The 55,113-nt window shown below is 59.7% G+C and carries 65 protein-coding genes and 2 tRNA genes (2 of these 67 only partly in view); 20 read left to right on the forward strand and 47 right to left on the reverse strand.

Features of this window, described 5'->3' with window-relative positions; translation table 11 throughout:
• The 7 genes from CAK95_RS24225 to CAK95_RS24255 form a co-directional block, all read right to left on the reverse strand.
• Positions 1–436: the 5' portion of a phosphatase PAP2 family protein gene (locus CAK95_RS24225; protein ID WP_086090245.1), read on the reverse strand. Its footprint begins 392 nt before the window's first position; the window shows 436 of its 828 coding nt (coding positions 1–436); the start codon lies at positions 434–436; the stop codon falls past the left edge of the window.
• 138 nt (positions 437–574) lie between these two features.
• Positions 575–910, reverse strand: coding sequence for a lipid-A-disaccharide synthase N-terminal domain-containing protein (locus CAK95_RS24230; protein WP_086090246.1), 336 nt, complete (start codon positions 908–910; stop codon positions 575–577).
• The gene (locus CAK95_RS24235) at positions 852–1,667 is read right to left on the reverse strand and encodes a glycosyltransferase family 2 protein (RefSeq protein ID WP_245303509.1); all 816 of its coding nucleotides are present in this window, start codon (positions 1,665–1,667) and stop codon (positions 852–854) included. The genes CAK95_RS24230 and CAK95_RS24235 overlap by 59 nt, the downstream gene beginning before the upstream one ends.
• Positions 1,664–2,566 carry a phosphatase PAP2 family protein gene (locus CAK95_RS24240; RefSeq protein WP_157699725.1) on the reverse strand — a complete coding sequence of 301 codons (903 nt, stop codon included), beginning with the start codon at positions 2,564–2,566 and terminating at the stop codon, positions 1,664–1,666. Before CAK95_RS24240 ends, CAK95_RS24235 begins: the two co-directional genes overlap by 4 nt.
• A gap of 123 nt (positions 2,567–2,689) precedes the next feature.
• On the reverse strand, positions 2,690–4,408 hold the full coding sequence (locus CAK95_RS24245; RefSeq protein ID WP_086091634.1) for an ArnT family glycosyltransferase: 1,719 nt from the start codon (positions 4,406–4,408) through the stop codon (positions 2,690–2,692).
• A 179-nt stretch (positions 4,409–4,587) separates the two neighbouring features.
• The gene (gene pbpC / locus CAK95_RS24250) at positions 4,588–6,651 is read right to left on the reverse strand and encodes a penicillin-binding protein 1C (protein ID WP_086090248.1); all 2,064 of its coding nucleotides are present in this window, start codon (positions 6,649–6,651) and stop codon (positions 4,588–4,590) included.
• Positions 6,648–11,879 carry an alpha-2-macroglobulin family protein gene (locus CAK95_RS24255; protein ID WP_086090249.1) on the reverse strand — a complete coding sequence of 1,744 codons (5,232 nt, stop codon included), beginning with the start codon at positions 11,877–11,879 and terminating at the stop codon, positions 6,648–6,650. The genes pbpC and CAK95_RS24255 overlap by 4 nt, the downstream gene beginning before the upstream one ends.
• Before the next feature lie 425 nt (positions 11,880–12,304).
• On the opposite strand from CAK95_RS24255, the gene CAK95_RS24260 reads away from it, so the two are divergent.
• Together CAK95_RS24260 and CAK95_RS24265 are read left to right on the forward strand one after the other, a co-directional pair.
• Positions 12,305–12,381 (forward strand) — tRNA-Arg (locus CAK95_RS24260).
• 55 nt (positions 12,382–12,436) lie between these two features.
• Entirely contained in the window at positions 12,437–12,775 is a 339-nt protein-coding gene (locus CAK95_RS24265; RefSeq protein WP_086090250.1) for a hypothetical protein, read from the forward strand.
• A gap of 21 nt (positions 12,776–12,796) precedes the next feature.
• On the opposite strand, the gene CAK95_RS24270 is transcribed toward CAK95_RS24265, so the two are convergent.
• On the reverse strand, positions 12,797–13,216 hold the full coding sequence (locus tag CAK95_RS24270; RefSeq protein ID WP_183044178.1) for a hypothetical protein: 420 nt from the start codon (positions 13,214–13,216) through the stop codon (positions 12,797–12,799).
• Positions 13,217–13,368: 152 nt separating this feature from the next.
• Between CAK95_RS24270 and CAK95_RS24275 the strand changes: the two genes are divergently transcribed.
• Together CAK95_RS24275 and CAK95_RS24285 are read left to right on the forward strand one after the other, a co-directional pair.
• Positions 13,369–14,598: an EAL domain-containing response regulator gene (locus tag CAK95_RS24275; RefSeq protein ID WP_198343759.1), complete on the forward strand. Its 1,230-nt coding sequence runs from the start codon at positions 13,369–13,371 to the stop codon at positions 14,596–14,598.
• A 614-nt stretch (positions 14,599–15,212) separates the two neighbouring features.
• On the forward strand, positions 15,213–15,821 hold the full coding sequence (locus CAK95_RS24285; protein WP_086090253.1) for a glutathione S-transferase family protein: 609 nt from the start codon (positions 15,213–15,215) through the stop codon (positions 15,819–15,821).
• 4 nt (positions 15,822–15,825) lie between these two features.
• Here CAK95_RS24285 and CAK95_RS24290 read toward each other — a convergent pair whose 3' ends face one another.
• Positions 15,826–16,131, reverse strand: coding sequence for an ETC complex I subunit (locus CAK95_RS24290; protein ID WP_086091635.1), 306 nt, complete (start codon positions 16,129–16,131; stop codon positions 15,826–15,828).
• Between the two features lie 204 nt (positions 16,132–16,335).
• Here CAK95_RS24290 and CAK95_RS30235 point away from each other — a divergent pair, with 204 nt between their 5' ends.
• A complete protein-coding gene (locus CAK95_RS30235) occupies positions 16,336–16,461 on the forward strand; it encodes a hypothetical protein (protein ID WP_280949832.1) in 126 nt (41 codons plus the stop codon).
• Between the two features lie 4 nt (positions 16,462–16,465).
• On the opposite strand, the gene CAK95_RS24295 is transcribed toward CAK95_RS30235, so the two are convergent.
• Positions 16,466–17,041 carry a DUF2239 family protein gene (locus tag CAK95_RS24295; RefSeq protein WP_086090254.1) on the reverse strand — a complete coding sequence of 192 codons (576 nt, stop codon included), beginning with the start codon at positions 17,039–17,041 and terminating at the stop codon, positions 16,466–16,468.
• 214 nt (positions 17,042–17,255) lie between these two features.
• Here CAK95_RS24295 and CAK95_RS24300 point away from each other — a divergent pair.
• From CAK95_RS24300 to CAK95_RS24360, 14 genes are all read left to right on the forward strand, one after another.
• A tRNA-Pro gene (locus CAK95_RS24300) sits at positions 17,256–17,332 on the forward strand.
• 200 nt (positions 17,333–17,532) lie between these two features.
• Positions 17,533–18,651, forward strand: coding sequence for a tyrosine-type recombinase/integrase (locus tag CAK95_RS24305; protein ID WP_086090255.1), 1,119 nt, complete (start codon positions 17,533–17,535; stop codon positions 18,649–18,651).
• A 2-nt stretch (positions 18,652–18,653) separates the two neighbouring features.
• Positions 18,654–18,905 (forward strand): hypothetical protein, encoded by a 252-nt coding sequence (locus CAK95_RS24310; protein WP_086090256.1) that lies wholly within the window; start codon positions 18,654–18,656, stop codon positions 18,903–18,905.
• 19 nt (positions 18,906–18,924) lie between these two features.
• Entirely contained in the window at positions 18,925–19,329 is a 405-nt protein-coding gene (locus CAK95_RS24315) for a hypothetical protein (protein ID WP_147413520.1), read from the forward strand.
• The gene (locus tag CAK95_RS24320) at positions 19,329–20,459 is read left to right on the forward strand and encodes a DNA-methyltransferase (protein ID WP_086090258.1); all 1,131 of its coding nucleotides are present in this window, start codon (positions 19,329–19,331) and stop codon (positions 20,457–20,459) included. Before CAK95_RS24315 ends, CAK95_RS24320 begins: the two co-directional genes overlap by 1 nt.
• Positions 20,460–20,496: 37 nt before the next feature.
• Positions 20,497–20,715: a hypothetical protein gene (locus tag CAK95_RS24325; RefSeq protein ID WP_120265363.1), complete on the forward strand. Its 219-nt coding sequence runs from the start codon at positions 20,497–20,499 to the stop codon at positions 20,713–20,715.
• Positions 20,716–20,731: 16 nt separating this feature from the next.
• Positions 20,732–20,929, forward strand: a complete 198-nt coding sequence (locus CAK95_RS24330; RefSeq protein ID WP_086090260.1) for a hypothetical protein — start codon at positions 20,732–20,734, stop codon at positions 20,927–20,929.
• A gap of 313 nt (positions 20,930–21,242) precedes the next feature.
• Complete coding sequence (locus CAK95_RS24335; protein WP_210190726.1) at positions 21,243–21,968, forward strand: HNH endonuclease; 726 nt, start codon at positions 21,243–21,245, stop codon at positions 21,966–21,968.
• A 32-nt stretch (positions 21,969–22,000) separates the two neighbouring features.
• On the forward strand, positions 22,001–22,285 hold the full coding sequence (locus tag CAK95_RS24340) for a hypothetical protein (protein WP_086090262.1): 285 nt from the start codon (positions 22,001–22,003) through the stop codon (positions 22,283–22,285).
• A gap of 24 nt (positions 22,286–22,309) precedes the next feature.
• The gene (locus tag CAK95_RS29380) at positions 22,310–22,480 is read left to right on the forward strand and encodes a hypothetical protein (RefSeq protein WP_157699728.1); all 171 of its coding nucleotides are present in this window, start codon (positions 22,310–22,312) and stop codon (positions 22,478–22,480) included.
• Positions 22,481–22,515: 35 nt separating this feature from the next.
• Complete coding sequence (locus tag CAK95_RS24345) at positions 22,516–22,737, forward strand: hypothetical protein (protein WP_086090263.1); 222 nt, start codon at positions 22,516–22,518, stop codon at positions 22,735–22,737.
• A gap of 194 nt (positions 22,738–22,931) precedes the next feature.
• Positions 22,932–23,189, forward strand: a complete 258-nt coding sequence (locus tag CAK95_RS24350; RefSeq protein WP_086090264.1) for a hypothetical protein — start codon at positions 22,932–22,934, stop codon at positions 23,187–23,189.
• A 1-nt stretch (position 23,190) separates the two neighbouring features.
• Positions 23,191–23,385 carry a hypothetical protein gene (locus CAK95_RS24355; RefSeq protein WP_086090265.1) on the forward strand — a complete coding sequence of 65 codons (195 nt, stop codon included), beginning with the start codon at positions 23,191–23,193 and terminating at the stop codon, positions 23,383–23,385.
• Positions 23,386–23,398: 13 nt separating this feature from the next.
• On the forward strand, positions 23,399–23,599 hold the full coding sequence (locus tag CAK95_RS24360; RefSeq protein WP_086090266.1) for a hypothetical protein: 201 nt from the start codon (positions 23,399–23,401) through the stop codon (positions 23,597–23,599).
• Between the two features lie 59 nt (positions 23,600–23,658).
• On the opposite strand, the gene CAK95_RS24365 is transcribed toward CAK95_RS24360, so the two are convergent.
• The 6 genes from CAK95_RS24365 to CAK95_RS24390 form a co-directional block, all read right to left on the reverse strand.
• Positions 23,659–24,042 (reverse strand): hypothetical protein, encoded by a 384-nt coding sequence (locus tag CAK95_RS24365; protein WP_086090267.1) that lies wholly within the window; start codon positions 24,040–24,042, stop codon positions 23,659–23,661.
• Positions 24,043–24,225: 183 nt separating this feature from the next.
• A complete protein-coding gene (locus tag CAK95_RS24370) occupies positions 24,226–24,612 on the reverse strand; it encodes a hypothetical protein (protein WP_086090268.1) in 387 nt (128 codons plus the stop codon).
• A 246-nt stretch (positions 24,613–24,858) separates the two neighbouring features.
• Positions 24,859–25,266 (reverse strand): hypothetical protein, encoded by a 408-nt coding sequence (locus tag CAK95_RS24375; RefSeq protein ID WP_086090269.1) that lies wholly within the window; start codon positions 25,264–25,266, stop codon positions 24,859–24,861.
• Positions 25,266–25,943, reverse strand: coding sequence for a M15 family metallopeptidase (locus CAK95_RS24380; RefSeq protein WP_086090270.1), 678 nt, complete (start codon positions 25,941–25,943; stop codon positions 25,266–25,268). Before CAK95_RS24380 ends, CAK95_RS24375 begins: the two co-directional genes overlap by 1 nt.
• Positions 25,944–25,970: 27 nt before the next feature.
• The gene (locus CAK95_RS24385; protein ID WP_086090271.1) at positions 25,971–26,192 is read right to left on the reverse strand and encodes a hypothetical protein; all 222 of its coding nucleotides are present in this window, start codon (positions 26,190–26,192) and stop codon (positions 25,971–25,973) included.
• On the reverse strand, positions 26,189–26,587 hold the full coding sequence (locus tag CAK95_RS24390) for a hypothetical protein (protein WP_120265364.1): 399 nt from the start codon (positions 26,585–26,587) through the stop codon (positions 26,189–26,191). Before CAK95_RS24390 ends, CAK95_RS24385 begins: the two co-directional genes overlap by 4 nt.
• A 267-nt stretch (positions 26,588–26,854) precedes the next feature.
• Here CAK95_RS24390 and CAK95_RS24395 point away from each other — a divergent pair, with 267 nt between their 5' ends.
• Positions 26,855–29,086, forward strand: a complete 2,232-nt coding sequence (locus CAK95_RS24395; protein WP_147413522.1) for an asparagine synthetase B family protein — start codon at positions 26,855–26,857, stop codon at positions 29,084–29,086.
• 38 nt (positions 29,087–29,124) lie between these two features.
• On the opposite strand, the gene CAK95_RS24400 is transcribed toward CAK95_RS24395, so the two are convergent.
• The 31 genes from CAK95_RS24400 to CAK95_RS24550 form a co-directional block, all read right to left on the reverse strand.
• Positions 29,125–31,470 carry a carboxypeptidase-like regulatory domain-containing protein gene (locus CAK95_RS24400; RefSeq protein WP_086090274.1) on the reverse strand — a complete coding sequence of 782 codons (2,346 nt, stop codon included), beginning with the start codon at positions 31,468–31,470 and terminating at the stop codon, positions 29,125–29,127.
• Between the two features lie 85 nt (positions 31,471–31,555).
• Positions 31,556–33,883 carry a hypothetical protein gene (locus CAK95_RS29660; RefSeq protein WP_086090275.1) on the reverse strand — a complete coding sequence of 776 codons (2,328 nt, stop codon included), beginning with the start codon at positions 33,881–33,883 and terminating at the stop codon, positions 31,556–31,558.
• A complete protein-coding gene (locus CAK95_RS24410; protein ID WP_086090276.1) occupies positions 33,884–34,690 on the reverse strand; it encodes a hypothetical protein in 807 nt (268 codons plus the stop codon).
• 9 nt (positions 34,691–34,699) lie between these two features.
• On the reverse strand, positions 34,700–36,721 hold the full coding sequence (locus CAK95_RS24415; protein ID WP_147413524.1) for a phage tail tape measure protein: 2,022 nt from the start codon (positions 36,719–36,721) through the stop codon (positions 34,700–34,702).
• A 12-nt stretch (positions 36,722–36,733) separates the two neighbouring features.
• Positions 36,734–36,940, reverse strand: coding sequence for a hypothetical protein (locus CAK95_RS24420; protein WP_086090278.1), 207 nt, complete (start codon positions 36,938–36,940; stop codon positions 36,734–36,736).
• 65 nt (positions 36,941–37,005) lie between these two features.
• On the reverse strand, positions 37,006–37,374 hold the full coding sequence (locus CAK95_RS24425) for a hypothetical protein (protein WP_086090279.1): 369 nt from the start codon (positions 37,372–37,374) through the stop codon (positions 37,006–37,008).
• 10 nt (positions 37,375–37,384) lie between these two features.
• Positions 37,385–38,077 (reverse strand): phage tail tube protein, encoded by a 693-nt coding sequence (locus CAK95_RS24430; RefSeq protein ID WP_086090280.1) that lies wholly within the window; start codon positions 38,075–38,077, stop codon positions 37,385–37,387.
• 70 nt (positions 38,078–38,147) lie between these two features.
• Positions 38,148–38,612 carry an HK97-gp10 family putative phage morphogenesis protein gene (locus CAK95_RS24435; RefSeq protein WP_245303510.1) on the reverse strand — a complete coding sequence of 155 codons (465 nt, stop codon included), beginning with the start codon at positions 38,610–38,612 and terminating at the stop codon, positions 38,148–38,150.
• Entirely contained in the window at positions 38,612–39,028 is a 417-nt protein-coding gene (gene gp17 / locus CAK95_RS24440; protein WP_086090282.1) for a tail completion protein gp17, read from the reverse strand. Before gp17 ends, CAK95_RS24435 begins: the two co-directional genes overlap by 1 nt.
• Positions 39,028–39,405 carry a head-tail adaptor protein gene (locus tag CAK95_RS24445; protein WP_086090283.1) on the reverse strand — a complete coding sequence of 126 codons (378 nt, stop codon included), beginning with the start codon at positions 39,403–39,405 and terminating at the stop codon, positions 39,028–39,030. The genes gp17 and CAK95_RS24445 overlap by 1 nt, the downstream gene beginning before the upstream one ends.
• Positions 39,405–40,007 (reverse strand): head-tail connector protein, encoded by a 603-nt coding sequence (locus CAK95_RS24450; RefSeq protein ID WP_157699729.1) that lies wholly within the window; start codon positions 40,005–40,007, stop codon positions 39,405–39,407. Before CAK95_RS24450 ends, CAK95_RS24445 begins: the two co-directional genes overlap by 1 nt.
• A gap of 60 nt (positions 40,008–40,067) precedes the next feature.
• Positions 40,068–40,499, reverse strand: a complete 432-nt coding sequence (locus CAK95_RS24455; protein WP_086090285.1) for a hypothetical protein — start codon at positions 40,497–40,499, stop codon at positions 40,068–40,070.
• A gap of 77 nt (positions 40,500–40,576) precedes the next feature.
• Positions 40,577–41,902 carry a phage major capsid protein gene (locus tag CAK95_RS24460; protein ID WP_086090286.1) on the reverse strand — a complete coding sequence of 442 codons (1,326 nt, stop codon included), beginning with the start codon at positions 41,900–41,902 and terminating at the stop codon, positions 40,577–40,579.
• A gap of 9 nt (positions 41,903–41,911) precedes the next feature.
• On the reverse strand, positions 41,912–42,763 hold the full coding sequence (locus CAK95_RS24465; RefSeq protein ID WP_086090287.1) for a head maturation protease, ClpP-related: 852 nt from the start codon (positions 42,761–42,763) through the stop codon (positions 41,912–41,914).
• The gene (locus tag CAK95_RS24470) at positions 42,741–44,015 is read right to left on the reverse strand and encodes a phage portal protein (RefSeq protein ID WP_086090288.1); all 1,275 of its coding nucleotides are present in this window, start codon (positions 44,013–44,015) and stop codon (positions 42,741–42,743) included. Before CAK95_RS24470 ends, CAK95_RS24465 begins: the two co-directional genes overlap by 23 nt.
• A 9-nt stretch (positions 44,016–44,024) precedes the next feature.
• Entirely contained in the window at positions 44,025–45,770 is a 1,746-nt protein-coding gene (locus CAK95_RS24475; RefSeq protein WP_086090289.1) for a terminase large subunit, read from the reverse strand.
• 6 nt (positions 45,771–45,776) lie between these two features.
• Positions 45,777–46,349 (reverse strand): phage terminase small subunit P27 family, encoded by a 573-nt coding sequence (locus CAK95_RS24480; protein ID WP_086090290.1) that lies wholly within the window; start codon positions 46,347–46,349, stop codon positions 45,777–45,779.
• Positions 46,350–47,177: 828 nt separating this feature from the next.
• Positions 47,178–47,855, reverse strand: coding sequence for a transcription termination/antitermination protein NusG (nusG, locus tag CAK95_RS24490; protein ID WP_086090291.1), 678 nt, complete (start codon positions 47,853–47,855; stop codon positions 47,178–47,180).
• Positions 47,856–47,873: 18 nt separating this feature from the next.
• The gene (locus CAK95_RS24495) at positions 47,874–48,797 is read right to left on the reverse strand and encodes a hypothetical protein (RefSeq protein ID WP_147413528.1); all 924 of its coding nucleotides are present in this window, start codon (positions 48,795–48,797) and stop codon (positions 47,874–47,876) included.
• Between the two features lie 394 nt (positions 48,798–49,191).
• On the reverse strand, positions 49,192–49,464 hold the full coding sequence (locus tag CAK95_RS24500) for a hypothetical protein (protein WP_086090293.1): 273 nt from the start codon (positions 49,462–49,464) through the stop codon (positions 49,192–49,194).
• Positions 49,465–49,473: 9 nt separating this feature from the next.
• Complete coding sequence (locus tag CAK95_RS24505; protein ID WP_086090294.1) at positions 49,474–49,971, reverse strand: endonuclease domain-containing protein; 498 nt, start codon at positions 49,969–49,971, stop codon at positions 49,474–49,476.
• Positions 49,968–50,444 carry a hypothetical protein gene (locus CAK95_RS24510; RefSeq protein ID WP_086090295.1) on the reverse strand — a complete coding sequence of 159 codons (477 nt, stop codon included), beginning with the start codon at positions 50,442–50,444 and terminating at the stop codon, positions 49,968–49,970. Before CAK95_RS24510 ends, CAK95_RS24505 begins: the two co-directional genes overlap by 4 nt.
• Positions 50,441–50,830 carry an ASCH domain-containing protein gene (locus CAK95_RS24515; RefSeq protein WP_086090296.1) on the reverse strand — a complete coding sequence of 130 codons (390 nt, stop codon included), beginning with the start codon at positions 50,828–50,830 and terminating at the stop codon, positions 50,441–50,443. The genes CAK95_RS24510 and CAK95_RS24515 overlap by 4 nt, the downstream gene beginning before the upstream one ends.
• The gene (locus CAK95_RS24520) at positions 50,827–51,906 is read right to left on the reverse strand and encodes an MT-A70 family methyltransferase (RefSeq protein WP_245303511.1); all 1,080 of its coding nucleotides are present in this window, start codon (positions 51,904–51,906) and stop codon (positions 50,827–50,829) included. The genes CAK95_RS24515 and CAK95_RS24520 overlap by 4 nt, the downstream gene beginning before the upstream one ends.
• A 162-nt stretch (positions 51,907–52,068) precedes the next feature.
• Complete coding sequence (gene dnaN, locus CAK95_RS24525) at positions 52,069–53,127, reverse strand: DNA polymerase III subunit beta (protein WP_157699730.1); 1,059 nt, start codon at positions 53,125–53,127, stop codon at positions 52,069–52,071.
• Positions 53,128–53,162: 35 nt separating this feature from the next.
• Positions 53,163–53,567 carry a hypothetical protein gene (locus CAK95_RS24530; RefSeq protein ID WP_086090298.1) on the reverse strand — a complete coding sequence of 135 codons (405 nt, stop codon included), beginning with the start codon at positions 53,565–53,567 and terminating at the stop codon, positions 53,163–53,165.
• Positions 53,564–53,752, reverse strand: coding sequence for a hypothetical protein (locus CAK95_RS24535; protein WP_086090299.1), 189 nt, complete (start codon positions 53,750–53,752; stop codon positions 53,564–53,566). Before CAK95_RS24535 ends, CAK95_RS24530 begins: the two co-directional genes overlap by 4 nt.
• Positions 53,752–54,231, reverse strand: a complete 480-nt coding sequence (locus CAK95_RS24540; protein ID WP_086090300.1) for a hypothetical protein — start codon at positions 54,229–54,231, stop codon at positions 53,752–53,754. Before CAK95_RS24540 ends, CAK95_RS24535 begins: the two co-directional genes overlap by 1 nt.
• Positions 54,228–54,749, reverse strand: coding sequence for a MazG-like family protein (locus CAK95_RS24545; RefSeq protein ID WP_086090301.1), 522 nt, complete (start codon positions 54,747–54,749; stop codon positions 54,228–54,230). The genes CAK95_RS24540 and CAK95_RS24545 overlap by 4 nt, the downstream gene beginning before the upstream one ends.
• The gene (locus CAK95_RS30240) at positions 54,746–54,871 is read right to left on the reverse strand and encodes a hypothetical protein (protein ID WP_280949833.1); all 126 of its coding nucleotides are present in this window, start codon (positions 54,869–54,871) and stop codon (positions 54,746–54,748) included. Before CAK95_RS30240 ends, CAK95_RS24545 begins: the two co-directional genes overlap by 4 nt.
• A 91-nt stretch (positions 54,872–54,962) precedes the next feature.
• A protein-coding gene (locus CAK95_RS24550; RefSeq protein ID WP_086090302.1) for a hypothetical protein crosses the window boundary here: on the reverse strand, positions 54,963–55,113 show its 3' portion. It continues 68 nt past the right edge of the window; 151 of the gene's 219 nt are visible here — the last part of the coding sequence; its start codon lies off the right edge, out of view; its stop codon occupies positions 54,963–54,965.

Here is a 55,113-nt window from a genome sequence, read left to right on the forward strand (position 1 = left end):
ACGAGCAATTTTGTGAGCAGTTGCCGCGCGGATCCCACCACGGCTTAAACGCGTGCTTGCCGCCGAATTCAACCACGTGGCCGGGCCGCGGCCGCGACCAATGCTCCTTGAAGATCGCATTGGCCATAAGGGCCGGGCCGGCGAAATAGACGAGAACCAGGAGACACGCCGCGCGCGCGGGCACAAGCATCGGCGCCGTACTGGATGACATCCGGATGATCAGCGCAGAACCGGCCAATCCCAAGATGATGATGACCAGCGCAAGATTGAAAATGCGCAACGCGTTGACGGCGATGCTTTCCAAGCCGCTCAAAGCTTGAGCATCAGGGCCATAGAACGCCGCCGAAATCCGCAGATCGAGTGAGGGATCAACTGCAAAAACAAGTCCGGCAATCACACCAACAATTAATGTAAGCCACAACCCAGCCCCCGCCATTCACCGCCCCCCAAACTTTCGTTGGGACGCTAGGAATAGCGCGTGAAACGGACATGACGCTTATGCTGCAGGAACGCGAAAATAGAAAAAAATTTCCATGTTGTGGAAAGTCATTGTGCGACAATCACAGGACATGCCTCAGATCGCGCTCGCCGGCTCGCGTTTTGTCTCGCGCAGGATCAGATAGAGATTGCGCAAATACACGAACAGCCCGAGCGCCTGACCGGCGATGAAGACCGGATCCTTTCTGTACAATGCATAGATCAGCAGCAGCGCGCCGCCGCCGATTGAAAAGAACCAGAATGCAACGGGTATGACGCTGCGCCCTGCCCGTTCCGAGGCGATCCATTGCACCACGAAACGCGCAGTGAAGAAAAACTGCGCCATGAATCCGAGCAGCACCCACCAGTCAAGATTATTGACGAACACGTCCTGCAGGTAGGTCCCGATCGCACGCGACAGATCGACCAGCATCGCCTTTCAGCTCCCGTATTGTTGGAATCGCCTTGCGCCGGCGGATCAGCCACCAGACGCCGGCAAGATCGAGAAGCCCGACCCACAGGCGATTCCACATCCCATATTTCGACACGCCATGACGGCGATCGCGATCGATGACGTCGACATGGGCGATCTCGTAGCCTTCGCGGCGCACCAGCGCCGGCAGGAAGCGATGCAGGCTGTCGAACACCGGCAACATCAGGAACAGCGCGCGCGGGAAAGCCTTCAGCCCGCATCCCGTATCCGTCGTACCATCGCGAAGGATTGCCGCGCGCACACCATTGGCGATCCGTGACTGTATCTTCTTGAACAGCGTCGCCTTGCGGCCGAGCCGCCGTCCGGCGACAAGACCAAGCCGCGGCATGCCATCTGCGAGAGCCTGCGCCATCTCAAGGATAAAGCGCGGATCGTTCTGCCCATCACCGTCGAGCGTCACGATGATCGTGCCGCGCGCCGCGCGAACGCCGCTCACCACCGCGATCGATTGGCCGCTTTTGATGTCGTGCGCGATTGGCCGCAATTCCGGATAGAGATTGCCAAGCCGGTCGAGCTCAGCCTGCGTCGCATCTGTCGAAGCATCATCGACATAGACGATTTCGAATGCGCTTTTCCCGCGCAGAGCCGACACGATTTCGGCAGTCAGTTCGGCAAGATTATCGGCCTCGTTGTGTACCGGCACGACCACTGAAATATCGAGGTCGTTCTCAACCGTTGCCAGACGAAGCCGGGTCACGATCGTGCCCTCGCGTCTGCTTCGGGAAAGCCGGAAACGGTTGACTTGGTCGCGGGCCGCCTCCAGAGGCGCATCAAAACACCGGCGAAATCGCGCAACTGCGGACCGGGTTTTGCGTAAACATGCCCTGTCGCATCGACAGCAAAGACCCACCGGCGGGCGGCGAAATAATTGCGGATCGCGAGCGCTCCGAGCGTGCCGATGGCAGCGCCGACCAGGACGTCGGTCGGATGATGCACGACGATGATCAGGCGCGTTGTCGCAATGGCCACGGCAAAGGTCCAGAGCAGCGGCCGCAGCCGTGGCCACAATGCACCGAATGCAATCGCGATCGCAAAGGCATTGGTCGCATGCCCGGACGGCATGCTGCCATAGACATATTCGGGATACGCCATCGTGCCGAACAGCAATTCGCGGAAGTAGGCAAACGGCACATAGAGAAAAACGTCGTCCTGTCCCAGCGCAAAGGGTCGCGCACGACCGATCAGCGGCTTGAGAATAGCGGCCAGCAGGCCTGGCAACGCGACCGCAACCAACAAAAATGTCAGTCGCATTGAGACTGCAGACAGCGTGAGCCGGTCGAAACGGCTCACCGTCCGCGCGCCTGCGAGGAGGCAAACAAGCAGAAGCCCGGCAATCGGCCACAGCAGCCAGCCGGATTTCCCGTACCAACTGATCTGTCCGGAAAGATTCACCAGCCAGCGCGGCAAGTGGCGCGCCTCGCTGACGCTCCAGGCATCAAAGGAGAATTTCACCGCGACGATGCAAACGATGAAAGCTATCAGCGAGGTCAGCAACGTCGTCCGTGTCGGCCAAACGCAGCCATATTCGAATGCGCGCCGTGGCTTCTGCAGGGCCGCTGCAAGCAACGAAGTCAGAATGGCCTTGCCCTGATACACGCTGTGCTCCAATCAGAATAACTGGAACAGCATTGTTGAGTGACAGGGACGTGACGGTCTCCACCGCCCTAAAGCATGGCGCCGAAACGTCTGACGCGTTTTTCGAAATGCGTCATCTGGACGTCACAAATTCCCCAACGACTTGTAGATCGTCAGAGTGATGCGGCCGCCACTACCGAGATTATAGCCTTTGAATTGCGACACCTTGGTATAGCGAAGTCCGATCGCCTCGGCCCGTCGTGCGAAGGTGCGATCCAGCGAGGATTCAATCACGGCAAAGCGGCATTTGTGATCTTGCAGGAAATCGGCGGCCCCAGCAGCGCCGGTCAGCAGAGTATCCGTGCCGGCAAGGAAGACGAGACTAGGCTCCCGATAGCCTGCGGCGGCAACCTTGGGATCGGAACATTCCGCCGTGCGCACGGCTTGTGCGATTGCGACACTGGGGAACAACATGGCCAGCGACGGCAGCACCGACCAATAGACCGCGATCGCAAGCAGCACGGAGGTCACGGCCGCGCGCAGCATCGAGCGCTCCGGCCCGTCGACGAAATAAAGCCACCACGCACGAAAGCCGAACACCATTGCTGCGCCAAGGAACGGCCAGGCCGGCCAACCGGGATAGCCCTCATAGCGCAGCAGCAGCACCAGCGACCCAACAAAGAAAAGGACCGGAATCGCGAACCACCAGAAGGTGCCGTATTCCATCCATTTCTGACGTGACAGGGCCTGCTGATCGATCGCCATGGCAAGCAGGATCGCGATCGCTGGATAAAGCGGCAACACGTAATGCGGCAGCTTGGTGATGACGAGTTCAAACACAATCCAGGCCGGTACCAGCCAGGCCAGCAAGAACTTGACCGGCGTCTCCCACTTCTCGCGCCACACCCACGGCGTTGCCATGCCGGCCAGGATCGACGCCGGCCAGAAGGTGATGAAGAACAGAACGACGTAATAGCCGGGCGGCGCGCCATGCGATTCCTGACCGCTGACCACTTTGGCCAACAAATCGCGCCCTACAGAATCCGACAAGAATGTCCCGCCGGATCGGCCAATGATGGCGATGAACCAAGGCAGCACCAGAAGAAGGAAGATCGGAAGGCCGATCAACGGCCGCAGCCTCGTCAACCACCCAGCCGAACGATCGATAATCGCCAGCGTTACGACCGGCAAACCGATGAAGAGCAGGATCAGCGGTCCCTTCAACAGCACGCCGGCAGCCAACGCTGCCCAGAACACGATCGGCCATATTAGACCGGCGCTCTTCTCCCGCTCGGCCGGCGGCTCCAGATAGGTGTGCGCCAGCACGCCGATACACAGCAGCACCGTCAGCAGCAGCATCGCATCAGTCTTGGCGAGACGAGCTTCGACCCCGAGCAGGATCGATGACGCCATCATCACGGCGGCGAGGATAGCGACGCGCCGGTTGGCGAAAGCCAGCGCAATCCAGAATGTCGCGATGACCGCCCCAACCGCTCCAATGAGCGAGGGAATGCGATAGACATAAATGCGGGTCTGCATATCGCGGGTGGTGACTGCATCCGCAATCTTCAGAGCGGCCGCCTGCAGCCAGTAGATGCCGACCGGCTTTTGGTAGCGCACCTCGTTCTGGAAACGGATATCGACATATTCACCGGAGGCGACCATCTGCTTGGTCGCCTGCGCGAAACGGGCTTCGTCGCGATCGATCGGCGGGACTTTCGAATAGCCCGGCAAGAAGGCGATCAGCGCGAACGCAAGCAGAATCCAGATCGCACGCCGGTTGCTCTCGGCCGCGTAATCCAGAATCCCCGAAAGTCCCCGCCGCCAGGCTTCGCCTGGTCTACCGCTTACGAAGTCGCTCATGCCCCAACCGCTTTCAAATCGCGCGGGACCATAGAGCATGAGGCCGAAAAGTGCGAAGCGGTTTTCGGCAGACATCATGCTCTAACGTATTAGAATCGATCACGTTTTATGATCTTGGATCGCGTCGATCCAGAATCATCGTGATCTAGGGAAAAACCGGACGTGCGCAAAGGAAAGGGCTACTGCAACCGCACCAACACGCTGTCGGCTGCGCCTTTTCCGTCAACAACCGTCAGCCGGACGAAACCCGGCCCGTCCGGATGGAAGAAGACGGTCCGGCCGCCCGAAATCCGCTGCTGCGGGACGCCATTAACAAGGATCGTCAACGGTTCGGCGCCACCCGAGATTTTCAGGGCGACCGGCTCAGGTCTGCTGCCATTCGAGGCGAGTTCAAGCCGGGCGCCGTGAGGCGGAAACATGATGCGGACCTGCTCGCGTTTGCGTCCCATCGTCCCGTCGGGGCTGAAGCGCTGCAGCGGTAACGGCAGTTTGCCATTGGCCGCGAAGATCGCGCCCTTTGGCGCCGGCGGCAGCAGCGCTGGCAGGTCGCCGAGACGCGCAAAGGCATCGAACAGGATCGGGGCGGCAGCCGTACGGCCGAGAATGCCAGGCACTGGCACGCCATCCGGCCGGCCAACCCACACGCCGATGGTGCGCCGTCCATCGAAACCCACCGCCCAGGCATCGCGATAGCCATAGGAGGTGCCGGTCTTGAAGGCGATGCGATTGCGGGCGGCATTCTCCGGCGGCGGCGTGCCGAGGAGGACATTGCTGACATACCAGGCTGCGACCGGATCGAGCAGGCGCCGCGGCGGCCGCGCCAGCGCAACGTCCGCCTTACGCTCGACCAGAGGGATGGTCGACCCCTGCCGCGCGAGGCCGGTATAGAGCATGGTGAGATCGGAGAGCGTCACGCCAACACCACCAAGGCCCATGGCGAGACCCGGCACCTCGCCCTTCGGCAAGGTCAATTGGCCACCAGCCTGTGTCAGCCGCGCCGTGAGCCGCGAGGCTCCGACACGATCGAGCAAGGCCACCGCCGGGACATTGAGCGACAATTGCAGCGCCTTGCGAACCGGCAACGTGCCCTGAAAAGTCAGATCGAAATTCTCCGGCGCGTAATTGCCATAGCGCACCGGCTTGTCGTCGATCAGCGTATCGGGATGGACGACACCGTCTTCAAACGCGAGACCGTAGATGAACGGCTTCAACGCAGAACCCGGCGAGCGCAAGCCTTGCGTCATGTCCACCTGCCCGGCCCGATGCAAATCGAAGTAATCCGCCGATGCCACCCGCGCGAGGATTTCACCGCTCGCGTGATCGACCACCAGAATGGCGATCGATACGTCGGCACCGAATGTCGGCGCACGCTCGCGCGCCAATATTTCAAGCGCCTGTTGCATGCGTGCGTCGATAGTCAGTTCGTGCCGCTTCTGCTGCGGCAAAGAGAGGACGACCTGATCGGCCGCATGTGGCGCCAGCGCGGGCATCGACTTGCGAGAGGTCGGTACGGGGTCCTTTTTTGCCTGAGCGATTTCGTCTGCCGGAATGCCGACGTCATCGGCGATGCGATCCAGCACCCGGTCGCGCGCATGTTGTGCCCGCTCCGGCGAGCGATCCGGCCGCCGCGCTTCCGGCGATTGCGGCAAGGCGACGAGCAACGCCGCTTCGGCACGCGACAAGCGTTTCGGCTCCTTGTCGAAATAAGCCAGCGAGGCGGAGCGAATGCCTTCGAGATTGCCGCCATAGGGCGCAAGTGACAGATATAGCGAAAGAATTTCGTCCTTGCTGAACTTGCGCTCGAGCTCGATGGCGCGGACCATCTGCTTCAGCTTGGCCAGCAGCGTGCGCTCTTTGCGCGGCTCGAGCAGACGCGCGACCTGCATCGATAAAGTCGAGGCGCCGGAGACGATTTCCCCATGCACAACAAGCTGCCAGGCCGCGCGCGCCATCGCCAGCGGATCGACGCCGTAATGCTCGTAGAAACGCTTATCCTCGTACGCGATCAGCATGGCGAGGAAGCGCGGATCGACATCCTCGGCGCGTGCTTTCAGCCGCCATCGTCCATCCTCGGTCGCATAGGCGCGCAGCAGCCGCCCCTCGCGGTCGAGCACCTCAGTCGAATAATCGATGGACGCCGTGTTCACGAGCGGCGGCAGCGTCGCCGCCCATATCGCGAAGGCCAGCATGGCGCAGGTCAGCGCCGTGCTGGCGATCGCCAATATGAGCCGGCCATATCTCATTTCGCGGCCGACACCGTGAGCGTACCGGTACCCGTGCGCCCGAAGCGGTCAGGACGATACATGTCCTCGACATAGGCCTGCGGATGCACATAGGTGCCGGGCGATACCGCGCGCACCACGTAAGCCACCGTGAAGATCCCCGGATCCTCCTTCTTTCGGTTGAAGGCCGCGGTGAAGCGATCATCGCGGAATTCGGCATGGGCCGGTTGCTGCGCCAGCTGGATCCAGTTCAACGTCCCGGTCTCGCCGGACGAGACGAGACGCGGATTGTCGATCTCGAACCCGGCCGGCAGATAATCGGCAATGATGATCCGCCCGAATTGCGGCTGCTGCTCGGTGATCTTCAGCACCACGGCGTAGCGGTCATTCTGCTTCGCCTTGCTGATATCGGCCGCCTCGCCATCAAGCGTGAAGTAATTGCGCTCGATCTTGAAGCCGCGTTCGGCCGCAGGGTCCGGCACCAGCGGCGAACCGCTCACCGAGACGACGGCCTGCAACGGTTCCTCGCCGGTATTGGCAACCTGTAGAGGCGTCGTCTGCAGCGCCGCCGCATTGACGCTGCGATAGAGTGCGCCTTTGCGGGCCTCGCCATTCACTGTCATCGATACGCCGGCTGTATCCTTGGCAATGGCGCGCGCGGCCAGCACCAGCCAGGCATTTTCCTGCGTCGAGGTGTAAGGCGAGAGCGCCCTCGCCGCCTCGACGCGGGAGACCGCACCGGTCACGGTCGGACGCGGCGCATTGCCTTCCGACGCGAGCGTCACCAGTGCCGCGGCATCACGCAACGCCGAACCGTAATCGACGCGGCCGAATTCAAGCTTCGGCTGCGGCGAAATGCTGTCGAGCGCCGCCTGGTAGACGCGGTCGGCCCGTGTCTTGTCACCCAGCAAGCCGAGCGCCGCGGCGATCTGTGCCTTGGCAATCGGGGTCGCGACATCCTTCAGCTTGGTATCGGCGATGTAGCGAAGGTCGCCGAGCGGCGCCGTGCCATTGCGCGCGAGAACATACAACGCATAGGCCAATTCGCGGCCGCCATCTTTGGATGGCTCAGGTGCGATCGCGATGTTGTTGCGCAGACGATCGAGTGCCAGTTTGAACGCCGTGTCCGGCACCGCGAAACCGCGCTCGCGCGCTCTGGTCAAAAAGTCGGTGACATAGGCGTCGAGCCAGGGATCGTCACCGCCGACCGACCACAAACCGAATGCACCGTTGCTGCCCTGGCGGCCAAGCAACCGCTCGATCGAGTCACGGATGCGCTGGTCGGCATCGGTATCGAGCGCCAGCCGCGATGAAGCGGCCAGATCGTTGACATAAAGCAGCGGCAGCGCCCGGCTGGTGATCTGCTCGGAACAGCCGAACGGATAACGGTCAAGCGCTTGCAAGATTGCGGCCGCGTCGAGCGCGGTCGACGCACCGACCGACAGCGCGACGCTGCCGGTCCCCGGCACAAGGTCGGCGAACAGATCATCGGACAGCGTGATGCTCTCGCCCCTGGCGATCTGACGCACCGTGCGGCGCGTCGCCACCTGCGTCGCCGGACGCACATTGAGCAGATAGTCGCGCGCCAAGGTGAAACCGTTCGGCCCGGCGACACTGACATTGACCGTCGCGACACCTGCGCCACCGGCGACAAGTGGCAGGGTGACGGACTGGCGCTGTTTGGCGCGCAAGGCCAGCGTCTGCGTGGCATGCTCGCTGACATTGGCCGGACCGTCGGTCTTCACAGACAGCACATAATCGCCCGCCTGCCCTTCGACATTGTCGAGATCAATATTGAGCGTCGACTTGTCGCCGGTATTGAGGAAGCGCGGCAGCGTCGCCGTCACCACCACCGGATCGCGGATGATGACGTCGCCGGTCGCCTTGCCGACGCGGTCACGGCTCCACGCCACGCCCATGACGCGGGCGGTGCCGGCAAAGGCCGGAACGTCGAACTCCACCTCCGCTGTTCCGTTCGGTGCCACCTGAACGATACCGGAATAAAGCGCGAGTGGCTTCTGCACCGGAGGCGAGCCTTCGAGCGCACCGCCGCCATCGTCACCGCCGGTGCGGATCGCACCGCGCGTCCCCTGCATGCCGTCGATCAGCTGACCGTAAAGGTCGCGCATCTCCGCGCTCAGGCGGCGCTGGCCCAGGAAGTATTCATCGGGTGCCGGCGGCTTGTAGTTGGTGAGATTGAGAATGCCGACATCGACCGCGGCGACGACAATACGCGCCTCCTCACCCGGATTGAGCCCCGACAGTTTCACCGGCACCCGCAATATCGAATTCGGCCGGATCACCTGCGGCAGCGACATGTCCATGCCGAGCGTGCGCGCGGCCTTGTCGATGCCGAACCATTGCACGCCGATGGCACGGCCGGGCATGCGCTTGGCCGTCGCGTCGAGCGGACGCCGCAGCGTCGCAACCATGTAGGCGCCATTGCCCCAGTCGCGGCCGACCGGCACCTTCAACTGGTTGAGGCCGGCTTTCACATCGGCATTGACGGTCGCCAGCATGCGATCGCCAACGACGTTCAACGTCACACGGCCATCGCTGCGCGCGGTGACGGCGACATTCATCGTCTCGCCGGCACGGTATTCCAGCTTGTCGAGCGCGATCTCCAGAAGATCCGGTGTGTCGGCGCCGGCTTCGGCATAGAAGCCTGCATCGAACGATACTGTCGTCACCGGGACGTTCTTGTCGTCGGTCGAGACTTCGAGGCGATAGCGGCCCCACGTCACAGGCAGCGAGAGGCGCGCAGGCTGGCCATCGGCCACGTCGATCCGGCCATCAGAGATGCGGCGGGTCGATTTCACTGCCTCGTAATTCCAGTAGCCGTTCTGCCGATACCATTGATAACGGCTGTCGACTTTCAGCAGTTCGTAACGCAGACCGGTCTTGGCGAGGCGCTTGCCTTCCGGGTCCACCAGCACGACATCGAAATTCGCGTTATCGCGCTCGCCCAGCGAGCGGCCGGAGAACAGCGGCTTGACGCCGATCATGTCGCTCGCCGGTGTCACCGGCAGCGTCAGCTTGCGTTCGACAGCGCGGCCCCCGGATTCAGCCAGGCGGACATTGATCTGCGCTTGCAGGAGGCGTTCGGTCGTCGGCAGCTCGTCAATGGTCGCTTCGAAGGTGGCTTTGCCGTTGTCGTCGGTCTGCGGCAACCCGCCCAGAGGCTCCTGCTGCGTGTTCACCTCTTCGCGCGTGTCACCGAACTGATAGCCCGGAAAGCCCGGACGCTCCTTCGCGGCACTGACGATGATTTCGCCTTCAAGACCGAGATGGGCCGCCGGTGCCCCATAGAGGAAACGGCCATTGAGCGTGATCTCAGCCGGTGCGTCCGGCGAAATCTTGCCGGCGGGTGCAGCCAGATCGAACTCAAGGCGATCCGGCACATAGTCTTCGACCATGAACGCCGCTTCACCGACAGCCGGGCGTTTCGGATCGGTAAAGGCCTTCACGCGCCAGGTGCCGGTCGACGCCGTTGTGGCGATCGGCAGATCGAGCGAGCGTCCGCCGATACCCTGATCGGGCAATGTCACGCGGCGATATTCGACACCATCCGGCCGCTCGACCACGAGCGTGACCGGCACGCCGCCTGCCGCGGCGGCGCGGGCATCGCGCAGCAATGCGGTAATATGCACGGTCTCGCCGGTGCGATAGACGCCGCGCTCGGTATAGACAAAGGCATCGAGCCCTTCGGGCGCCTTGCGGCCAGCGACACCACGATCCGACAGATCGAAGGCTGGCGATTTCAGACTGAGAAAGGCGTAATCCGCCTTGTCGCTGGCGACGATCAAAGCCGGCGACAGACCGCCCTCGCCGCGCGTCAGATTGGCTTCGAAATACGCCTGACCATTGGCATCGGTGCGCTTCACCGCCAGCACTTCGTTGCTGCGCGACATCAGCCGCACTTCGATCTGGCCGATCGGTGCGGTCGAGGCAAGCGAGTTCAGCGAGACATGAATGCCGTCATTGCCCGAGAACGCCGACAGGCCGAGATCGGAGACGATGAACCATTGCGTGGCGAGCGACGAGAAGTCCTCGCCCGGCGCGGCATCCGTCGGTTCCGCCACCATCACATAGACGCCCGGTTTCAGTTCGCCGAGCGCCTGATCGATCGGGAATGCTGTCGTCACTTCGGCGTTCAGCGGCGATTCAAGCGCAAGCTCGCCGGTCCAGACCTGCATGCCCTTCTCATCGCGCAATTGCTCGGCGTCGTAGCGTGACAAGGAGCGCTGGAAGTCGCTGCCAAGCACCGTATCGATCAGGTTGCGGTCGCCGACCCGGTAGATGTCGACCTTCGCCGCCTTGCTGTTGACGCTGACCAGGGGAATGCCCTGCTGGCCGGTACGCGGCAGCACATAGGATTTGCCGGTGAAGCGCACGAGCGGCTTGCGGTCGCGGACATAGACGGTGAAGTCGGCGGCGCGTGCGAGCGGCTCATCGACGCTCGACGGCAGGCCGGCGCGCAGTGTTACGGTATAGCGTTCGCCGTGCTTCAGCCCTTCGACGCAAAGCTGCTTCTCGTCGGCGGTGAGCGCCGGCTTGTCGATACCCGGCACGGACACGAATGGCGCAAAATCGGTGCGCTTGCCCGGCAGCGTTTCGGAGAACTGGAAGCACGCGCGCGGGGACGCGGCGTCGGCGTCAACCGTGTAATCGAGCAGCCGGAAGCCATGCTCCTCACGCAGCTTCTCGTACTGGGCGCGAATATCCGCCACCTCGCGCAGATCGAGCGAGAATTTCAGCGCATCGAGCGCCGGCCGCCACACGCGGCGATCGGCAAAGGACCGGCCGATGATCTGCAACGCTTCGGCCTGCACGGCCTGATCATCCGAGCGCTCATAGGCGATGTAGCCGGCGGTCGCCGCGCGTTCGAGCAGCAGCACACGCTCGCGATCATTGACGGGACGGATCTGCGCGACGCTGCGGGCAAGACGCAGCCAGCTTGTGGCATCGTCCGAATCGACAGACACGATCTGACCCAGCAATTGCAGGCCGGTCCGGAAATCGTTCTTCTTGAAGGCGTCTTCCATCTCACGGCGAAGCTCGGCCGCGGGCTTGGTCACCTGCCCTGCATCATTCCTGATTTGCACCTCAAGCCGGTTGGCCGCCAGTTCGAGGTCGTCGCGTTTGAAGGCCCTTTCGCCATCCTGCGCCACGGCTGAGGTCATAACGGACGGGATGCAGACGAAAGCGAACAGCGCGGCAAAAAGGCCGGCGCGGGCGAGCACAAACATGGGCGAATTCCTCCTTCCCGGACGGCGAGTATAAGCCGGCGGGTGTCGTTCAGTCGGTGATAAAGGTGTCGGACTCGTGACGCAAAAGCTGGACTTTCCCGCACCCGCCGATCACATCCGCGGCATTCCGACCTGGAGCCTTTCCCGGCTTTGATGAAATCAAAGCCGGGGCTCTAACTTTTTGTTTTGGCGCGTTTTCTCCACGCGAACCGGTGCCCACGTCGCTCGAAAACGCTCTAAGCTCGCCTGGGAGGGGGATATTGGTCGCACCAAGCCCGGCCAGGGTTCAAAAACCTCTATTCAAAAAACCGCCGTCCTGCATTATCCCCTTGTCTCGGCTGGTTAATCGGTCTGTGCCAATCTCGAACTGGCGTGCCGGACCAAGCACCGCTATGTGTCTGCATCCAAGGTCTTGTTGCCACCAAGGCCCCGTAGCTCAGTTGGATAGAGCAGCCGCCTTCTAAGCGGCAGGTCGCTGGTTCGAATCCAGCCGGGGTCGCCATGCCTCCGATTCGGACTATCTTTAAGGCTGGGTGGCAAGCCAAAGGATCGTTGTCATGAACATTCGCACCGCCTGCCTGTCCGTTGTCGCGGCGGCCACGGTCGGCCTACTCTCTGCCGGCCCTTCGGCGGCCGGATCGCACACCGGCATTCAGATTCATGAGATGTCGGCGGCCCAGCAGCAACAGCACAAGCGACAGGTCAGACGCTACGCCAAGCCGCCCGCCGCGTCATCCTACGCCTATCGTCCGCCTGTTTATCCTGCGCCGCGCTATGGCCGCACGGCCGATCCGTCGATTGCGCCGAACGGGCTGCCCTATCAGCGGCCGAACTACTGGGGCGACTGCGTGATCGATGACGGCTATGGACGCTGGTCGGCCTGCTCGAGCCGCTGAGGCAGCGCGCATGGCGGCGCGTTACGGCGTGTCATTCATGTCATTGATGGTGACGATCTCGTAGCGGAGATTGTCCCCCTCACCGCTTTGCCGCAGCCACATATTGTGGCTGCCATCGCCCACCATCACGCCCTGCCAATTCTCGAAGACCTTGTCAGGCTCCTGCGCAAGAATCGCCGCGCGGAGTTTGTCGCTGACGATGGTCGCGTAGTTCCGCACGAAATCGGATCTGTTGCGAATGATCGTCGCGATGCGTCCGTGATGCCGCAGCGGATACTGGATGTGATCTGCGAGCCATGTGCGGTTGTCCGCGCGGACAGCCTTCTGCAATTCGCGCACGAACGCAAATTTCGGCGCGCCCTCCGATTGCGCCTGCGCGCTGCTCGCAAACAAGCAAAGCAGCAACGAAAGAGTTGCGGCATTCCGGACAATTTTATGCATCAAGGCATCTTTCGGCGGCTGGACGGTGTCGCAAAGGCTCATCCTTTCAGGAGACCATATTTGCAGGGCTTTGGCGTAAAAACGCGCAACTGAAGATTAATGCCTTCGCCATTAGATGCAGCTTACATCGCGGTAATCTAGAATCAGAATTCATGTCGGCTTCGTCTTCCACACAAGTCTCGCAAGGTTCGGAAAGTGTGGTGGATGTACGCACGGCCCTGTGCCTCATCTGCGATGAAGAATCGAGTATCCGTCATTACCTGTCGCTGATCATGCAGGGCGCCGGCGTCGATGCACAGGAATTCGCAGATGGCTCTGCGATGCGGCACGTCATCAGCGAGAAAACCGTCGATCTCGTTGTCCTCGATATTCCGATGGATGTCTCGGATCCCGTGGCAACCATCAATGCGCTGGCCCAGAACGGCTTCAAAGGCGCAGTCCAATTGATCAGCGCCCGCGGCACGGCGATGATGGAACAAGTCCGGCAAGTCGGCGAACGGGCCGGCCTTCGCCTGTTACCGCCACTGAAAAAGCCGCTGGCGATCGCGACGGTCCAGAAAATCGTGAAGGACCTGAAAATCGGTCTGCCACCAGCCGTTGCGGCCCGCATCCGCCTTGACGAAGCCCTGGCGAATCACTGGATCGAGTTCTGGCACCAGCCGAAAATCGACCTGCGACGCAAGCGGCTTGCCGGCGTCGAGGCGTTTCCGCGCGTGCGTCATCCGCAATACGGCGTGTTGATGCCCGAAACATTCATGCCCGGCGCACAATCACCCGAAATCGCCAAACTCGCCGAATTCGCGATCGTCAGCGCCATCAGCACGCAGCAGCAATTCTCGACGCTCGGACTGCACTTGCCGGTCTCGATCAATGTCGATGCCGCGATATTGTCGGCGCTTCCCGTGGTCGATATCGTTCGCAGTGTTTGTACCGATATCGACGCTTGGCCGGGTTTGGTCATCGACATTCCCGAAGTTCAGATCGCCTCGGACATCGGGCTGGCCGTCGCGCTCGCGCAAAAGTTTTCGGCGATCAAGATCAAACTGGCGATCGACGATGTCGGACGCGCGCACGCCAAGCTTGCAAAAGCGGAAGCCGCGCCATTCGCCGAATACAAGCTGGATGCCATGTTCGTCGCCAATTGCGCCGACGACAAGATCAACACGCCGATCTGCAAAAACGTGATCGGACTTGCAAAGCGCTTCGGCGGCAGCGTTGTCGGCAACGGCTTGGCCAAAGCGGCCGACAGCCTTGCCCTGCAAAGCATGGGCGGCCAATTCGGCCAGGGACCTTTGCTCGGTCAGCCCATGTCAAAAGAGCGATTCGCGTCGCTGCTGCGCCAACGCGGCGCGACCGAGGAGCGCAGCCAAAGCGCCGCCTGAGCTGGAGCGTTTTCGAGCGGAGTGGATACCGTTCGATGAAGACTGGATGCGCAAACCGGCGAGAGGTCGGCAGGCCCGGTATTATGGCGCAAACGCCACAAGCCTTACTTGCCGCTGCAGAATCGCGGCGTAGCTCATTGGTAGAGTTGGCGGTCGGTAACCGTCAGTTAGTTGGTTCGATTCCAATCGTCCCCGGTTCTGTTCTTACCGGCTATCCATATTGTAGACGTTGTCGGGAATGCTAACGTCACGGGCCTTTATCCGCCAGCGGCGCCTGTATTCGTGGAGTGTCCACGGCGTCTTGGTCGACTCGCAGAATATAATTGGCTTCTCTTCGGGAAACTTGCTTCGGCATGAAGTTGGTTGAGAGTGTGAAGGGCCTGCTTTGAGGCGATTTCGGCTCTGGGCATGCCACATAGGATGATGCCACATAGGATGACAAAGTGTGTGACTCACACACGCTTGTGGCGTTTGCGCCATAATACCGGGCAGGCCTCTATTCTCTCATTCCGTGAAAGGCGGCTTCTCTCAAGCGAGGAATTCTCACCTCCGATGTCGATCACTATCATTCCGCAGTGAGAACATCGATCGTTTCGAGAACGGAAAAGAATTTCATGCAGCTCTACCATCTCCCGCTGTCGGGGCATTCGCATCGCGTCCGACTGTTTCTTTCGATCATCGGCGCCGACCATAAGTTGATCGAGGTCGCACCCGAGGCGATCCGCGAGCCGGAATTTCTCAAGATAAATCGGTTCGCACAGGTTCCGGTCCTTGTCGACGGCGATGTCATTATCGCTGATTCCAACGCGATCCTGATCTATCTTGCGAAGAAGTTCGGCAAGACCGACTGGCTGCCGGAGGACGCGGCCGGCGCGGCAGCGGTCCAGAAATGGCTTTCGGTGGCTGCGAATGAGATTGCGAACGGGCCCTGCGCGGCCCGCTTGATCACCGTCTTCAAAGCACCGTTGAATGCCGAACAGGTCATACTGACCGCGCATAAGGTGCTGAAGAATGTCGACGACGCGCTTATCGGACGGGACTGGATCGCGCTCGATCGCCCAACGATCGCCGACGTCGCGCTCTACAGTTACATCGCGCGTGCGCCAGAAGGCAATGTCGATACGGCTCGCTACGAGCAGATCCGGTCATGGCTGTCCCGCGTCGAAGCGCTGCCAGGCTTCTTCCCGTTCGTCGAGACCGCGGCCGGCCTGAACGCGAAGTAGTGGGCTAGTGAGTCCACTGCCCGCGGCGCTGAAACGCGAAATTATCCGCATAAGCCATCGTGCGCCTTACCGGCTCCTGCGGTTCGGATACCTGATAAGGGATGCCATGGCGCTCGCAATAGGCGACCGCCTCTTCCCGCGTCGCAAAGCGCAGGCGCACCTGGCTCTTCATATCGGTCGATGAGGTCCAGCCCATCAGCGGCTCGACCACACGCGGCGCCTCGGGCTCGAAATCGAGCACCCACAGCTTGGTCTTGGCCGTACCCGATTGCATGGCGGTTCGCGCCGGCTTGTAGATGCGTGCGGTCATGGCGGTCTCATGGTCCTCGATACGGGACTGGTACCCGATTTTGGCAAAGCGCTGCAAGGCGGGCTTTGGTATGGTGCGGAACGTTGGCTCCATCAAAGTTTTTGACATTTTCCGGACGTTTCGGCGCACATTCCGGCGAGAATCTTTCTGCATTCCACGTGTTGGGCGGGCACTCCGCCGGGCTGTTAAAACAGGAGGATTGAGGTGCTACGCGATCCGTTCAAGTTCTCGGTCCTGATCGGACTGGTTTTCGCGGCCATCGTTGCGGGCGGCCTGTCGGTCGTTCACTGGTATGAGCCGGACTCGATCGCCGAGAGAACCAGGCAATAGGGCCTCACGCGGCGGCACGGTGAGACGGTTCGGCCAACCGCCGGGTGTAATCGCGCAGATCACGCGGCCAATGTTCCGTCAGCTCGATGAAACGGCCTTTGTCTCCCGCATACAGGGCGCGTGATGCCTCCTCATAGCCAGGCTGGTTGCCGAGCATGGCTGACATGAAGCGGTCGGCGGCCTCCTGTGCGTGGCGCACCGATCCTTGCGAACCACCCGACTGCCGTGCGGCATCGACGAGCTTTCGCAGCGTGACCGAGGCCCCGCCGGGCTGTTCCGCCAGCCATTCCCAGTGCCGCGGCAGCAACGTCACCTCTCGCGCCACGACACCGAGCTTCGGCCGGCCTCGCCTGGTTTCCTCACGGGCTTCCGGCTGAGGGGCAAGACGGGCCGCAATCTCTTCGTCGGACCCACGCAAGTCGAAATCGACCTGCCGTCCTGTCCGGTCGTCAAAAGCCAGGATCGTTTCCGGCTCGCCGCGCCTGAGAGCCACCTTGATCGATAAGGCGGCTTCGTGTTGCGGACCTGAAACCAGCAGGCGTTCGCCGGCAAAGACTGTAAAGGTTGGGGCGTTGTCCATGGAAATCTCCGAGTACTCCATGGAGTTTTACCCGGGTATTTATATCGCAGTCAATATACCCGGGTAAAATCAAATCAGGAAACAACCTGTGCGGCTGTTCGCGTTCGGAATCTCATCGTCACTTCAGCCGAAAATCGCCTGAAATTTCTTCAGCAAGGCAAGCGCAGCTTGCGGCGCGGGTTCGAAATCCCTATGCATTCGCGATCCATCGGTTCGGGGCATAGCGCAGCCTGGTAGCGCATCTGCTTTGGGAGCAGAGGGTCGCAAGTTCGAATCTTGCTGCCCCGACCAACAACCCCTTTGAAAATATAGGGTTTTTCCTTGCAGGCGACGCCGATGGCGCGGCCGCTAGATACCTGCAAGTGCATCGAAATGCATCTTGCGGGACACAAAGTCCCGCAAAAGTCCCACCAGATGTTCGCGCGGTGTTCCTGCCTGCGCTCATCCCGCCTTTAGTCGCCCTCTTCTTTTTAACAGTGTGGAGTTGCGTAATGTCGAAGCCGGCAAATGCGGACGTGCGTTCTCTTTGGGCATCCTGGTACGAGCCGGTCGCAGCCGCGCCGGGGTTACCGGTTCCCGTCAACCAGAACACTCCACCGGCGATCGCTGACAACGACAATCGTCCAGCCCTCGCGGGCTCCTATGACGGCACCCTTGCTGCCCTGGTCGACTGCTACCTCACAGACCCGGTATCGCCATTCCATATCACGCGCCACTTCACCAAGATCTCCTACCGGAACCTGTGCCGCCGGCTGGTGGCCGAACACGGCGACGTCCGGATTGCCGAACTGAAGTACCGCAGCCTTCTGGAGTGGCAGCGGTCTTGGGCGGCCACCGGCCAGGTGGCGATGACGCATGCGCTGTTCGCGATGCTCCGGATCACAATCCGATTCGGCTCGACTATTCTTGAGCAGCAGGATTGCGAGCGCGCCTCCGCCATTCTCCATAGCCTCCGGGTGCCCGTGGCAAAACCGCGCCGGGAGCGCATCACGCTCGAGCAGGTGCTTGCGGTCTGCGACCGGGCCTACGAGGCCGGCCGCCCCTCGATCGCCATGGCCCAGAAGCTGCAGTTTGCTGCCACCCTTCGGCAGAAGGACGTGATCGGTGAATGGGTGCCGATGAGCGAGCCCGGCACCACGGATATCTTCGACGGGCAAAAGAAGTGGCTTCGCGGTATTCGCTGGGAAGAGATCGATGACAATCTGATCCTGCGCCACGTCACCAGCAAGCGGCAGAAGGAAATCGTTGTCGACCTGACCGTTGATCCGCTCGTCTTCAACGAGATCCAGCGCATCGGCCACAAGCCGACCAGCGGTCCTGTGATCGTGTCGGAGACAACACGCCGCCCCTACACAGCGCACGAATTCCGGCGGCACTGGCGCAACATCGCCACAGCCGCCGGCGTGCCGGCAAACGTGCGCAACATGGACTCCCGCGCCGGTGCGATCACGGAGGCAGCGGAAGCCGGTGTCCCGCTCAGCGTCATTCAACACGCGGCCGCGCACAGCAGCACCGATCAGACCGCCGACTACGCGCGCGTCGACGCGGCACGACAAATCCGAACATCAATGGAGGCGCGCGTCGCAGCGCGTAAGCAGGTAGGGAGCTAGCGATGCAGATTGGTCGGGTCAAAAACGCCACACGAGTGCTGGGCAAGTCCCAGGGCTACATGGGCCTGCCTCTGCGAGACGAGATGATCAATTGCTCGGTAGGCGGCGAAGGTACGCCCTGCATGACTACGGCCTGGCATCCCACTCCGAAAGAACTTGAGGCGCTGCACGCAGGTGCGCCAGTCCACGTGCGGATCATTGGCACGGCACACCCACCCATCATGGTCGAAGTCGGGGAGATTCCAGGTGAGTGAATATCACGGTCACATGACGATGGAGGACGGCAGCCATGTGCCGCTCTCTGCGGAGACGGCAAAGGAGTTGTTGGATGCCGCAAAGGCAGCGCAAGCCGATCGCGCGAAGCGGATGCCAGACGATCATTCCGCCCTGAAGGCGATGTTCGATGCCTGGCAGCGCCTCAAAGAACTCGGCTGGCGTGATGGCGACCACGCGCCCAAAGACGGCACGACGTTTGAGAGCATCGAGATCGGCAGCACCGGCATATTCGATTGCTCCTATTCCCTCTGCGGATTCTGGGTCGCAGACGGCGGCGATATGTGGCCCTCGCACCCCATCCTATTTCGCCTCAAGCCCGAAGACGAAGCGAAGCGCAAAGCCAAGATGGCAGAAGCGGCCGCCCGTTTTCGCGATGAAGCAACAATGATCGGGCGTTACTGATGGCCGTGCGCATCCTGAATGGCGACTGCCGCACTGTACTTTCATCACTGCCCGATGAGAGCGTGCACTGCGTCGTGACCTCGCCGCCCTACTTCGGGCTGCGAGATTACGGGGCTGAGGGGCAGATAGGTCTTGAACCCACGCCTGAGGCCTTCGTCTGCGAAATGACCTCCCTCTTCCGGGAGGCGCGGCGAGTGCTCCGGGATGACGGCACGCTTTGGCTCAACCTGGGCGACAGCTACGCCGGCAGCGGGCGCGGCGGGAATCCGGCCGACAGCCCCCATCAGAAACAACGGACCAACGCCGGATCGCTCACGGTCATCGGCGGAACTGCTCGAGAAGCCGCCGCCTCGATATCCGCTGGCGATGACAGGCACTACGGCTTCAAGCCCAAAGACCTGATCGGTGTCCCGTGGCGCGTGGCCTTCGCACTTCAAGCGGATGGCTGGTATCTTAGAGACGCGATCGTCTGGGCAAAGCCCAATGGAATGCCTGGCAGTCAGGATGATCGCTGCACGTCGTCTTATGAAATGGTGTTCCAAATGTCCAAGTCACGGACGTATTGGAGCGACTTCGACGCGATCAAAACCCCTCCTCGCGAATCCACCCTGATCCGAACTGCGCAGGATGTGCAGGCACAGGCGGGCAGCCACAGAGCAAACGGCGGCGGGAAGACGAACGGAGCCATGAAAGCGGTGGGCGGACTCACCGGCGCGGCGCAGGGGCGCCACTCGCTTGGCGAGAACGTGCCGCCGAAAGAACGACGGTCAGATAAGCAGCGTGGTCATAGCCGCAGGCACAATGGCTTCAATGATCGCTGGGACGCAATGTCGGTGGCGGAGCAGCAATCCCGCCCGGCCATGATGCGCAATGTCTGGTTCGTCGCGCCGGCGCAATACAAGGAAGCGCACTACGCGGTGATGCCGGACGAGATCGCGCGCCGCTGCATTCTCGCGGGGTGCCCAGAGGGCGGAACGGTTCTTGATCCTTTCGGCGGCGCCGGAACAACCGGCTTAGTTGCCGACCGTCTAGGACGCGACGCAATCCTAATCGAACTCAATCCGAAAAACGTGGCGATGGCACGCCGGCGCATTGAGCGCGAGGCCGGTCTCTTCGCTGCAGTCAGTTAATTACGAGACTGTTAGGCACAAATTTGGGGAGATTTCGGTGAGACCAAGAGACGCAAAGAGCGACAACGACCTTATGAAGCTGAAGCGAGACAACCTCAGTGTCGGCGATTACTGGATCTTGCATTCCGGCGATCACGTCACGATCACCCACCAGGCGGTTGGTGAAGCTCCGGTTGCGCAGATCAGGGTGCCGCGCACGACCTTGAACAAGTTAGTGGACTGGTACACGCGCGAGCAGACCACCCGTACCGAGTGACAAAGGGAGGAATCGAATGGCTTCTTGTTGGGTTATCGGCCGCAAAACCACCCTCGCCGGCAACGGACATGAGGTGCTGTCGCAGCCATTTATCGTGTTCGAGACGGAAGACGAGGCTGACGCCGCCTGCGACATGGTTGAGCGGGTTTCAGGCGAGCGACCAATGAAGGCCGAGGCCGCGCTCTATCGCTGCTTCGTCAATCCAGTCCCGTGACGAGAGGTCAACATGGCAGAACCACAACTTAAAGCTCTCTGGCGTGGCCATGAGGTCGACGGTCTACCGCGCGAGACATTACTTGAAATAATAGATCACCTTGGTCGCGAATTGGAGAGTTCGCGAGCCCGCGCAAAATCCGATCGTGATTTTCTACTCTTGCTGGAACGGAGCCACTTCGGGAGGCACGCGAGGTTCGGCGACTGCAAGCCAAACGAAGTCTATATCGGCTCTGGCGTATTCGCCGCGTTTGACGCGGATGGGATACCGAACAACATTCGTCTTCGAGACGGCAACGGAGGATCGATGCGTTTTGATGGCGGTGGCGTGTCAATTCTTCATGGCGCTGCGGCGGAATGGCAATCACGGCAGCGGCGATAACCAGAGGGAAATACAGCGCATGACAGAGCCTAAAACCAAAGGCAAGGGAGCCACGGTAGCCTATCTGCTGGCGAACAAAGATTTTGCCGGCGATGTCTGCTTGCCGTGGCCCTTTTCAAAGAACGAATACGGCTATGGTCACTTCGGCCATCTCGGCAAACAACACAAGGCGCACCGTTTCATGTGCGAGTTGGTGCATGGGCCGGCACCCTCGCCCGCGCACCAGGCCGCCCACTCTTGCGGCAACGGCTATCTCGGCTGTGTGAACCCTCGCCATCTGTCATGGAAAACGGCCACGGAGAACCAGCTCGACCGGGCGGTGCACGGGACAACGAAGCGGAAGGGGCCGCGGGCGACGCTGACAGACCAACAAGTTGCCGAGATCCGCGACCTAGAAGGCAAGATGACCAACACGGCTATCGCCGCTCGATACGGCGTCCACCGCGAAACGGTCGGCAATATCCTTCGCGGCATTAGCTGGAAGGGCGAGATGATCAATCCGAACCGGAACTTTGATCCTCAGATCCGCCAGCAGATGGTCAGGCGCGCGAAAGAAATGCGCGACAGCGGAAAGACGTTGAAGTCGATCGGAGAGACCTTGGGCATCTCACGGACTGGCGCCGGCTGGTTCGTTCAAGAAGCCGAAGGCAAGCGCTGAATTTCAGTTAACACGGACCAGGAGATGCGAGAATGAGCCCGGAAGACCAAAACTATTGCCACCGACTCATGGAGGCGGCTGATGAGTTTCTTTCGAGCCTCAACCCCCACGATATGAAAGGCGCCATTAACTGGGGCGATCTCGGCTGCTCTCTGGTCGAACGAGTGGAGATGTTTGACGGTTCAGGCCAGATCGAAACTGCCTTTCGCGTGATCGTCGAAGAAGCAGACCCGGGATCGTTTGAATTGGCTGCCGCGGTCCATAACGCACTGTCTGGCGCGGGCTTCAAGAACATAGAAGTTCAATGCGAATGGTAACGTGTCGGTAACAACGGAGAGATCATGACCACGAAAGAGCTTGCGAGATCAATCCTCGCGCTGAACTACGGCGAACTGAAATCGGTCGGCAAAGACTTCGCCGAAGCCATCAAGGACAAGGATGCCAGGCCCAAACTTGATACGGCCGAGGAGTTCGCCGACCTTCTTTTCGATTGGGCTGAGGCTCAAACGTGAGCAGCGCAGACAGGCCGTATACGCAGGAGAGACAAATGGATGTCGAGTTCAAGTTAGGTGACCGCGTAAAGATGGCCCCGACCTGCCCCCATTACAGCGACGAATGGAGGCAATGGGAGGGATTCGTGACCGGTATGGGCGTGATCGCTCGTACCGGCGCTGTCACGCTTATCGTTTCGGACTTTTGGCCCCCTCGCGATCACGGTGATTTTGTCGATGGATTTTCGCCGGACGAATTGGTCGCGGTTACTCAGTAGTCTGCCATGCAGAAACAGCAAACATCAGCGGTCCCGATCTACTGCGCATCGTGCAGACAAGAAATTGTGATGCCGTGCACTTACGTCGTCAGAACATGGCCTAGCGGCCCCTACCACTTGGGTTGCGAGCCGACGCTTGGCTATTATCGCAATGCTGGGGACCGCGCTGTCATCACATCACCAACGGAGCCGAAATGAGAATCGATTTCGCGTCACCACAGAGCGTCATAGCCGGCATCAACGCGAGGGACGCCGAGATCGATCGGCTGCGGGCGGCGCTGCGCTTAGGGTGCGGCGCGGCAATCAACAGCCTCCCTCCTGGACAGCGAGAGTGGTCTCCGGAAAGCGGCATCGGCGCTATGCTCAAAGCACTGGGGTGCGAAGCAACGGTCTATGGTGACGACGTTCGCGCGGCCTTGGGCAGTAATGAGCAGACAACCACGGAGAAATGAGATGGCGAAAACGCCAAAACCTCTTGCTGAATTGTCCTACTCTTGGGTCGGTGCCGGCATCAACACGTTGGATGCATCACGGTGGACAGTCTGGATGGCGAAGCTGTTCGGCCGCCGCTTTACCGGCGAGGACATGAACAAGACCATTGTCGGCTATGAGTGGCGCGGGAAGCTCTATCTAACCGACTATCACTGATAAGCGAGTAGCCATGAACAAGATCATTGATGGGCTTAACGAGGCTTTGGTGGTCGCGAAATGTGACCACGCTCTCGTTATGACCCCAAAGCAGCCATCCGATAAGCGATACGTACGGCAGTTCTGCCCGCGCTGCGAAGGCACCTTTCTTTCGCCCTTTGCTGACCCGGAGCAGGTGCTCCGCGTTGTTGGGCAATCTGCCGACCGCAACTAGTGCCAATCTGGCACGGGTTCGATCATATCGGTGACGTCAACGATATGGTCTGCAAACAGCTAATCATCATGCCGTGTTGACAGCGTGACGATCCGCGGCGGCTCCGCCTGGCCGCAGCATCGCTCGCAGCGCAGCTTCTCGGCAATCCCGGTCAAGGCCGCCGTCATCGGCCGAGGCACCACGCGCAGATCGATCGCCTTAACGGTGTTGCACCCTGGGCAATGCACGTGCATCCAGTGGTGGTGCGACAGCAGCGCCGCCAGCAGTAGCGGCGACCACAACGGTTCCTTGTCGCCGCCGGCGATCCCGGCATTCCAGAGCCGGATCGTCTTTTCGGCCTCAGCCTTTCCGCTCTCCGCAAGCTGCGCCAAGCGCAACTCGTCCGCCATTCGGCGCGAGATGCGTTCGCGTTCAATCTTGCCTTTGGACCAGCGGAGCGACATGACGCATGATTCCGCCGATCGGCGCCGGCGGCAATCGGGCGAGATATGGTATGCTGGTGGGCAGGAACGTCACAAGGGATCGCGATGGCCGCAAATCGCCGTTCAGCGGACCACGAAAACGAAAAAGGCCTGACTGCGGGGGTGCAGCCGGGCCGGACTTGGGGGTCCAAGGGAGCGGGAGGTTCAGTCGCGCGCCCCCACTCTATTGCGCTGCAAGCCAGCCTCGATCAGTCGGTCCAAACGCTTGTTCAACCCGTCCAGCGCATCAACCAGGCGCTGCTCGGTCTTGGCCTGACTTTCGACGAGCCGCTTCTCGACCTCAGTGATGGCATTGTGTGTCACAAACTTCTCCACCGCCTGTTCCCGATAGAGCGAGAAATTGGCTGATAATGTCGTGACGCGGCCATTGCATTCCTTCATGGCCTCCTCCGCCTCAGCCGCCACCTGAAGCGCCGATTCCGCCGAGGCGTTTGCCTTGGTGATCCGATCAGACAGATTCATCCAGAAGACAAGGAATGCAATCGACGCGCTGATCGCGCCGGAGATTGCGCCGATAACCGCAGGCTCCATCACCCCTCCTACTTCGCTTGCGCGCAGCGAGGGGCTGAGACTTCCACACCCATCATCCGGTCGCGTGTTAAGGTCCACTCTTCACGCGCACAGACAATGATGCCGTTGGCTTGCCGCAGCGATCCGACGAGCCGCCGAGCGTCTACGACGGGGCTTTCTCCGGCACGCGTTGGCGGAATCGGAACGGGCTGCAGATACGGCGGAGGCGCTCCTATGTCGCGCGACAGCGGCTCCCGCTTTGGCGCGTCACTCGCGCACCCGCCGAGCCCCGCGATCGGTGTAATTGCAGCGATCATCAACAAAAGCATTCGCATCGATTTTGGCTCCGGGAGCGGTGGACTGCAGTTTTGCTTCCGCGACCTCGCTCTGAAGCGTCGAAATCGCAGCATCATTTTCCACGCGCTGGCGCAGGAGGCCGGCAATAGCTCGGTCAGCCGCACTGGCGCGAAGTTCGGCGAGATCGAGATCGGCCTGAAGCGCGTCAATTTGCGCCTGCTTTGCAGCCGAATCGCATTTCGCTTCAGCGATGGACTTGCCATGCTCGATGAGACCGAACACGGCGCCGACGGCGAGCACGGCGATTACGCCATAGAGGATCAGCGCCACCTTGCGAGCCGCGAACCATGCGCCGACAGAGGCGATAAGTGTGACCATCAACCCAACCGCTCCCGCGCAATCGCCTTGAGCTCCTCACGGAAGATGATGATGCAGAGCACCAAGATCACCGTCAGGCAGATCAGCGCGACGCTTCCAGTGTTGTTCCAGATGGCTGCGCCTGCGCCGGCGGCCGCAGTACCGATGCCGCCGAGCGACCAGTTGATCTTGCTCTTGGTGGCGGTGCGCGGCGTGCCGACCTGGTAAGGAAAATCATCCGGGATCGGCTCATCCTGATATCGCGGCTCGGCATCCAGGAGGCCATATCCCATCGACTTGCCGGGATATTTCGACCACGGCAGTTGCCAGTGCGGGCCATCCTTGAATTGCTTCCAGTCGCCGCCCCATTCGATGGCGACACCTTCCTGCTCGGCGGCATCCTTCACGATCGGGCAGAGCTTGTGATACAGCGGCCAATCCCAGGACACCTGACCGTTGATCAGCGGCGCAAGATCCACCGCGTGACCGAAGCCGTTGGCGGCCTTGATATGGCGCGAGTTCATGGTCTGCGATGCGCCCTTGGCCACAAGCTGCTTTTGCCGCTCTGTCGTGCGCACGCCTTCAAGAACGGTGAATTCGACATCGCTCGTCTCTGCCGCGCGATCGACCACACGGACGAGATCAGGATGCACGCCGTTCAGCCGCGCGCGATCGCGCGGGCTCAATTCGAAACCCATCGATAGCTCCTGTGGATTGTCAGTGGCTCAAGCCGGCTGTCCGTTGGCCCGGCATTCGTATGCGACCTGAACCGGGATGCTCCAATCCAGATGCAGCATCCCGCGCGTAAAGTCTGCGGTGCGGCTACGCATCTTGTCGCCGAAGGCCGCGCATTCGGCCTCGGTGCCGAATGTGGTGACCTCCGGAATCGGCACCACGATCGGCCCCTGCGCCGACAGCGTCGCAACAATCCAGATGAGCGCGATCATCGCCGCCTCCCCCGCTTTCGTGCTGATGCATTGAGACCGCGCTGGCCGCAGAAAGACGCGCCGCGCTGGCCGGTGTTGAAATGGACGTGACCCATGCGGCAGTAGGTCATGACGAAGACGCCCTGAGATCGCAGGAAGGCGATGGCCTCAGCCTTGCGTCGCGTCTTGAAATCCACCGCCATGCCGTAGCGGTGAAAGGACGGGCGCCGCGTGCCTGCGATCACCGCCCCGGGCCGACAGGTCGAGATGATCGACACCGCGCCGATACGGGCTTCCAGCCGGTCCAGGATCGCCCTCGTCTGCCCTGTCAGGCACGCGCGGCCAGTCGAGGCCTTGGCATACCCCTTGATCGCGCCGGGCTGGGCATGGACATTCCATGGGCCTTGAAAGGCCATGACTGGAGAGGCCACGCACAAGAGCGCGGCCGCGAAAAGGCATCGCAGCATCAATTCACCTGTGAATTGTGTGATTAGCCGGTCAGGTCAAAGCGGCCGGCAGTCCGCTAACGTGGTGTACGCGAGCGCGCTTTCTCGGCCAGAAACCGCGTTGCCGTATTCAACTTGTAGTCTCTGTATATCGTGAGTGGTGGAAGCCACACATTCGCGGCCTAGGCGCACCCTCCCCAGTATGCTACCGGTTTCCGGGGTGGGGGATTAAAAATCGTGACTTGCTATCTCGCTTTTCATTGTCGAACGCCTGAAATTTCATCTCTCATCGAACAGGCTGATTTGCTGGACTTCTTGCCGCCAAAACCTGTGCATTCGCATAGGTGGCTGAGAGAAAAGGCAGGCATCCTGTCGTGGTCGTGGGACGCGCCGCTCGATCGGCCGTTGGAGCAATCCGCTCACCATGCAATCCAGATTTGCGGTCGACCACGATCGGGGGATAAGCAAGCGGACGAGACCGCTCTTCATTCGCATTTTTCATCCAAGAAAACAGCCGCCGCCTTCGACGGAGGTTTCAGCTTTGTCTCTGTTAATTCGGACAACGTCTGGTTTGCACGCGGACTGAGCGGCCAGTTCCCGGTCTATTGGAGAGAGATCGAAAGCGGCATCCTGATTTCGAACAGGATATCACTGCTGTTCTCTATCGGCCCCGATCCCAAGATCGATCAGCGCGCAGTGGCGTGGCTGGCTGGCCGAGGATATTTGCCTGCCGAGTTCACGACCTACCAAGACGTCAACCGTCTCATGCCAGGTCAATCAGTACACGTCAGCAAGGGCGGCTTCCACGTCACGCGCCCCGCTATATCGGACATGGTCAATCCAGTTACGACTGACCAAGTCCTCGATCTTTTGATGACCGCGCGCTCCAATCACATCAGAGACTTCGAAACGTTGCCAGATGCGGCACTCGAATTCTCCCTCAGCGGCGGAAAGGACAGCCGCGCAATATTCGAGATGGCAAGAAAATCTGGCCGGCTTGATGATCGCGCCACCGCATATACGAGCGGCGAGCTTTATTCTCCAGAAGTGCTTTCAGCTCAAGATATCTGCCAATCCGCCAAGTTCGCTGGACATCAATTGCGGCGACCAACCCTCGCTCATCAAACCCTCAATCTCCCATCGCTGATCGCCAACACAATCGAGGCGAGCGAAGGAATGCTCTCTCTGTTCGACACCATGCGCATTGTGGTCAACAAACGCGTCGCGATCGGAGGGCACCAGAACGGCTTAAGAGGCACATTCTTCAATGGGCTAAAGGTTGGCAGCGCCGGCGTCGCGGCAGCCATGGTCGAGCACTACACCCCTGATCCATCAAACGTTCTGACCCACAATGCTTTGGACGAAGCGAGGGTCTGCTTTAGCAGATCAATGCGACATCTGCAGTCGTTAGGTGTTTCCGAAGACAAGCTGCCGTTGGCGTTCATGTGGTTCGTGAGAACTCATGGATGGGTGAGTGTCACATCGAATACAAACACATGCGTTTCGAACGAGATGCACCCGCTATTAGACTTCGATCTCATTTCGTTGGCACTCAGGATGCCCCATCATCTGGTCGATGCGGAAGTGATCCACTTCGCTCTCACCGCTTCCGACGACGCGAAACTCCAGACGATACCATTTGCTCAACAATCATGGACCGAGCGGCTCCCCGATGCCTTGAGGCAAATAGGATGGCGCGGGCCAAAGGCCGAACGGATCGCGCCTTACGAATATCTTCCTGTTTTTCCGAATGGCGGGCACCCCTTTGTCACCAACGCCAAGCTCCAACTTCTAGACCTTCTCGAGCCGTGGATGCGCATCGCCGTCGAAGCGTTTCCAGACGTTGTAAAAACAGACGACGCTATGTCGAGAATCTCGCAGAGAAAATCGACGACTTCGCTAAAGATGATTGGCCTGCTGGGTCTTGCAACGATCGGTCTCATTTCTCAGTTCGGGCGAGATATTTTCCGGGCCTCTGGGCGAAAAAAGATCGTCGAAACTCTTCGGCCCGCCGCCCCAGCGACAACGATCAAAACACGCACGATTGAGGACGACGATAAAATAATCGATGCCTACGAAACCTCGATCGGATCCCTGGTGAGGGAGCTTCAAAAGCGCCACTCTACCTTCGTCAGTGCGGCGCCAGCGAAGCCATGGAGACACATCGAAATTTCAAACCGTAGCGGCAGAAAAGTCCTCTGGTCCGTGGAAATCGACGACACAAAAACATCTCCGCGCGAACTTGAAGCGTCTGGTACTTTTACGCTCGGCGTCAGAACTTACGGCAAGGCTCAATTGTTTGCCAAGGACACAAACCAAGAGATCACCGTGCCATTCGAGTTGAGGGAATCGGACAGCACCATAAGCCTGATCATCCCACCCTATAGCGCCTCCAAGCCGCTCAGCAGCGCGCTCAAGCGACTGTTGCGGCTGCCAACTTCGGTTGATGGCGGACCGAGTGCAAAATGAAGCCAGATGATTTTTATCGACCGAATAGACCGATTTGGTTAGGATCCATAGAAGACCTCAACACGATAAGCTCTTACTGAAGCGTTGTCTGCACCGTCAGACAGTTGGACCGTAAACACAATCTCTGACGCCAAATTAGTATTAACGGTTCCAGAGCCAAAGGCCCCGGCCCCCGGGCCCCAGCCGCCAGTGGTTTGATTGATTGAGACGTCTTGGACATTGACGGCGTTTTTATTGAATACATCAGCCATCGCCTTGAACGAAAGGCTCGTAGTGTTTGACACTTGGGTCATCACGACCCCGGACGCTCCGGCACCAGCAGCGCCCCATCGTATTCGATGCGTCTTTGAACCGGCGCTATTGTTGTTCGCGAACATCCCCATGATTCGGATGCCGCCATTTGGGCCAAGCGCCCCCGCCGGAATTGGGACTGTGATCAGGACCGTTTCAGAGGTCGTGCCTGTATGAGTTACTGTGACGCCAGACTGAATGACGGATTGCGCTGATTCAGATGTGGGGCCAACGCGCCGCTTGCGAACGCCGGTCGCAAAATCAGTATATTCGATAATTGACGATGCATTCTGCGAGCTTGAGCAGATCGAAGTAACATCCCTCATTACGCAACCGAGATAGAGCGATGGATCAGGCTTGACGCCTAGATTTTCTTCTTCCAACACAGCTCGGAAAACATTGCGAAATACGTTGTCGTTTGCAGAGTGATTACCGCCGGTATATAGCGTCGCGTCCTGCGTTTCATTGCGACTGTGGATTGCGATTTGATCGACGTTGGCACGATCTCGCATTTCAAACGTGTTGCCGTTAACTGTCGCTCCGCGAGCGCCTACAAAAGAGAGTGCCTTTACGGATGTGAGCTTGAGACCGGTTGTGGGATGGTAGCCCCAATCAAGGAACAAATTGTCATTTACGACGGGTCGCGTAATGCCACGCAAATCAACACATTGAAGATTGTTGCGGAAACTATTGCCTATTATCTCTGCCCGCCGCGCTGGAGCCATCTGCGGCGCAGCGTTCGTCCATCCAGTGTGAACTCCCGAGATGCAATCCTCAATGTTGCATCCTATGACTTGTAAAAGCTCCATTTCGCGATGACCACCAACCCCGTACTGGCAATTGATGGCCTTCAGGCCGCGCACAATGGCGCTGCCACGGAGGCCATACACGGGGTTGCCCGATAAATAGCAGGCCTTATCGCCAAACCCCCTAATAATTCCGCCGGACACCTCTAATAAGTTAAACCCAATTGCTGCAACACCACTGTCAGAGTTTGCGTTGTCGGCGGTCGCCCCTCCATACATATCAGGCTCGTTGACTATCAGGTGGTCAAGATACCAAGCCGCAATAGCAGACGCGCCGCTGTCACCCGAAGCCGTGACGCCGTACTGGCAATCTATCTTTGGAGCGTTGAAAGTCACCTTTCCTTGAGGGTCTCCAGTCGGGCCGCGGATATCGAAGACAGCATCTCCAACGTCCTCGCCCTGCTTTAAAACCAGCTCGGCGCCAGGGCGCCATTCCAGCACGAACTCATTCGTAATGTTGCCTTTGGCCAATCCGGCACCAAGCTGATACGGGCCATTGTCATCAAATATCAAACATCCGCCGACAGCATGGGCCCAATCGAGGGCAGCCTGCAATTGCGCGTGACTAACCTCGGTATCACTTGAAAAGGCGCCGAACTGTGAAGCCTTCGCCGTCAGCTTGGTAATCGCAAAATATTGCGAGCCATTGAGAACGTAACCGTCGTGATCAGGCTGTGTGGCAACCAGATCGTACTCCGCGCCGCCCCCGTCCCCCGGCGAGTTGTATCCAAGCGTCGTGATGCGTTTTGCGGGTCCAATGTTGGCGGTGGCGGCGGCGGCTTTTGTGTCTGCGATACCTGCCCCGCTCACCGTCAGATATGCGGGATCCGACCAGACGCCAGGATCCGCAGTCATTGTAAAGAGGGCAGCCCGGCCATCGCCGGTATCGGAAACTAAAACAACGAAGCCCTCCTCTTCCTCATCATAAGCAGCCCGATCAGAAATCGTGTCGACTTGAACATTGTAAAATACCGTTTCTGTTAGATAGAGATCGCCAGAAAGATCATCGATGTCGAAGGCCGCCGCCGTGCCGAGCGGCACTTGACGCCACTCTTGCGAAAAACCATCTGCTGTTGCAACGATGCGATACCGCCCAGCCGGCGCATGGAAAAATGCGTAGCCGCTGCTGTCCGCAGTGAACGGATTGCTTTTGTTGGCCAGACCGTCGTAATCAGCCTTCAACGCCTGGCGCGCGCCACCCTGCTCACGATAAACATTGATTTGCGCATTCGGCACGACATCGCCATTCGCGCGCACGATCGTGGCCTGCCAACGAGAGTATGGCATTCGTTCAACCCATCTATTTCAGGAAAATTGGGAAAACTCGTTACCGAACACGCGATGACGGCATGTCAGCCCGCTCTCGCGTCGGTTAGTTTACTCTTGGCCCTCGAACGTCGAGGGATCCGGTTTCCGTGATAAAGGAGTCCCCATCAATGGCGCGGCCCGCCGCACCACCAACACGCCATGATCCAGATGCGCCCGGGGCGGCATCTCCGGATCCATTCTGTCCGGCCTGCCCCGCCGCGCCGCCATTGCCGCCCTTACCTGGCGAGGCGTTGTTTCCGTCGTTGCCGCCAGCACCAGCGGATTCGCTGCCGCCGGCTGCGCCGTCCCTTCCATCGTTACCGGGGGCGTCGCCACCCTTGCCGCCGGCGCCACCGTTGCGGCCCTGACCGCCGCCGCCGCCGCCGGCTGCCGTTCCGGATGTCATACCGCCGCCGCCGCCACCGCCGCCACCACCCCAAACCTGGCCCGCTCCGCTCAAGTTGATGGCATAGCGACTGTAAAGTGCCGCGCCACCAGCCTGACCATCCGTGCCGGGGATGATCGTGAACCCCCCCGTGAAGTTGAACCCGGCACCACGGCCACCATTACCGGCGCGGCCTTGTATCCGGCCATCGACACGAAGATTGATCGTGACGCCTGACGGCCAAGAACCGACTTCAAATGCGGGAGTAGAAATGGAGGAGGAGCCGACGATCACCCCGGACTGAACGATGCATTTGACCTCTTCGCCCGATTCAGGTGTGCCATAGATGTTCTGGTAGACGGTCCGCAGATTGATATTCAGCGTATCGGCGTCGATGATGATGGTGCGGTCATCAATGTCGTCCGGAACGACGAAGATCATCTCCTCGCCTTCGACCTTGAACCGATCCGACATCGGATTGATGCGCGTGATCTGGATTGGCACATCGGCAGGAGCACCGGTGTCATCCTGGATAAACCAATCGACGACGCGCGCGCCCTGCCCGAGTGCTGGCAGAGCGATGCCGTCGCGAAACACATCGAAGTTCAGACGCCGCGGCGGATTCTTGTAGCGTCCAAGAATGATCTGGCCATTGCGTGTAGCAACCGTCCTGCCGAACGGCGGCATCCATCTGGAGAAGATTTTCTTGATCGCTGGCGAGCCATAATCCGCTGCGGACTGATCATCCTTGACCGTTTCGATGGAGCGAAAGTTGTCAGCGTCATCGACAGGTCGCAACGGATTATTCTGGCCGAAATAGGTGATGACCTCTGAGACGCGCTTGTCTGGCTGCTCTTTCGACTGAATCGAATCCTTGAGCGTGTTGACCTCAGAGAACCTGGACGCATCCGTTGCGATGCTGCGCAACACCTGAAGCCTGATCTTTTGCTGACGGTCATCCCACCAGACGGCCAATGCTGCCTGCTCGATGATTTCCGAAAGCAACTTGCTGACGTCCGTTGGCTCCGGAATGACCGCAGTGAACAGCCGGTTAAAGAAATTCCCGGTCTCATCCAGCCAGTCAGCAATCGGAATATAGCCCGACGGGACATCCGCATAGTTCTGAAGAAGATCCTTGACGATGTTCGCAGGATCGACTGCGTCATATCGCAGGACCAACTGAAAACGATCCTGCGCATCATGCGCAACAGCCGTCGTCCCGAATTGTGCCCGGCCCGTGATCGTGACGCTGTTGCCGGACCGCGTGAAGGCAACGATTTCCTTTCCGCCGATCGCTCCATATCCCGAGGAAGGATATTCAGCATTACCTATACCAGCCGGCGATAGCGTGAAGGCAAGATCGCTATTGCTGATAGCCGCCGTGAGAAAGCCATTCGACACCCGCGGCGCCTGGGCGCGATCGCCGTCGGCAAGCTTCAGGACATCCTTGGCAATGATCGAAAACGTCCCGTCCGGCAGCGGCCCATCGAATGAATCGATGATGAAGTGCCGCGTTTCCATGTCTCCAAGCGCCTGCCCCACCTCACCGCGGATCAGCCGCAGATTGCGGCCACGCAGGTAGGGATGGCGGGCGCGGAACTTGCCGAAATAGGTCCCCTGCTTGAACGGGTTGTAGGGGCGCTCTGAGAGATACTTGTCCCCGGCCGGACCAGTGTCCGAGTCCGGATGATCGAGCATCCTGATTTTGAGCGAGGCACGTTGGCCAAGGTCGACGCCGAGCGAGACGATGCACGGCGTAAACTCGATATCGCTCTCCGATTTGATGCAGGGGATGCATTCAATGTCGGCCGGAAGGTAGCCCGCATTGATCGCAAACCGAATGGTAACGCCTTCATCATCGAAATTGGCTCGATCCTGACAGGACCCGATGCTGTTGAAACACTTGCGGTCGCCTGTCTCAGGGATCGATGCAACGCACGGCGCGACCCCGTATGAAAGGGCGCAACGGTCGATATCGATCTCGACATAGGTGAGCTTGCCAGCCACCTACACGACCCCTTCAATCTGCATATCGAATTCGGTCAGGCCGTGGCCGGTCGCGTTCTTTGGCTGCGCATCGTTTGTTGCCCAGCAATAGCCAATTTCGTCCGGATACATTTCCGGCCGCCAACCGAAAAAGAACGCCACCCTTCCGTAAACGGCGGCCGCCATGAACGCGTCGACATCCTCGCGATAAACATCCGGATCGATCAGCGTTTCCTTGATGCGCCCCTCATTCCATGCGCCGAGAAGGATTGAGCCAAGAAACTCGCCAGACGTGCTTCGGCCATTGACAACCGTCTGGCGGCGCCCGAATGGGATCGGCGTATGGTCCTGCCATATCTTGCTCGGCAGGACCAAAAGCTTGCCAACATGCAATACCGAAGCGCGCGGAACGGCCGCGCCGGCAGCGAGCTTGATCCGGACACTGACGAAGGACCCGGCGGTGAAGCGAAACAACAACGGGCTATCATCGCCTGGGATGACGGGTGGGATCACCTCGACATAACCGCTTCCGTCATCAACTTCGATCGAGACCGCGATTTCACCGCTACCGAAGTTGTGGCGCGCGATCCCGACATAATCGATGGGATCGGCGGAGTCCGTGGTGATGGTGATATACTGCAGGACCGCCGCAGCGGCCTGCCAGCGCAGATGCGTCGGCGGATTCGCGAGGTTCGTAACCGGATACAGCGGGTTCTCGCTGTCAGCGACGGTGTTATCGACCGTCACGATATTCCGATAGCCGACGATCGGGTGATCGGGCGTGAGATCGCTTTCGCTGAGAACCAGCGAGGATGAAATGACGATCATGCGCGGGCGCTATGCGACCTTGAGCCGATATCCGTCGGCCGACATTTCGTTGAGACCGTCGATCATCTTGCGATAGGTCTCTTTGTTGAACACCTCGCCGACGAGATTGACCGTGACCTCCATAACGCCGCCGTTGGAGCCACCGCGCGGATCCCGGCCGCCCTCGCCGGGCCGCCAGATGTCGACTTGCTCACCAGGCGTAAGATCGAGAGCCACACGCTTGCTGTCCTGACCTCCAGAGCCCGGCACCGTGAATGATCCACCAGTTTTGAAACCCGTCGTCTTTGTCGATTTGATCGAAGCTACGATGCCGGCACCGGTTGCGAGCACTTGTGCCATAGCCGCGAGGTTTGCGGGAAATGGCAATTCCAAAGCTTTGGCCGCGCCAGTGAACATCGAGATCGTCGACTGAATGACACCGGCGACTTTTGCTACCATCGCCATCGACTTGCTTTCCTTCGCGAAGGAATTTCCAATTTGCTGAAAACTGCCAGAAATCGATTGGCCAGCAGCGGCCCAATCTGCGTTGGCGTCTTCCGCCACCTTCTTATTGGCGCGAGCGTAAGTCTCTGCACTGATCGCGCCAGCTTCGAAAAGCTGCCTATTTCGATCGAGTTTCTGATTGAACGATTCCCACGGCATCAGCATTTCCTCGGTCAGATTTGCGCCCTGAAGTCGCAGCGCAGCGGCAGCAGCGGCTTCGCCAGTTGCGGCAATCTTGGCATTCAGCGCGTCTGTCAGAGTGATGTTATTCTGCTTGGCGATGAGCTCGGCCTGCTGCTGGACCTTGAGCTTTTCCATTTCCCCGGCCGCCAAGCCAACGGCAGCGGCCTCGGCATTGCGAGATGCAATCGCCTTCTGCTGGCCATCAAGGAACGATTGCAGCGCATCTTTCGAACCTGTGCCGATCGCAGGCGCGTCTTTTTTCTGCCCTTCCAAGAAGGCCATCGTCACGGCATGAGCTTCTTTAGCCTTGCCGATGTAGGCGTCGAAACCGGCAACGATTCCGGTCGTGTCCGGAGGCGACCAAAGCGCCCGGAATGAATCAACCGTCTCCACCGCCGTGGTCCTGACGGCGTCGATGCCTGTCTTGATGGTCTCCAGCGCACCGCTGAAATCTGAATTTCCGATCTTCAGGGCAGCCTCGACGGCCGTGCCAATAACGGTCGCGAATTGCTTGTAGGCATATACCGCGACGAGCACCGTCGACGCCAATGCCTTGGTTCCGATCTCCAGTCCGACCGAAGCCTGGTTCAGGAACTGCGCATCCTTGGCGACCTTCACCATCTCGGTAGAGACTTGCGCGAGCGAGGGAGCAAGATGCGCCGCGAATTGCGTGGTTACGCCGGCCCCAACCTTACCAAGTCGCGTCAGATTATCGTTGAACTCTTCAGCAGCTTTTGAGGTCTTGCTGTCAATGACGAGGCCAAGTTCTTCAGCCTCTCGCTTTGCCTCCTCGAGCGCGGCCGAGCCCCCGTTGAGCATTGGGATCATTGCCGCACCGGCGCGCCCAAAAAGCGCGACCGCTAGAGCCGTCTTGTTTGCCCCGTCGCTATACCCAGCGAACTTGTCTGCCACCTCGCTCATGATCTGACTGGACGTTTTCATCGTCCCGTCAGTATTGCGAACCGATATTCCAAGCGCCCGAAAGGCTTCTGACGCCGGCCCTTTTGCCCCGCCAGCAACCTCCGACATACTCTTGGAAAGCCGCACCATCGAGGTGCTGAGACTTTCGAGAGATATGTCCGACAGATCAGCGGCGTATTTAAGCTTCGATAATTCCTTGACTGGAACGCCAACTGATTGTGCAATTTTGCCGAGCTTGTCGGCCTCATTCAGAGAGGACTTAACGGCAGCGGCGACCCCACCAGCAACGCCAGCAAAGGCGCCAGCCATCACGAGACCGACACTCTTCATCGAGCCCGCGAAGCGCGACAGACTGCCTTGGGCGTCCTTCAAGCCCTTGTCGAGCGCGGCCGTATCCGCACCCAACACGACTCGCAATGCACCGATTACTGCGTTTCCGGCCATCTAACCGTACCGTCAGTGCTGCGTCATGCTGGACATGATTGCCCACATGTCATCAGGGGTTTGCTCGCGACGCCTCTGTCGAACGTCGCGCTGCATCAGCTTTTCCATTTTCGGAAATTTCTTCGGGGGAAACAGCGACAGGTACGCGGAATGCCACGCGAGCCAGGCCCGGTCGTTGTGCTCACGCCGAAACTGCATCGACTTGCCCTCGAAACCCAACGCGATCTGCCGCGGAGTCTTGCGCCAGAAATCGTCTTCATTGAATCCGGCGGCGATCCAATCCGTCAGGACGCCGGGCCAGTCCGTTTCTGACCCGGCTTCGGAGGGCGGCCGCCGGATCGCCCCTCCGGAAAGGCACGCTCCAGCGCCAACCCAACGAGCGCAAGCGCGCTCGTCATGCCGCCGGCCGGAACAATCAGTTCACCCGCACGCTTCACATCCAAATCGGGATGCCGGTCTTGCAGCGCTGCCCAGAAGATCAGCCGTAAAAGCGACATACTCACTTTCAGCGGATCAGACATTTCGGCGGCAAGCACGGGGAACGTGCGACCGGTTTTTTCCTCGAGCTGCACGATCGCATCGACGGTGAAGCGGATGGTGTACGTCACCCCCTCCGCCTCAAACTGAACTTCACCCTTCACAGCATTCGCCATTGGACACCCGTCAGGACGCGATCACGACAGCAGCGCTGGTTGCGGTCGCGCTACCAGCGGAATTCGTGCCGGTAACCGCAACTGTGATGGAATCGCCTGCATCGCCGGCAACAACCGTGTAGGTCTTTGAGGTGGCACCGCCGATGTTCACACCGGCGTTCTTCCACTGATAAGTGAAAGCGGTCGGCTCATTGGCCCAAACGCCAGGATACGCGGTGAGGACCGCATCAACTTCCAAGGTACCGGAGATCGCTGGCAGAACGCTGTTTGTCGGTGCAGAAGCCGCATTGGTTGTCGCCGGACCGCTGCGCTTGATAGAAAGAGTCGCGATCTGCTTTTCCTCGGTCGGCGCCTCGGTTTCGAAATCCTCGATATAACCGACCCACTGGATGTAGCGGCCATCAGGCCAGACCGACCGGAACGTCTTCTTCACCCGCTTGGCAGCTTGAATGAGCTGCACCGCGGCATTGTTCGGCTTGTACTCGATTTCGAGGGTGATGCTCTTCGTCCGAACAATGCCGGGGATGACCTCTTCCTCGACATCGGGACTTTCATTGTGGGTCGCGTCGACAATGTCGACAGAGAACCCATCGGGCGGCGTGACGTCTCGCTGACGACCGAGCGTTGTATAGACATCCGGACCGGTGCCTGTGAGCATCTTGAGCAATACGCCATAGCCAATTTCGGCTTCAGTTTGAGCCATCGCGACTCTCCTTCAGATTGTCGATTGAATGAAAGCCCGCGAAGCACCCCTGCGGGACCGGGGGAAGCGATCAACCCTGCTTGAGCTTTGCCGCCTCGCGGGCAGCCTTGCGGGCAAGCCGTGCCCGCGCTTTTTCAATCTGTTCGGCCAGCGCTTTCTTGATGCCATCAAACACGCGGCCCACGTTCGAGTCCCAGGCCGGCCGCAAATGCGGTTCAGGCGCCTGATGCGCGTTGCCAAATTCCGTCTGCACCGATTTCGGGTGAGGCGTCGGGCCGATATAGACTTCGACCATCGATTCCTTTTTGGATGCCTTTTTCTGCCGGCGAGTCAGCTTCGTCCCGACGGCATAAGATTGCGCGAGTTCACCAGTCAGCTTCGGCGCATTTGCTTCGCCGGCATCCGCAATTGGCCGCCCCTCTTCCTTCAAAGTCCGCAGCAGCACGTTTCGTGCGGTCGCCTTCGACAATTCGGAGAGCGCCCGATCAAGGTCCTTCAATCCTTCCAGCCCGAGCATTTGCCGGGATCTGGCCACTACCGCTCCTCGTAAAAGATGAAATAGTCCTGCTGCCGGCCGAACAGCTTCGCTGCGTCATCCCGCACTGTCCGCGAATTATCGAGGAATACGCCCTGCACGGTGACGGCCGCGGCACCGGCGCCCATAACGCCGCGATAGCCGTCGAGCCGCCCCTGCAAGAGAAGGCTGAGGGCGTAAGCCCCATCTTTCGTCTTCGACCAGCAGGAGAACTGGTATCGCGGCTGCGCAAGGCCGGACGGCCCCTCATTATGGTGATCGCCGATGGCGCTGATCTCGCTGTAGACCACGCTGTCGCCGGTGACGCCTTGCGGCAATTCGTCGGGATAGATCCGGCCAGCGCCAACGGCGGCGGACAAGCCGGCATCGCCAAGCAGAAAGGCGCGTAACGCGGGCCGGATGTCTTTCAGCGCCATTATACGTCCGTCCGGCGCGAACAGCGGATGCGAAGATCGACCTGACGGCCAACCTCTTCTGATCCCAGGACATCGTAGACCCGGCCGGCAGCCGGATTCTGCGTATTCGCGCCGACATCCTCAGCCGGATAAATCACGCGGTCCTTTGGTGTCAGCGGCCGATATTCATCGGGGATCGAAAGAAACCGCACCGTAAAAGTCACTTCCTGCTCGGCAACTTCCTGTGCGTTGGTAAATCGCTCGGCACCGGGCGTCGGCGCCTGGCCGGCCGGGATCTGAAAGGCGATATCCGCCCAGGCCTGAATCTCTTCTCCCGAAGGCGACTGCGTGATGGTGGCGCGCTGCACCGTCACGATCCGATCGTACCTGCGCTGCATCAGAACCGGATCCTGCGATGTGGCGCCAAAAGCGCGTCGACAGCATGAGGCACCGATTGTGCGGTGACGCCAACGACCACGGCCGTAGGATTATCGAACCAGTGCCTGACCAGCAGCGCGATGGCGTGCTTGATGTCGTCCGGCACGGTCGATGTGACATCCGGCTCCGAACCGGTGTTCGGATATCCGGCCAAGTAAGTGACCCTCACCGCCGGCCGCTCATCATGGACCTGCGGGAAAGAGTATGCATCCTTGAAGCGGACGTACGGACCGAGATCGTCATTGAGTAATTCATAGTCACCGGATGACACGGTCTGCTCGACGCCATCAGCGTCATCGTATTTCACGCTGGTGATCGAAATCACCGGAGCGAGCGGAAGACGCAGGCAGCGGTTAAGCCGGTCGAAATCTTGCCGCCAGGTCTGCTCGCAAAGACACCGTCCAAGTATCCCAGTCCATCCATCGAGATGCGCTGTTGCAGCAGCGATAAGACCAGTGATCACCGCGTCCTTGTTGGTGTACGGGATGTCCAGCCACGCCTTCGCCTCAGCAAGGGTGATCGGCTTGAGCGCTGGCGGAGTTACCAGGACGGGGCGATACATGCGTGGCCTCGGCATAATGGCGGCCCCGAGATAGGGCCGCCGGTGTCAATCAGACGAGGCTTACGCCGGTGGATTGGCGGTCGGCCAGATATCCGGATTGCCGAGGATCGCGACGCCGGCGAGGAAGATATTGCCAGAATCATTCCCGCTGGGCGTCACCGTAACCCGGACGTAACGCTTGTTGCCGACATAACCGATCTTCCGGCACTTGTTGTCATCATCGGCGGCAGTAAAGCCAGCCAACGCTTCCGTGCCATTGAGTTCGGAATCCGGCACGGCCGCGTTGTCCGAAAGGTTTGATGCGTTGCCATCTTCAACCAGCACCGAGAACGTAGCGTTCGCATCGGTGTTCGTTCCAGTAACAATCACAAGAGCCAAGGACTCGTAGCCCTTGCGATCAATGATCGCAGAGACAATTGCGGTGTTATCGGTGCGCGCCGCGACCGGAACGATCAACGGGACGCAATGAATGCTATTCATCAGGTCTTTCATGAGACTTCTCCAGCGCCATCGGGCGCATTGTGAAATGAGAGGAGGCGCGCAGCGTGGCCGCGCGCCATGGTTGCGCGCTAGCTCGTCGCGACCTTCAGAAGCTTGATGGCCTCGAAGTTCTGCACGCCGCCACCGACGCGCTTCGTGGTGTAGAAATGCACCCATGGCTTGTTCGTGTACGGATCACGCAGAACGCGGATGCCAAAACGATCGACAATCAGATAGCCACGCGCGAAGTTGCCGAAAGCGATGGGGTAATTGCCCGCACCTACAGCCTGCATGTTGTCGTCATTGTAGACCGGCTTGCCGAGCACTGTGGCCATTTCGGCCGCAGAGGTCGGAGGAGCCCAGATGTAGTTGTCGTCACCATCCTTGAACTTGCGGACAGTACCCATCACAGCGTCGGACATGAGCCAGGACGCGCCGTTGCGATAGGTCGACTTCAGAGAATAATACAGATCGATCAGCGCATCGGTTCCGTTGTTGGAAGCGTCGGAGAGTGCTGCCGCAACACCGGTCGGCACATAACCGAGCTTGCCCCACGCATAGGATCCGTTGGCGACAATGTCATAGCCAAGAATCCCGCGCGGCTTGAGCACGCCGTCACCGGCGACAAAGGCAGCCCCTTCCTGATCAGCGAAGGTCTGCGCGACCTCATTGCCGAGCCAGGCCGCGATGTCGACACGCGCATCATCGAGCAACGTCTGGGTCGCCGCCGGGTTGGCATAGATTTCCATAACGTTGAAAGCGAGTTCAGCGAGCGTCGGCGTTGACGTTTCGGGACGCGCCTGCGTCTCGCCGACCCAACCATAGCCGGCGCCACCCAAGTTCACGAGTTTCTTGTAGGTGCCCGTCGAGATCGTAATGACCGACGCGAGTTGCCGCATAACCGACGCGGTTCGCGCAAGCTCCTCGATCGTGGTTGCCTGCTCTTCAGGAACAAGAGCACCGCCGTCCGGATCGGACGTCGAACGCAGACCAGCCTTCACTTCCAGGTCAACGAGACCGTTGTCGACACCCTTGCGGAAGAACTGATTGAAGGCATCCTTGTGTGCCTTCTGCTCCGTGGTGAGGCCAGAACCGCCGCCGCCGCCGACGCGGAGAGCTGCCAGAACCGAATTCACCTCGTCGAGAGATGTCTGAAGTTTGGTGATCTCGGCATTGATGCGGTCAACCTTTTCGGTCTGCACCACATCGCCCAGCCCCTTCTTCAGGTCAGCGATTTCCTTGTCACGCTCCGCCTTGAAGGCCTCAAAGGTACTTTTGAGCTCGTTGAGGATCTTGGTGGCATCGGAGGCGTCTGCGCGCGCGCCGAAACCAACGAGACCACGGGCGCGGGTAGACGAAGGCGCGGCCAATGCCGCCGCTCCGGGCACGAGGCCCGTCGGGATGATATTCTGCATGACTGAATCCTATGATTTGATGAGGTTGATCAGCTCCCGGGCGGAAGCTGCAAAAGCGCCTGCATCACGCGCGGCGGTGGACTGGCCTGCATCACGCGCGGCCGAATTGGTGATCTGCGCAAGCATTTCACTGCGCATGGAACGGGGATAGCCGGCCTTGGCGAGCGCGGCTTCGGTCTGCCGGCGAGCCATCAGGCGCTGGTCAAGGTTCTTGGCATCGCCTTCGGACGCCGTGAGCCCCTCATTGACAGAGTCGGCGAAACCCTTCTCGACAGCTTCGGACGGCCCCATGAAGGTCTCGGCATCCATCAGTTTTTGGATTGCCTTGCGATCCAGACCGGTGCGGGCTTGGTAGATATCGGCGATAGCGCTATCGAAGCCTTCGAACAGGGTGGATGCCTCTGCCATGTCGTGGCGGTTTCCAACGACCATGCCCCAAGCATTGTGCACCATCATGAAGGTGCCGAGGCCCATGCGGATATCGTCGCCAGCCATCGCGATAATGGATGCAGCGGATGCAGCCCATCCCATAACATCAATGGTTACCTTGGCTGGATGCTCGCGCAGCAGATTGTAGATCGCGATGCCTTCGAACATATCGCCGCCAGGCGAATTAACCTTCACTGTGACATCGTGCTTGCCGATCGAACGCAGCGCTGCAGACATGCGCTTCGCTGTGAAACCCCCGCCGGTCCAGAAATCTTCGCCGATCACGTCATAGATCGAGATCGTGTTGGCATCGTCCGACTCTGCAGCCAACGGCTTTTCCGACCACTTCGCGAGAACATCGGAAGGCGAATCCCACTGAAAGTTCTGCGGGCGCGCGAACGTCTTTGCCTCAGGCAGTTTTCGGATCGTCATTGCCCGCTTCCCCTGTCTCGCTGTCCGGATTGCTGCCACCAGCAGTGTTCGGCGGCGGGTAATAGATGTCCCCGCCTTTGCGCGGGTTCTGATCTTCCAGAGCACGCACTTCATTCGGCGAGTACACGCCCCACTGAAGCCCCTTCACATAGGCATCCCAGCGAGCTTTGATGTCGCCCTTGACGAGAGCGGCACGGTTGTACTTGGCGTAGATAGCCGGGTCGGAGTTGAGATCGATGGTGATCCCCTCCTCGAACATCGTCAGATAGTCTTCCAGCGTGAAGGTGACAAACCCGTTGGCCTTCTGCTCAAGCCCAGTGCCCCAGTTTGAGTCAGAGCCGGAATTATCACCGATCATCGACGGCGGCACGCCGAAGAACATCGCTATGTCTCGTACCGACAGCTTGCGGCTTTCGACCCACTGCGTGTCCTGCGCAGTCATCTTAAGCTGGCTTTGCGTCATCCCCTCTTCGAGAAGAAGGAATTTCCCTTCGCTCTCACCGCCAGCTCGGTACTCGTCGAGCGATGCTTTGATGTTCTTGCGTGACTCCTCGCCGAGCTTCTGTGGATGAGTCAGCACTCCACTGGCGCGCATCCCGTTCTTGAATTGACTTGCGCCGTAGTTCTCTTGGGCAAGCGCCAGGCCGATCGTCTCGCGCGCATATGTAATCGGAGTCACGCCAGAATACCCGTTCAGCGTCAGGCCGTAGAGATGGAAGATCTCATCTTGGGTGAAAAACGATTTTCCGCCATTCTTGCGCGTGTATTCGAAGCTCAGCGACAGATCGTCTTTTTGCTTGATCTCGACCCGATCGGGATGCAACGGAATCAGCTCCTTCAGCGCACCGCGAGAAACGACCTTCAGACACACCGCATTGCCTCGTAGCAGCACATGCGCCATCAGCATTCGCTTGAACTGATGTGGCTTCTGCCACCGGTTCGGACGTCGATTCCAGAGCTTCCAGAGGTCAGTGTCGGATGCATCCTCCCGTGTTCGCGCATCGAGCCGCCGCTTGATGCTCAACGGAAGCGTAGCCGGTGGACCCGACAGAATTCGTACACAGGCATAAACCGGACCCTCCCGCATCGCGGTCTCAGCGGTAACAACCGGACCAGCTTTTGTCGTCTGCCCGTCTTTCAGAAACTGCTCAAGCTCTGCAGATGTCGTGATCAGCACTCCGCCGCCGGAATCCTGAACCGCATTGCGCGGCACATCTGCAGACTTCTGAGACCAAGGCCAGCGCAGTGCCATTGCACCCCCTTACAGGACCAGCGCGCCGCGGGTCTCGTAGACTGATCTTTCTTCGACCGGAGATGCGATCGCGATACCGATCGCATTGACGAGACCCGCTATCAGGTCGATCCGACCGCTTGACTTCGCCTTTGTCGGCTTAATGTTTTCGACATCGTCGGTGACGACGGCGACAGCTTGCGCGTGCCGACGGAATACAGGATGGCCACCATGATGAAATCCGTTTCCCATCACGAGTCGCTCAAGTTCTTTCGACGGAGCCGAAAGCGAAATGAATCCCTGACCGAAGAGGACGACTGGAATGCCTTCCGCCTCAAGTCGCACTGCAGTGCCGGTCGCGTTAAAACGGTCAATCGCTAAACCGCCTTCATGCGCCTCACGCTTGGCCTGCCCGTAGTACGCAACCCGAAACTTCGTTGCGTCATTCAAAACCTGCCGTTCAATGAAACTGTAATCGACAACATTGCCGGGTGTGGTGAACAGCGCCCCTTCTTTCACCCAACGCTCGTAAGGCTGGCGGTCACGCTTCGCGTGCTCTTTGACCAGATCTGCCGGCTTGAACGCGCGCGCGAGAGCAACGGGAACTTCAAGCCCATCCTGAATCGGAAACCACCAGATCAGAGCCGACAAATCCTGCGTTGATGACAGATCCAGGCCGCCGAAACATCGCTTACCGATCAGACGTTGTTCGAATTGGGACTCAAACGGTTGCTTTCCCTTATCGCACCACGGGATCGGACCGATACAATGATCCCAACCGAAGCGCCGCCCCTCATCATCGACCGAGTCCATCGGCAGCCAACGAACCGCCTGATCGGTCCAGATGTTCAGCCGGTAGCGCTTGAAATCGTTTTCAAGCCGCGGAAGCTGCCTTGCCCGTTTGAAGTCGGCCATGAAAGGCTCGACCTTGACGGACTTGCCGAAGTTCGGATTGGCCTTGCGCCAAGTCTCTTCCTTCGTCCAGTCGTCATCCTCGCCAGGGGCGTAGATCACGACCATCGTCTCAGCATCTTCGATGTCACCGGCGAGGATCGCCTGACATTCCCGGTAAACCTCTTCGCCGTGCGTCCCCTTCTGGCCGGCGGTCGATATCAGAAACTCCAGTGGCTGCCGGCGTGCGGCGGCCGAATCATGGACGAATGTGTAGAGATCACCGTTCGGCCATTCGTGGATCTCGTCACCGACAAGACCCGACATGTTCAAACCGTGCTTGCCCTTCGGCTTGCCGGACAGAAACCGGAACGATGCATTCAGTTCCGGGCAGTAGATAACTTTGCCAAGGCATTCGAGCTTCTGCGCAAGCACAGGCGTTCGCACCGCCATATTGCTCGCCTTGGTGAAGACGATCTTCGCTTGCGCCTCTTCCGAGGCGATTGAGAAGACCTGCCCACCCATCTCGGCATCGCCGACCAGGATCAGCAGCGCGATGCCGGCGGCTAATTCCGTCTTGCCATTCTTGCGCGCGATCCAGACGAAACACCGGCGAAAGCGGCGCGTGCCGTCCTTCCGCTTCCAGCCGAACAGCGGCCGGACGATGTCGTGCTCTTCCCAGTTCTCAAGATAGAAAGGGCGGCCGGCCCACTCACCTTCGGTGAAGACTAGATGGTTTGGGAAGAACGACGCCGCCTTGTCCGCCGTGCGCTCGTCGTACCAGAACTCACCGTCACGCCAGAACTCGCCGTCCCAATGTGCGTTCGGAAACGCCTTCAGCGCGGCCGGCCGCGGCGGCTCCTCAACCTTCCGTTTCGCTGACATGCAGCATCAGTTCAGGAGGCCGATCGGCCCTTCGATCGGTTCGGCAGCCTCAGCTGCTGGTGTCGCCGGATCGTCGGAGCGGCGCTCCGGATCCTTTGCCTGACCAGCATTGAACAGATCGCCAGTTGCGCCAGTAGTGGCGCGCGCCGCCATGATCCGCTGGCGCTCGGCCGGGTTCAACCCGAACCGATCTTCGAACGCGAGCATCATGCGGTCGAGGCGATCGGCCATCGTGAAAGCTGGATCGGCCCGACGAACCTTGCCGCTCGCGGTTTCGATCTCATAGATGTCGCCTTCCTTGTCGAGCCGCTTCTGCAATGACAGCCAGCGTGCATAGTGCTTGCAATAGCGAGCGAAGGCCGGAACGTCGGCTTCGGTCAGCAGCTTCATGCTCCGCAGCAGCGGCGCCATGCGCTGGAAAATCTTCAGCCCCTCATCCTTCAGCCACTTCGGCGCATCGCCTGAAGCCACCGGCGCGCCAGGCAGTGTCGCAGCGACCGTCTTGCGCTGCCGACTGCGAACCGGAGCCTTCTGCTCCTTCACCGCGCCAGGCTCTGGCTTTGGCCCACGTCGACCCATAAGAAAAAAAATCCTCCGGAAACTCGCGAAAAAGTTTTTGTTGTGGGGCCGCCGGTCCCGGCTTGAGACCCCACAGACTTTTAGACCCCCCCGGGGTCCATGATCGAAGGCTCAACTCGATTGCCTTTTTACTGTTGAGCCACAGGTCATTGACCGAGGCCTTGCCATGCCCAAAGAGGGCTTCGAGCTGCTGCTTCACCACGTCATGGTGCCATCGGCACGACGGCTGCCACATGTCCCTATTCCAGAACTTGGTCATGTCACCCCTATGGGGCTCAACGTGGTCGACCACCTCAGTCGCAGTCACGCGACCGATCGCCCGACATCCCAAGCACAATGGATGGGAGCGTTTGAAGGACAGCGCCTCGGCATCCCATTGCCTGTCATAGCCACGGTCACGAGCAGAGCCACGCCTTGCATCGTATTCGGCATTGGCCTGCTTCCTTGTCCGCAGTCCTCTTGGCCTGAATGTCGGTGGACGAACTGGCATCTGACTCTAGAAACGAAAAAGGGCCGCTCGATGAGGAGCGGCCCAAGCCTAGGGAGGAAACGCCCAAGGAGGGCGGCGGGAATGTCCGAATAACATTGCCGCGCTAACCTATGATCAGAACGCAAAAGCCCGGCGCTGGCCGGGCTTTCGGGAGTCCGATGATGGTGCCGGGGTTAGCCGGGCGGGATCATGGTGCAACTCCATGCGTCATCAGGTTCATGCCTACACTAGGCTCGCACCTTATAAGCAAAAGCCCCGCACGACGGCGGGGCTCTGTTTAAGGCGTGCGCTGCACTCCGCGTGACCCATGGGTGGCTGCGGGGTGGCTGATAGGGTGGCTAGTGTTTGGCGACTTGCCAGACTTCCAACTCAGCAGGGGTGGCACGTCCGAAGATGCTAATCGCTACGCTGATTCTGTCTTCCGGGTCTAGGTCCTCGATCGCCACGTCAAGGCCTCTTTCCACAACTGCGGGGAAGGAAGCAAAGGGTCCGCTGGTCACAGTGACCATATCGCCGACGTTAAAGACGACCCTTGTAGCCACCGTGCCGGGCACAAGGCCGTTATTCTCCCTCCCCTTGATGCTGGAGATCAGCGTGTCAGGCACCCAGACTGGAAGATCACCATGACAGACCATGCCACCGACGCCTGCATGCCGGAATAGGTCGCGCCATCCACCGCGCTCCATATCGAAGTGGACAAAGATATATTTCGGGAACATCGGCGAAGGCTGCGGCCTCTTGATTTCGACGTTGGACCGACGCTGCGACGCTGAAAGTTGGCGCCTTGGCACTTTCCGCATTTCCAGCACCTGCGGATAGTAGAACTCGATATGCAGATCGTGAAGCCGCTCCTGCACCTGAAGGTCCGACTTCCCCACAGCGCGAACGATATGCCATGCCTTATTTCCGGCATCGCCAGACCCATACCGAACACCGCGGCGAGCATCTTCCCTTGCCGCCTCTTCCAGAGCCGCCTTCGCAATTTCTTCCCAGGTCGGCTTCGTCGACATCAGCATCGTTCCCTCTCGGCTTGTTTAGGCAGCGGTATCGTTGGCATCAGACCCGAACGTTCCATCCTTGCGAGGGGGCCACCTTGAAGGCACCCGCAAACCAGACGTGCGCTTTTGCGCCCTCATCGTGTGGCCAGGCCTGATCTCGATTTCAGTGAAGCCATCGAGCATGACGACCTGTGCTTCGGTGCGGGCGCCAGTCCACTCTGAGATCCGTCGAGCCCATGCGTAGAATTCATCCGTCTTGTCTTCGACGACATGCCAATCGGCATCGGGAACATGGGCAAATTCGGCAAGCGCGAGAAGATCTGCTGGCACTTTTGCGTGCCGCCAATAGCCGCGCCTTTGCTGACGCTCATCGTAGCGAACCATCGGCGGCTGCTTGCCTCCAATCCGACAAAGCGACGACACCGCAGCGTACTCGCGACTATCCTCCGGCACGAACACCAATGCGACTGGGTCTGTCGGAGCAAGCTTGATCCAGCCCGGCCAAGCATCCCTTTCGCGAATGAATGTTTGCGCCGACGGCTTTCCAGAAGGCCGACGCTCACGAGACCGATGCGCGATCAGTCCGCGAGCAGCCTGTGTGACGAGCTTGCGATCTTCGCGCTTGAGCGCATCGAATTCCTTGGCTGCGATCGATGGTCGCGCAATCGGAACCTTGTCCGCCTCGAAGGCAGATTTGAAATCTTGCCAGCCTTCGATTTCCTTTTCAGCGTCAGCCACGGCTTGCCCCCCATGGGGGGCATGGGGGGAATCTTCAGGTTCAGAAAGAGGTTCTATAGGCTCCCGCACCAGTGCGGTAGCGTCGACCGCAGGTTGCGGTAGCGTGAGCGTTTCAGCGCTCCCGCAGGCTGCGGTGGCGTTGATTTCAGAATCCCTTTGCGGCACCGCGTTTTCATCACCCGCAGCGCTACCGCAATTTGCGGCAGCGTCGCCTTCATCCATGATGTCGCAACCGCGCGGTATGAATTGCTCGATAACCTCGAGGGGCGCATCGAAATACGGCGAGGGCTTCAGGATCAGGAAGTCGTGCGTGCGTCGGCCGTGACGCTTCAGCTTGACCCGCCGCACCATTCCGCCGTTGACGAATTCCTGTATGCGCCGGCCGACGCTGTCCACCGACTGCTCGCTTTCATCAGCGAGCGTCTGGTGCTTGGCCCAGCAGAACCAATTGTCATTGGCATGGTTGGCAATCGCATAGATCGCGGAACGGTGCGAGCAACCGCCCCACGTCTGATCTGACGCCCAAGCCATAGCTTGGAAGCTCATCGGTCACGTCTCATCGTAATTAGAGTTTCGGATTAACGCGTTGACGCAACCAACTTACTGAACACCAAAATTACGCTTCGTCCTGCGCTTCATTCAGGGCATCGACCACACGACTGACCCGCGCATTATCCACACTGGCTCGAACAAACGGGTCGCCCTTGAGGCGTGCCAACACGGCATCAAGCTCGTCGGCAAGCTCACCCATGAAATCAGCATCATCAGGCACCTGGTGCCGGCCACGCTCGTCTGCCCGGTCCGCAATCAGCATCAGGATGACGCGCGACTCCATGTCGATGCGCGGATCCTTTTTACGAGCCGCTTGTCGTAACGCTTTCTCACTCATGAGGAATGCTCACTTCGGCTTGAATTTCATGGGGAAGCTCAGGCATTGCATCACGCAACCGAACGGGTCGCGCCAAATTTCTCGACCGGTGAACCGGAGGATTGGAATGCCAGCCTGCTGGATTGCTCTATCCTTCGAGCGATCCCGCTCAGCTTGAGCCGGCGTACGCTCGTGGAAATTGTGACCGTCGCACTCGACAAAAAATTGCAATTCACCGCGCGCAAACCACGCGAAGTCGATTCGATACCCCTGCCATGGGTACTGCGGAGCTAACTCTATCCCAGCCTTTCCAGGTGATTGCTCTGGCGCTAAAACAGCCAGCCTTACTTGCTCACCGCTGATGAAGCGGCCCCATGCATCGGCAAAGACAAAGGACGCCAGAAAAAGCGTTTCGATCGGACTCTCGCAAAGAGACGATAGCCGCTCTACCCCGTCCCTGACAGTCATCCTGATTTCTTCATCGATCGCCTGCTTGAGACGATCAACAGCATCATCAACTGAACTCATGAACACTCTTCCTTTTCTCTGGACCGTAGTGACGACAGAAGATCGGACCACATGTCGCGAGCGTGGATTGTGCTCACGAGGCGGAACAGAAACTCGCTTCGGGTGACGCCAAGTGACTTGGCGCGAGAGTGCACCGCGGCGGCAATCTCTGGCGATGTTGAGAAGGTGAGTTGATCGTACCGAGCGCGGCGAGGTCCGGATCGCGCAGCCGTTTCTTCCTTGATGCTGGCCGGCCGAAGCTTTTGCGTGGGCGCTGCAGTGGCGCGCGTCGCAAGCGGTCGAACCGGTGGAGGCGGCGCGACGACAATGTCCGACGGAATCCACGAGAACTCGATCTCGTGGCGCCTGCAGACGCGTTTCAGAAACTCTTGGTCCCAGCCAAGCTTTTTGAGCACCTCTGCGGTTGAGGCCCCTTGCCCCACCATTGCGCGGATGTCGCGCACCGTTTCGCGTGTGTAAGGCGCTGCTGTCATGCTGGTACGCGCTCCAGATCGGCTGGCGCGGGCACGTCGAAGAAACCGACCTGACCGCGGCATGGGATGAATGGAAGGGATTGGACGCCCTGCAGGACGAAGCCATGCGGGCCGAAGAACCAGGGCGAGGCCGACGCCTGGACGCAGTCACGAACGACCGCAGAGCCGACAATTCCGCCGCGCTCGAACTCGGTGGCGCGCGGCACGACCACTCTTTTCTCTGCCGCCATACGCAAAACGAAGTCGTATCCGTCGACGTCGAAGTTCTTGCTGGCATGAATCAGGAAGCGCCCTCGGAAGGCCGTCACCCAACTACGGTTTTCGATGTCTTTACCGAGACTTAGGATTGCCCATGCCCACGGCTGTTTAAGAGAAAGCGCCTTCATGACGCCTCCCCGTGTTGATCCGCTATCTGCGGACGACGTCGATCGAGGCATGCCGGGATTTCCAGATCATCGTATGAGCCCGCGCCTGTAACACCGGGCTCGGTGGCGCCAGGCGCGGGCTCCACGACGGGTTCCGGGCCGTCGTGTTCGATGATTTCGCCGGTCTCCGGGTCGAAAGACTCATCGCAGATAGACGCGAATTGCTCGCGCGAAATTTCATTGCCCCATGTCACCCAACCCTCGCGCGGCCGGCGCGCATAGATTTCGAGATAGGGGCCGTCGACCAAACGCATGATCCGTTCGTGGATCTCGTCGGGCTTGCGACTGTGCTCCATCACGGGATGAACAATAAGTTGGCGCACATCAGCATGAATGCGCTGCGGATGCCCGCGCGTGGCAAGCCAGCAATCCTCAGGGTTCGATCGGGTCCAGTAGCCCTGCCCCATATGCCAGCCTTGACCGGACTCGTTTTCCTTCGCCCAGGTGAAGGCCGTCGTCTTATGTTCGAAGCCCCAATGCTCGATCAGTTCGAATGCCCATTTCGGGCACCAATCGACCATCCACATGAACATTGCGCAGTCAGCATCGGCCAGTTCCGCAAGCGGCAACGCCTTGATCGGATCGAGCCCGGTCGTGGTGTAATGCTCGCCGGCCGAACGTCCTTCGCCTTTTTCGCTGCGCGCCACAAACTTCCATGGCGGATCAATCAGGATGGCCTTGAACTTGCGGCCGGCAGCGATGAGCGCGTGCAGGTCTTCAACATCGCAGCCATGGTGCACGCGCGCGGCATGATCCGCCTTCGCTTTCTCTTTCTTGTCCCTGCCAACCAAATCAAGAGAGACACGAACACGACTGGCGCTCATGTCGTGACGCATACGGGCAATCATGGCCTCGAACGCTCGATCGGCTATGCCGCCGACTTTTTGCGCGCGGCTTGAGAGCTTTTTGTCGACACCAAGGTCAGCCAGCTTCACAACGGAAACCGGTTCCTCATCGGTACCGGTTTTTCGAGGTCGGCCGCCGCGGTGAAGGTCGAGTTCCCTGATCAGGATTCCCATGCGGCGTTCGGCGCGCACGCGAATTTCGGCGGCATCGACCTCGAGCTGCACGTCATCCGCCATGCGCGCGTAGATGCGCACCGCCTCAGCTTTGTCATGGATGCCCTTAACCTCGTCGATCGTCCGGCATTCAGCTAGGGCCGCCTTTGCAGTCTCGTATCGGATGAGTGCTGTCATGCGTCACGCTCGGCATGGCATGATGACGGAGACGAAATCGGCATCATCCGGGCTTGTGATCCGCGCAGGGTCGCCGGGGCCGTCGAAATGCAGCCGCGCTATCTTGCCGCCTGATGCCTCGATCAGCCTGCGCACGTAACCGGATTGGAACGCAATCTCTCCGGCATCACGGCCCGTGCAATCGCAAGCGATTTCCTCATTGCCTTCACCAAATTCGGTGCGGCGGCTGATGAGGATTCGGTCCGAATCCCTTTCCCAAGAGATCCGGATTGTGGCGGCTCGCTCAGCTTCGCCAGCGGCCGCAAGACGCGTGATGGCCTCATCAATGTCCGAAACCTCAACTGTGAACGGCACCGGTGCTGACTGCGGAATGACGGGCAGATAGTCCGGGAACGTCGCATCCACAATTTTGCTGACAAAGCGTCTCTTGCCGGATTCTGCCTCAATGAGGGTCGAAGACACGCGGAGCGTCACGTCGCCATCGCCGGCTAACCGGACAATCTCGGAGCAGGCCTCATCAGGAATAATAATGCCATCGAAACGCGGGATATCGACTTCGACGCTGGTGCGTATTAGCGTATGGCCATCCGTCGCGCAGGCCAGGATGCGGCCCTTTTCGTGATGGAGGAATAGCCCGCAAATATGCGGGCGGGATTGCTCCTGAGAAATTGCCGGTGCGGGTATCTTAAGCAGGCGCTGTAATTGCTTCCCGGTGAGCGTGATTTCCTGCGCATCTCTCAATTCGAAAGCGGGCGGGAAGTCAGCAGCGGGAAGGCCTGCGAAGGTATAGATGGAGCGGCCGGCGCGCACCTTCGCGCTCTTGTCGTCGGCTTCGATTTTGATCTGACCACCCGTAGGCAGACCCGATACAAGTTTGTTAAGACGGTCGCCGGGAATCGTGAACGCGCCGGGCTCGCTGACCTCGCACGGCATCTCGACAATGCTGCAGGCCTGCAGATCGTTGCCTGTCAGGCGAAGCTTCTGCCCTTCTGCGTTGAGAAGTATGTGAGCAAGGATCGGAACGCTCTTGCCGTGCTTGGTTCGGCCGATGACGGCCGCCAAAGATTCCTTCAGCGCATCACGCTCGCACAGAATTTTCATGCGGCGACCCCGTGCTTCTCCGCCATAGCTGCGGCGTATCGCTGCTGGCAGACTTCAACCGAGGAAAACTTCGGCGCCGCGGCGCAACGCAATCGGAATTGCGCTTCATCGGCATCACCCAAGCGCGCGTAGTAATCGGCCTCGGCAATCAGGTCAGAAACGACATTCTTCTTGCGCAGCGAATGACTTGCTAAAATCTCTTGGGCCATTTCCATCTCCCCATCTTCGATTGCTTCCAGTGCTGCAGTTGCGTCGCGCGCAGCTGTGCACTCGATGCAAAGACCTTCTTCATCGTCCTCTTCGGAAAAACCCTGAAGCTCCGCGCCGCAATCGCTGCACAGAGGCTCATCGTCGCAATCTTCGTCGAGCAAAAATCCGCAGTGCGGGCATTTGTCAGTCATGCGTCGCACTCCGCATCCACGTATGCGCCAACGATGGCGCGTGCGGCTTCCAGCTCATTGCAACGCCATTCCTTGGCGAGCTCGCAAACACGGTTAAAATCTCGCGGCTCAAGAATGCTCTTGAGCAACCCAAGGGCTGCCGGCGTAGCGGGGCGTGGCGCCTGAAAAAGGATGACCTGCGCCATCAGTCGCACCCTCGCCCGATGTCGCCCGGGTTCTTCGGATCGGTAAATTCCTTCCAGTGCCGCCAACCGTGCGGACAATGGAAACCCCACGCGCGAAGGCGCGGACCGGTGATGAACAGCGTCCAACATGGGCCGGCATGCAGCTCAACGCGATGCGCCGACGACGCTCCGCGGAACTTGATGTTTCCCGCCTTGTAGACCTTGCGGACATTCACGCCGCCGGCTGGGATCGTGTGTTCGGTATACTCGCCCTTGAGCAGGATCGAGAGGTTCCACCACGGATGGTCGTGCAGCGCGCGATCGTCATCGGAGCGCAGGAAGTGGTGCAGGTAGATGTTGAACACCGGGTTGCGCGGGATCACGAACCAGCGGCGCATGTAAACGTCATCAAGCTTGCCGATGTTCACATCAGGCGGCCTCCGCGCGGCGACGCGCTGACTGAGGCGGTAAACCCAAGGCGCAATCAAGGAAACAATCATGCCGCAGCCTCCAACAGCCGCGTGCTGAGGCCGACCTTCTCCGACGTCGCGTTGAACTTTCGGACGATCGCCCCATCAAGATCGATGCCGTAAATATCGGCCAGCGCATAAGCGGTCCGGACAACAAGCAGGCACCGCGTTTCCAGAACATCAAATTCACTATCTAGGACGGCATCGCACAGCCATCCCACTTGCTTGGCCAATTCGGCGCCGGCATGGGCGGCCGAGCCAAACCCGACCGGATAGCCGGTGTTGAGCGGAACGACAGCGCTCCGCCCCATCGCGATCAAGTCGACACAGATCACCACATCGGCGAGTTCTTCCGCCAATTGACCGACAGTTGCACGCGACCCCCGAATGCCGAGACGCTCGCGCTCCAGCTTCTTGATCACGTTGCAGGCCTCGCCCATCTCACCGGCGAGTTCGTTGCAGCGGTACTCGATCGAGATGCCGCCGTTCTTGTCCCATTCATGCTGACGGGCACGGTTTGCCGCCCGAAGCGTGGTAAAGTCGCTCACCGCGCCGCCTCCGCCATTCGATAACCGGTCTTTTGCGAGGCTTTCTCCAGTCCGCTGATGCAAAGACAGAAGAGCAAGCCGCCGATTCCGGCGATGATGATGTCGCGGATGCTGAACATCACGACACCTCGCGACCGGCCAAGTATTCAATCGCGAAGATGACGGCGCCGATGGCCAGCGCCAGCGCGACGGAGCACGCAAGCGGAATGACAATCATGATGATCGCCCTCCGGTCACCGCGGCATTGCCGGCGTCGACAAGCTGCTGCTCGGTAAAGATACCGTCGACGATCTGCAGCTTCTCGTTCAGCCACGACACTTTGTATGCGTTCGGCGCGTCGACGAAATCGGATCGGCCCGATATG

The organism is Pseudorhodoplanes sinuspersici (assembly GCF_002119765.1).
Taxonomy (GTDB): domain Bacteria; phylum Pseudomonadota; class Alphaproteobacteria; order Rhizobiales; family Xanthobacteraceae; genus Pseudorhodoplanes; species Pseudorhodoplanes sinuspersici.

Bases quoted from the DNA above. Each gene is read 5' to 3' on its own strand.
- pbpC (WP_086090248.1), bottom strand. From the start codon at position 6,651: ATGAGATATGGCCGGCTCATATTGGCGATCGCCAGCACGGCGCTGACC.
- CAK95_RS24475 (WP_086090289.1), bottom strand. From the start codon at position 45,770: ATGTCAGCGAAACGGAAGGTTGAGGAGCCGCCGCGGCCGGCCGCGCTG.
- CAK95_RS24320 (WP_086090258.1), top strand. From the start codon at position 19,329: ATGGCCGTGCGCATCCTGAATGGCGACTGCCGCACTGTACTTTCATCA.
- CAK95_RS24495 (WP_147413528.1), bottom strand. From the start codon at position 48,797: ATGGATGAAGGCGACGCTGCCGCAAATTGCGGTAGCGCTGCGGGTGAT.
- CAK95_RS24380 (WP_086090270.1), bottom strand. From the start codon at position 25,943: ATGGGTTTCGAATTGAGCCCGCGCGATCGCGCGCGGCTGAACGGCGTG.
- CAK95_RS24515 (WP_086090296.1), bottom strand. From the start codon at position 50,830: ATGAAGGCGCTTTCTCTTAAACAGCCGTGGGCATGGGCAATCCTAAGT.
- CAK95_RS24505 (WP_086090294.1), bottom strand. From the start codon at position 49,971: ATGAGTTCAGTTGATGATGCTGTTGATCGTCTCAAGCAGGCGATCGAT.
- CAK95_RS24400 (WP_086090274.1), bottom strand. From the start codon at position 31,470: ATGCCATACTCTCGTTGGCAGGCCACGATCGTGCGCGCGAATGGCGAT.
- CAK95_RS24460 (WP_086090286.1), bottom strand. From the start codon at position 41,902: ATGCAGAATATCATCCCGACGGGCCTCGTGCCCGGAGCGGCGGCATTG.
- CAK95_RS24510 (WP_086090295.1), bottom strand. From the start codon at position 50,444: ATGACAGCAGCGCCTTACACACGCGAAACGGTGCGCGACATCCGCGCA.
- CAK95_RS24470 (WP_086090288.1), bottom strand. From the start codon at position 44,015: ATGGCACTGCGCTGGCCTTGGTCTCAGAAGTCTGCAGATGTGCCGCGC.
- CAK95_RS24535 (WP_086090299.1), bottom strand. From the start codon at position 53,752: ATGGCGCAGGTCATCCTTTTTCAGGCGCCACGCCCCGCTACGCCGGCA.
- CAK95_RS24530 (WP_086090298.1), bottom strand. From the start codon at position 53,567: ATGACTGACAAATGCCCGCACTGCGGATTTTTGCTCGACGAAGATTGC.
- CAK95_RS24360 (WP_086090266.1), top strand. From the start codon at position 23,399: ATGAACAAGATCATTGATGGGCTTAACGAGGCTTTGGTGGTCGCGAAA.
- CAK95_RS24285 (WP_086090253.1), top strand. From the start codon at position 15,213: ATGCAGCTCTACCATCTCCCGCTGTCGGGGCATTCGCATCGCGTCCGA.
- CAK95_RS24370 (WP_086090268.1), bottom strand. From the start codon at position 24,612: ATGGAGCCTGCGGTTATCGGCGCAATCTCCGGCGCGATCAGCGCGTCG.
- CAK95_RS24455 (WP_086090285.1), bottom strand. From the start codon at position 40,499: ATGAAAGACCTGATGAATAGCATTCATTGCGTCCCGTTGATCGTTCCG.
- CAK95_RS24265 (WP_086090250.1), top strand. From the start codon at position 12,437: ATGAACATTCGCACCGCCTGCCTGTCCGTTGTCGCGGCGGCCACGGTC.
- CAK95_RS24270 (WP_183044178.1), bottom strand. From the start codon at position 13,216: ATGCATAAAATTGTCCGGAATGCCGCAACTCTTTCGTTGCTGCTTTGC.
- gp17 (WP_086090282.1), bottom strand. From the start codon at position 39,028: ATGGCGCTGAAAGACATCCGGCCCGCGTTACGCGCCTTTCTGCTTGGC.
- CAK95_RS24465 (WP_086090287.1), bottom strand. From the start codon at position 42,763: ATGACGATCCGAAAACTGCCTGAGGCAAAGACGTTCGCGCGCCCGCAG.
- CAK95_RS24410 (WP_086090276.1), bottom strand. From the start codon at position 34,690: ATGATCGTCATTTCATCCTCGCTGGTTCTCAGCGAAAGCGATCTCACG.
- CAK95_RS24255 (WP_086090249.1), bottom strand. From the start codon at position 11,879: ATGTTTGTGCTCGCCCGCGCCGGCCTTTTTGCCGCGCTGTTCGCTTTC.
- CAK95_RS24330 (WP_086090260.1), top strand. From the start codon at position 20,732: ATGGCTTCTTGTTGGGTTATCGGCCGCAAAACCACCCTCGCCGGCAAC.
- CAK95_RS24480 (WP_086090290.1), bottom strand. From the start codon at position 46,349: ATGGGTCGACGTGGGCCAAAGCCAGAGCCTGGCGCGGTGAAGGAGCAG.
- CAK95_RS24425 (WP_086090279.1), bottom strand. From the start codon at position 37,374: ATGGCGAATGCTGTGAAGGGTGAAGTTCAGTTTGAGGCGGAGGGGGTG.
- CAK95_RS24450 (WP_157699729.1), bottom strand. From the start codon at position 40,007: ATGTATCGCCCCGTCCTGGTAACTCCGCCAGCGCTCAAGCCGATCACC.
- CAK95_RS24305 (WP_086090255.1), top strand. From the start codon at position 17,533: ATGTCGAAGCCGGCAAATGCGGACGTGCGTTCTCTTTGGGCATCCTGG.
- CAK95_RS24445 (WP_086090283.1), bottom strand. From the start codon at position 39,405: ATGCAGCGCAGGTACGATCGGATCGTGACGGTGCAGCGCGCCACCATC.
- CAK95_RS24365 (WP_086090267.1), bottom strand. From the start codon at position 24,042: ATGTCGCTCCGCTGGTCCAAAGGCAAGATTGAACGCGAACGCATCTCG.
- CAK95_RS24415 (WP_147413524.1), bottom strand. From the start codon at position 36,721: ATGGCCGGAAACGCAGTAATCGGTGCATTGCGAGTCGTGTTGGGTGCG.
- nusG (WP_086090291.1), bottom strand. From the start codon at position 47,855: ATGCTGATGTCGACGAAGCCGACCTGGGAAGAAATTGCGAAGGCGGCT.
- CAK95_RS24540 (WP_086090300.1), bottom strand. From the start codon at position 54,231: ATGATTGTTTCCTTGATTGCGCCTTGGGTTTACCGCCTCAGTCAGCGC.
- CAK95_RS24275 (WP_198343759.1), top strand. From the start codon at position 13,369: ATGTCGGCTTCGTCTTCCACACAAGTCTCGCAAGGTTCGGAAAGTGTG.
- CAK95_RS24315 (WP_147413520.1), top strand. From the start codon at position 18,925: ATGGAGGACGGCAGCCATGTGCCGCTCTCTGCGGAGACGGCAAAGGAG.
- CAK95_RS24295 (WP_086090254.1), bottom strand. From the start codon at position 17,041: ATGGACAACGCCCCAACCTTTACAGTCTTTGCCGGCGAACGCCTGCTG.
- CAK95_RS24245 (WP_086091634.1), bottom strand. From the start codon at position 4,408: ATGAGCGACTTCGTAAGCGGTAGACCAGGCGAAGCCTGGCGGCGGGGA.
- CAK95_RS24375 (WP_086090269.1), bottom strand. From the start codon at position 25,266: ATGGTCACACTTATCGCCTCTGTCGGCGCATGGTTCGCGGCTCGCAAG.
- CAK95_RS24385 (WP_086090271.1), bottom strand. From the start codon at position 26,192: ATGATCGCGCTCATCTGGATTGTTGCGACGCTGTCGGCGCAGGGGCCG.
- CAK95_RS24340 (WP_086090262.1), top strand. From the start codon at position 22,001: ATGAGCCCGGAAGACCAAAACTATTGCCACCGACTCATGGAGGCGGCT.
- CAK95_RS24430 (WP_086090280.1), bottom strand. From the start codon at position 38,077: ATGGCTCAAACTGAAGCCGAAATTGGCTATGGCGTATTGCTCAAGATG.
- CAK95_RS24230 (WP_086090246.1), bottom strand. From the start codon at position 910: ATGCTGGTCGATCTGTCGCGTGCGATCGGGACCTACCTGCAGGACGTG.
- CAK95_RS29380 (WP_157699728.1), top strand. From the start codon at position 22,310: ATGACCACGAAAGAGCTTGCGAGATCAATCCTCGCGCTGAACTACGGC.
- CAK95_RS24390 (WP_120265364.1), bottom strand. From the start codon at position 26,587: ATGGCCTTTCAAGGCCCATGGAATGTCCATGCCCAGCCCGGCGCGATC.
- CAK95_RS24290 (WP_086091635.1), bottom strand. From the start codon at position 16,131: ATGACCGCACGCATCTACAAGCCGGCGCGAACCGCCATGCAATCGGGT.
- CAK95_RS24500 (WP_086090293.1), bottom strand. From the start codon at position 49,464: ATGAGTGAGAAAGCGTTACGACAAGCGGCTCGTAAAAAGGATCCGCGC.
- CAK95_RS24345 (WP_086090263.1), top strand. From the start codon at position 22,516: ATGGATGTCGAGTTCAAGTTAGGTGACCGCGTAAAGATGGCCCCGACC.
- CAK95_RS24355 (WP_086090265.1), top strand. From the start codon at position 23,191: ATGGCGAAAACGCCAAAACCTCTTGCTGAATTGTCCTACTCTTGGGTC.
- CAK95_RS24350 (WP_086090264.1), top strand. From the start codon at position 22,932: ATGAGAATCGATTTCGCGTCACCACAGAGCGTCATAGCCGGCATCAAC.
- CAK95_RS24310 (WP_086090256.1), top strand. From the start codon at position 18,654: ATGCAGATTGGTCGGGTCAAAAACGCCACACGAGTGCTGGGCAAGTCC.